Genomic DNA, 57,671 nt, shown 5'->3' on the forward strand with positions numbered 1-57,671 from the left:
TTTACGTGGCGGTGTCACTGGCGGTGGTGATTTCTGTGCAGACCATTGGCAATGTGTTGGTGTTGGCGCTGCTCATTACCCCTGCTGCGACGGCGCGTCTGCTGACGGATCGTCTGATCCCTATGATGGTGCTGGGTCCGGTCATTGGCGCGCTGGCGAGTCTTGTTGGCCTGTACCTGTCGTGGTCGATTGATCTGCCCACGGGCGGGACGATCGTGCTGGTGTTGACGGTGTTCTTTGCCCTGGCGTGGCTCTTTGCTCCGCGCCACGGCGTGTTCGCTCGCGCGCGCAAGCAGTCTCAGATCGAGGCTTAGCGTCGAGCAGCGATAGAGGTCGGGGCGGGTTGGTGGTAGTCCAACCCGCCCCGACCTCATGAAGCGCGTGGGCACACTGGGGTGGTGAGAGGTTTTCCCCCTGCTGCGCCTCAAGTCTTCGGCGCCTTCGTGGGCGCTTAGGACAGCGCTGCCGCCACAGCTAGACGCAGGGAGGACTGGAAGCGGGTCTCGCGCTCTTCAGCGGTCATATCCGAGGAGGAATCGAAGAGGTGGTCAGAGCAGGTGAGGACCGTCAGTGCCTCCTTCCCATGTTCAGCGGCCACACCGTAGAGGGCGGCGGCTTCCATCTCGACGCCCAGCACACCGTAGTCGGCGAGCTTTTGAGCCTGCCCTTCGGGGGCGAAGTAGAAGTGGTCGCGGGAGATGATCGTGCCCACGTGAACGGTGTCCTCCTCTGAGGCTGCGTCGACGGCGGCGCGGACCAGGTTGTACGAGGCCACCGCAGAGAAGTTCACGCCGGGAATGCGCAGCTGGTTCATCGAAGAGTCCGTGTGGGCGCCCATGGCGACAACGACGTCGCCAACCTTCACCTGGGGAGCGATACCACCGCAGGTGCCGACTCGAATAATGCGCTCAACGTCGAAGAAGCGGAACAGTTCGGTGGCGTAGATAGAGAAGGAGGGTTGACCCATGCCTGAGCCCATGACGGACAGGGGCTTGCCGTTGACCTCACCGGTATAGCCCAGCATGCCGCGAACGTCATTGACCAGTCGCGGTTCGTCGAAGAGTAGTTCGGCGATTCGCTGCGCGCGACGGGGATCGCCGGGCATGAGGACGGCGGGAGCGAAATCTCCCTTTTCAGCATTGATATGCGGGGTTGCCATGTTTTCTCCTGAAGTGATGAATAGCGCGCCTCGGGGGCGATAGAAAAAGAATCCTCTCCATTGTCTATGCAGGTGAGGGCGTTGTCCACGTCGGTGCGTACCAAAACGTGGTCACTTCAGCACAAGATTCAACAGCGAACTACCGTGAAATGAACACTATTGAGGAGTATTTATGAGTACTACAACTCCCACGGAGTATCGCCCTCGGCGGCGTGAAACATGGAGCGGACAGACCGCATTCTTGCTCGCAGCAATTGGCTCGGCTGTGGGCCTGGGAAATATCTGGCGTTTCCCCGGCGTTGCCTACGCTAATGGTGGCGGCGCCTTCCTGATTCCCTACCTGGTTGCCCTCGTCTGCGTCGGTATTCCCGTCCTGCTGCTTGATTACGCTCTTGGTCACAAGTTCCGTGGCTCACCGCCTGCGGCCTTGCGCCGCCTGACCCCTAAGGCGGAGTTCCTCGGGTGGTTCCAGGTGATGGTCTGCTTCGTCATCTTCACCTACTACGCGGTCGTCATCGCCTGGGCTGCTCGCTACGCGATCTACTCGGTGGACATGGCTTGGGGTGAGGATCCCAAGACCTTCTTCCTCGCTGACTTCCTGCAGGTCACCGAGGCAACGACCTACTCCACGACCCCGGTAGCCTCGGTGATGATTCCCCTCGTGCTGCTGTGGCTCTTCGTCCTCATTATCATGGCGCGCGGTCTGACCAGCGGTGTTGAGCTGGCGAATAAGATCTTCCTGCCGCTGCTTGTGGTTCTCTTCATCGCCATCGTTATCCGCGCGCTCTTCCTGCCTGGCGCGCTTGATGGCCTTAACGCTTTCTTCACTCCCACGTGGGATTCCTTGGCTGATCCGAAGGTCTGGCTCGCGGCTTTCGCGCAGATCTTCTACTCCCTGTCGGTGGCCTTTGGCATTATGCTGACTTACGCCTCCTACCTCAAGCCCAAGTCGAACCTCACGGGCACTGGCCTGGTCGCAGGCTTTGCCAACTCCTCCTTCGAAATCCTTGCGGGCATTGGCGTCTTCGCAGCCTTGGGCTTTATGGCCCACCAGCAGAGCGTCCCCGTTGCCGAACTGGAGGGCCTGACCGGCCCGATCCTCTCTTTCGTCACCTTCCCCCACATCATTTCGATGATGCCTGGCGGTCCGATCTTCGGTGTCCTTTTCTTCACCTCTTTGGTGCTCGCGGGCGTGACCTCGCTGCTGTCCCTGCTCCAGGTCGTTTCCGGCGGTCTGCAGGACAAGTTCGGCTACAGCCCGATCAAGGCCTCCTTCATTATGGGTATCCCCGCGATGCTCGTGTCCGTTGTTCTCTTCGGCACCCAGTCGGGTCTGAACGCTCTTGACGTTGTCGACAACTTCATCAACACCATCGGCGTTGTTGTCTGCGCGATCGCATTGACCGTGGTGTCGGCTGTGGCGGGTAAGCGCCTCAAGAGCTTGCGTGCCCACCTGAATAAGGTGTCCTCCATGCCGGTGCCGTTTATTTGGGACATCCTCGTTGGCCTTGTTGTTCCCGCTGTGCTGAGCTTCATGCTCATTACCGCTGTCATTGAGCTTTTGCAGGTGCCCTACGGTGGCTACGATCCGAGCTACATTGCGATCCTCGGATGGGGCTGCGTCATTTTGGCCCTCGTCGGTGCTGCGGTTCTGACCGCCTTGCCGTGGAAGAAGAACGCCTCTGAGAAGGAAGGAGTGCAGGCATGACCGCTCCTGCAATCGTCATGATGGTTGTCACCATCCTCCTCGTGTGGGGTGGCCTCGTCGCTTCGGTTGTCGCCCTTCGCGGTGTCAATATGCCCCAGCATGACGAGGACCATGCTCCGGCATCTGAGGAAGGTTCCTCCACGCCAGGCGCCTAACCATCACGCCATTCTGGCCGAGTACTCATAAGGCGGGGTGCCCACCACCAGTGGGCACCCCGCCTTGTGCTATTTACGCGCCAGCACCCTCGGAGAGGATGATGAATTCCTCGAAGCCGGTGAGCGCTGTCCGGCCCTGGTGACAAGGACGCTCAGGGCAGGCGCGTTGCCCAGAAGGCTACGGCGCTCGCTGCGGCGACATTGAGGGAATCCACGCCGCCCGCCATGGGGATGCGCACGACGACGTCGGCGCGGCTGATGGCCTGGCGGGTGAGGCCATCGCCCTCTGTGCCCAGCAGCAGAGCCACCTTCGAGTCGGGGGCTGTGCAGGCGGGGGAGGGGATGAAGTCGTCGAGAGAGACGGAGTCCTCGCTGAGGGCGAGTGCTGCCACGGTGAAACCCGCAGCGTGGAGTTCGTCAATGGCGGGCCATGCGGTAATGCGTGTCCAGGGCACTTGGAAGACTGTTCCCATGGAGACCCGAACGCTGCGCCGGTAGAAGGGGTCAGCGCAGCGGGGCGTGACGAGGACGGCGTCGACGCCGAGGGCGGCTGCGGAGCGGAAAGCGGCCCCCACGTTGGTGTGATCGACAAGGTTTTCCAAGATGGCAATGCGGCGCGCTCCCTGACCATCGCGCGCCCCTGCGAGGAGGTCGGGCACGCTGGCTAGTTCGGGGCGGTGCATGGCGGCCAGTGCGCCGCGGTGCAGATGGAAGCCGGTGATGGATTCGAGGATGTCCTCATCGGCGAGGAATACCGGGACTTCGCCGCCCTCTGGGCTGCCGGTAGCCTGCTCGATCCAGGGGGCCATGGCCTCGTACCACTTGGGCGCCATGAGGAAGGACCGCGGCCGGTGGCCGGCCTGGATGGCACGCATGATGACATTGGTGGATTCAGCCATGTACAGGCCGCGTTCGGGTTCGAGGGCGGAGCGCAATTTGACGTCGGTCATGGAGACGTAGTCGCTCAGGCGCGGGTCGTCGGTGGAGGTCAGGTGAATGAGCACCGCACTATTCTCCCACGAGTTATCCACAGGCACCGACCTCGAAATGAGTTATCCACAGTGGCCCTGCCGACCTTTTTGCCTACGGGTTTGTAGGGGCTTTGCTTGGAGTGTCCCCTTTGGCGGGGATCGGTCATCAGGCACTGCACACTATTGGGAGGAACTATGAGCGCCTGCGAAAAACTGCCGTCCATGTACGGGGTGGCTGGCTGGACCCTGGAGTTGGGGGTTCGTGATCTTCTGGCGGACTATCTCAGTGCGTTTGGAGATACGTCTTTTCATCGTTTTGCTGATATTCCTGCGGATCTTGTCGCTGAGCTCATCGCACGTGTGCCGACGGCAAATCTGGAGGACCGGCAGAATAGCGCACTGACCTTGGGTGTGCTGGCGGCTGCGGCTCTATCACGCCCTGAGCAGGTGTTACTTTCGGGCTACGTGGTGGGCCCGCCTCGCCATGATGAGCGTGTGAGCGTTGACGGGGTGACTATCCTTCGGACGCCTATTCGTGCGCTTGGCGGCTGGGGTGTCGAACCCGCAGGGGAGGAGCGGATGAGGATCTGGCGCGCCCTGGGGGAGTACCTGGGGTGGGAGGCGACGGAGGAGAATTGTCCTGATGAGATCATTCCGATCCTTGAAGCGAGCGTGATGGGAGAGGAGGGCGTCCACGAGTCACAGGGCTGGTGGGTGTGGTGGGACTAGAGCGGCTATCGTTGAACTATGAGTTTTCACGTCTACCCCTGGTTGTATCGTCATCTCATTCGCCTGACTGACCCGGAGCAGGCGCACCACACCGCGATTTCTGCCCTGTCAGTCGCGGGTTCTTTCGCTCCGTCGCGTGGTTTGCTGCGCGCCACGTGCGGGTATCTGCGCGGGGGTATTCCACCCTTGGCGCGCCGCACGCCCTACCGGTCGGTCACTATCGGTGAGCGCGTGCTCCCCGGTGTTCTGGGTTTGGCTGCGGGTATGGATAAGGATGCTCAGGCCGTGGAAGCGATGTGTGCGCTGGGCTTTGCCTTCGTTGAGATCGGTACGGTCACCCCTCGCCCACAGCCGGGTAATGAGGGGCCCCGCCTGTGGCGTTTGATCGAAGAAGAGGGCCTGCGTAACCGCATGGGCTTCAATAACGAGGGCGCTGCCGCTGCCGCCGAACGTTTGAAGGCACTGCGTTCCACTCCGGCGGGGCGCAGCCTCATTGTTGGCGCCAATATTGGCAAGAATAAGACGACCTCGGAGGCTGATGCTCCGCGCGACTACTACCTGTGTGCGAAGGAACTCGCCCCGTGGGTGGATTTTGTGGTTGTCAACGTGTCCTCGCCGAACACGCCGGGCCTTCGCGACCTGCAGGCGGTGGAGCACCTGCGCCCCATTCTCGAGGCCGCCCGCGCTGGCTGTGAGGATGCGGTGGAGCGTCGGATGCCACTGTTGGTGAAGATCGCACCGGATCTGAGCAATGAGGACATCGTGACGGTTGTGAAGCTCACGCAGGAGCTGGGCATGGAGGGTATCGTCGCCACGAATACGACGATCGCTCATGACTACGGCGAGGGTGGCGTCTCGGGCCGTCCGTTGTTTGAGCGCGCCCTGGAGGTGGTGGGCTTGGTCGCTGAGCACCTCGATGATGATCAGATCCTCATTGGAACGGGTGGTATTACCACGGTCGAGGATGCGCAGCGCATGTTGGACGCGGGCGCGGATCTCATTGAGGGGTTGAGTGCCTTTGTGTCGCAGGGTCCGACCTGGCCGGGGCACATGAATCGTGCGCTTGCCGGATACTGACTCGCCCTGAAGGGTGCAGTTGAGGACTGTGGCCCCCTCGATTCACTCGAGGGGGCCGCAGGTTTGTCTTTGACGATAGGGGCTTAGCGACGGGGAGCGGTTGAAGGGAATTCACCACGCTTGACCTGCGGGGCGGGCGTGCGCCAACGGCGGGCCATCACCATGCGGGAGTAGGTGTAGAACCAGGTGCCACGGGGGATCTCTTCATCGGGGTAGCGTGCTTCGATGCGGCGACGCAGGCGGCGCCACACGACGATGCCTTCAATGATTGAGAGGGCGAAGAGGGAGTAGAAGGTAATGCTCAGCGTCAAGGCGATCGTGCGGGAGATATCCTCACCGAGATTGGCGAAGGCGATGGCGGTGATACCCACTAAGAACAGCAGCATGACCGGCACAATAAACTCCGATGCCGACCAGCGGGCGTCAAGCCAGTCTCGCACGAAACGACGGACCTTACCGCGGTGGCTGGGCGGCAGGTAGCGCTCGTCACCGGTGAGCAGGGCTTCCTGCTCGCGGCGGTAGGCTTCGTTGCGCTTTTCCCGAGCGGCACGCTTGGCGGCCTTACGGTCGGCGGGAACAAGGGGACGCTGGTGGCGGGCTTCAGCCTCACGACGCTTCGGGGTGGGGCGGCCCTTCTTTTGGCCCTGTCGGGGGGTGGTGGCAGCCTGAGGGGTGTCCTCACTGCCGGTATGCCTCTTACTCATCACACACTTAGGGTAATAGATTCTGTGCTTTCAAGGGGTGTCGGCCCACGGAGCTGAGCTCTTCTTCACCGACAGTGAACACGCGTGTCCCTGCTGATGAAACTGCCGACCGATCGGTCCGCCTGTCGGGGAGCCTGGGGGAAGAGGGCGACTAATGGGAGTCTTCCACGGCTCTTTCCACCTTTGCCGCCTGCCGAGAGAGCTTGTGGGTGAGTGTCCCCAGTTCTTCGGTGACCGCAGTGACCCGTTCGACCTCGGCACGCAATTCCTCTGGGCTGAGGCTCTCAACATCACGGGCCTCGTAGTGAGGGGGCTCAATTTCTAACAGGGCACGCAGTTCATCGAGTCCTTCAGGGGCGTGCGCCGGGTCGGCCCCACTGCGCTCCTGGGCTGCGCGAAGAGCGAGCACCGCCTGGCCGGCCGCTAATGCGAGGTCCTCATCAGCGTTCTTATGCGTGGCGAGCGCCTCGTCATAGAGGGCACGCTCTGCTGCTGATGGCCCGCCTGCCTGAGGGAGGAAGTGCCAGACCAGAAGGGCAATGATGGCCACGCTTAACAGGACAACACTGAACTTGGGCCACCAGGGGGTGCTGGCTGGTGGTGTTGGCAGGCTCTCCGTCACAGGGTCTCCTCACGAGGATCTTCGGGCAGGAGCATCGCTGAAAGGATCCACGATGCTGCAGTATTCACTCATCCTAGGCGGAGAATACACGTTGCCTGGGAGGAGACGCCGAGGGTAGCTGAGGTGCGGTGTCAGAGGCATCACAGCAGCGACCCCATGAAGGGGAGTCGAAGAAGAGCCATCACGCACACTAGGGTGGATGCTATGACACACCAGACTCTGACCACTGACACCATCCGCGAGCGCGTCGAAGCGATCTTCCCCGCAATGCTTGAGGAGCTCACCAAACTCGTCGCAATTCCTTCCGTCTCTTCAGCGCCTGAGCATGCCGCTGACTTGCAGGCCAGCGCCGAGCATGTCCGTGATTGCTTTACTGCCCTCGGCCTGGAAGCCGGTATCTACTCGGTGACCACCCCTGAGGGCGTTGTCGGCAAGCCTGCCGTCGTTGCCCACACCCCGCGCATTGAGGGCGCAACAACTGTTCTGCTGTACGCTCACCATGACATTCAGCCCGTCGGTGATGTCAGCCGCTGGGCTTCTGACCCCTATACCGCTGAGGTTCGCGGTGATCGCATCTACGGGCGTGGCACTTCTGACGATGGTGCGGGCATTATCGTCCACTTGGGTGCTTTGACGACTGTGGCGCAGGATCTCGGCGTCAATGTCACCGTCTTTATTGAAGGTGAAGAAGAGCTGGGTTCTCCTTCTTTCGTGACCTTCCTGGAGACCTACCGCGACCAGCTGGAAGCCGAGGTCATCGTCGTGGCCGACTCGGATAACTGGAAGGTGGGCGAGCCTGCACTGACGTCGTCGCTGCGCGGTAACTGCGTGTGCACTGTGGATGTCACGATTGCCGACCACGCGGTGCACTCGGGGATGTTCGGTGGCCCGATTCTTGACTCGAATATCATCGCCTGTGAACTCATCGCCACCTTGCATGATGCTGCGGGCGATGTGGCGGTGGCTGGCCTGGGGGGGAACCCTCGTGCCGATGTGGATTGGCCAGAGGAAGAGTTCCGTCAGGCTGCGGGCGTCCTGGACTCCTACCAGCTGGCGGGCACCGCTGACCTGGCTGCTCGCATGTGGACGATGCCGTCAATCTCCGTCATTGGTTTTGATGCAACTCCTGTGGAGAAGGCCTCGAATACGATCAGCGCTCACACGCGTTTCCGCCTGTCGATGCGTACCGTGCCGGGTGTGGAACCGAAGGCGGCGATGGATGCCCTCGTCGCCCACTTGGAATCGCATGCACCCCGCGGCGCTCAGGTTGTTGTCACCCCCAATGAGTATGGCCCCGGCTACCAGGCTGATCTGGATTCTGAGGTGACGGCTTTGCTGCATGAGGTACTGACGGAGGCGTGGGGTGTGCCCTCGGTCAATATTGGTGTGGGCGGGTCGATCCCCTTCATTTCGGACTTCCAGCGCGTGTTCCCGTCGGCTCAGGTGGTGGTGACCGGCGTTGAGGATCCCATGACGAATGCCCACTCTGAGGATGAGTCCCAGTCGATCCCGGACTTGAAGGCAGCGATTGTCGCGGAGGCTTTGCTGCTGGCCCGCCTGGCCAAGTGAGCGGATGAGCGCGAAGCAGAAGAGCTGGCAATGAAGGTTGTCCTGTGTGGACAGTGGCAGACCTGTGCGGGGGCGGCGTTGATCGCTGCTCCCGCACAGGGGTGTGATTCTCCCTCTGATCGTGAAGCCTTAGAGGCCGTGGCTCGTGGCATTGTCCAGACGCTGCCTGACGCCCGCGTAGAGTGCCTGCCTTTTGGGCCCGGTGAGGCCTTTGTTGAGGCCTGCGAGCAGGCGGGCGGGCCTGAGGCCGCCTTCACTGTTCCTTTTGACTGTGAGGATGCGCGCTCCTTGGGTGCTGCTGTGCGTGATCTCGCTGGACGAGGCCGCCGCAGTGTCATCGAGGCCGGTCACGTGGCCTCTGTCGACCTGTGGTTGTCTTTCCTCGCGGGCCTGGCAGGCCTGTCACCCACCGAAGGTGAGGCGGAGCTCTCTCTTCCTCGTCTGCGGGAGGGCGTGGGTGGCCTCGTCAAGCGGTGCCGACAGGAGTTGGGGGAGTATGCTCCGATTCTGGCGGCGACGACCCTGCGGCCCTTCACGGGGATGGCGTCGATGCTGGCTGTGAATCCTGACCTGACTTCTCGGGAGGATCTTGATGTGGCGATCGTGGGGGAGTGGGTGGCTGCTCTCGACGCTGCCGATGCCCGCGCGCGCACCTCTGTGCCCTTGGCTGCCGGGGCGCCTCCTCGGGTGAGTACGCTTCCTGGTGGGGGTGCTGGCGGTGGTATTGGTGCGGTCATTGCTGCCGTGGGTGGGCAGATCGTGGATGCGGGGGACTACCTGCGTGACACTGCTGGATTAGCGCAGATGCTGGAGGATGCCGATATGTGCGTCATCCTTGAGCCTTACCTTCACGGTCCGCTGCTGGCGGAGAGCTATGTGCCGACGCTGACGGGGGCGTGTGCTGATTATGCGTTGCCGACCCTTGCTGTGGGGGTGGATTCGTCCCTGTCGCGCCATGAGGTTGCCCAGTGGGGTTTGCATGGTGTGATGCTGGGTGCCGATAGTGTGGATGCGTGTGAAAACCTGGGGGTCCGGGTGGCTCACACCTGGTTGCGTAGGATGAAACGCTCGATATAAAACTGCTCTCATTTCTGGGGAAAGTGGCAGGTTTGATATGCCATATCCTTCAAAAGACACGTAGGCTGGTCCTACATCATTGATTCCGAATGAGGAGAAACATGTCCGAGAATACGTCGGAACTGAGCACCCACGAGGTCTTGCTGACCGATGTGGCTGCCGCCAAGGTCAAGAGCCTGCTGGAGCAGGAGGGCCGTGACGATCTGCGCCTGCGCGTTTCCGTCCAGCCCGGTGGCTGCTCGGGCCTGATCTACCAGCTGTACTTTGATGACCGCCTGCTTGAGGGTGACGCCGTCCGTGACTTTGATGGCGTTGAGGTTGTCGTTGACCGCATGAGCGCCCCCTACCTTGCTGGCGCTTCGATCGACTTCGCTGACTCCATCGAGCGCCAGGGGTTCACCATTGATAACCCCAATGCGAAGAACACCTGCGCCTGCGGCGAGTCCTTCCACTGAGCGGCCCCTCCACCGATGATGAAGAAGACTTTGAGCTGGGCGGCACTGGCTGTGCTCGCCACTTTCTCCTTGGCTGCCTGTTCGAGCAACCTGCCTCAGTCGGGTGCTACTGAACAGTCAGGGACCACGCAGTCCGCACCGAGTGATGCTGCGCCGACCGTTGATCGCTCCGGTGAGGGGAACTTCCCGGCAGTGACCGGAGGCTTTGGTGAAAAGCCGACGATTTCGGCTGGCGAGGGCGAGGCCCCTGCCGTCGTTTCCGCTAAGACCCTCGTTGAGGGGGATGGCAAGGTTGTGGGCGAGAATGACTTCGTGCTCGTCAACTACGCCGGTGTCCTGTGGGATGGTACGCCCTTTGATTCCTCTTTTGAGCGTGGTGAGCCGATTGCCTTCTCGCTCAACGGCGTGATCCCTGGGTGGAAGTACGGTCTGGCTGAGCAGAAGGTCGGTGACCGCGTTGAGCTGGTCATCCCCGCGCAGTGGGGCTATGGCGAGCAGGGCACGCAGAACATTCCTGGTGGTTCCACACTGGTGTTCGTTGTGGACATTCTCCAAAGCGTTGATCCCGTTGATAATTCTGCGGTGAAGGACGCAAAGCCTGTTGATGCTCAGCTGCCTGCCGGAGTGACCGTTGAGGGTGCACTCGGCGAGGAACCGACTGTGACCTACGCGAAGGCTGATACGCCTGCTGCTGAAGGTTTCACCGTCCTGGCGGAGGGTAAGGGCGCGGCCATTACCGACAAGGACTACGTCGTGTACCAGGTGAAGGGTGCTTTGCAGGGTTCGGATACCCCGCCTCCTGCTACCTGGGAGCAAGCGCAGATCCTCCAGCCCGGGGCTGCCCCGCTGGCAGGTAAGACCGTGGGTTCTCGCCTGCTGTACATCAACCCAGGGAACGAGCAGCAGCTCGCCTCGGCAGCAGTTATCGATGTCCTTGCTGTCATGAGCCTGCCTTGATGTATTCGCCGCACTCCTGAGGAGTGGGGGATGCTGAGTGTCTCAAGCGGGCGAGTCCTGAGGTCAGGATTTGCCCGCTTGGGGCGTACAATGGGCATGTTCATTGAGCGGGCGTACTGCGCCTGACTTCAATTCGGAGCCCCACATCGCTCGTAGTGAGCACACGGTTGATACGGAGGAAAGGCCCCCATGTCCGACGCACAGGTCAATGTCCTGCTCTTTAGCGACGATAGCGATACCCGCAAGGCAATTAAGGACGCCGTTGGTGTGCGCGCCTCCAAGGATGCTCCTACGATCGTGTGGCACGAGGCTGCGACCGCCTATGGTGTGCACGATCTGATGGATTCGGTAGAGTTCGTTGCGCTGGTTCTCGATGCTGAATCGCCTAAGGAAGGCGGCCTGTCCATTGCCCGTGAACTGGCGACCACCCGTGAGGAATTGCCGCCCCTGGTGGTGCTGACCGCTCGTCCTCAGGATGAATGGTTGGCAACTTGGGCGGGTGCTGCTGTCACTATCCCCGCGCCTTTTGATCCGATCGTTGTTCAAGAGTCGATTGCCAAGGTGCTGAGCGCCTGAGTTCTTCGCTGTGAGGGTGTGAACTTCTCTATGTGATAGCCCTTGTGGGGTGAAACCACGGTTTCACCCCACAGGGGCCTGTTGTTGTGTGGGGCGAATGTCTAGGATTCTTTGACTTGCCAGGGGTGAGTCCTCGGCATTGGCGAAGCGTCACCGCCGCTGGCGGCAGTAGACAATGTTGCTTGCACGGCGTGCGCTGAATGCCCTGCGCGCCCCTCACTGCACATAACTCGCGCATCTGGGCACTAGGTGCGGTACGCGCAGTGGGTAAGTCAACATCGAATACATTGTGCATAAGAACGTTCTGGTGCTCCTGCCTCTCCGGCATCTGCCGAGCAGATACGCCCGAGGTGCTTTTGCGTGGGCACAGACAACGGGACTACGCCCCCTCCTTCTCCCCAGGCATGAGTGAGGAGCAACTAGCCGTATATCCGCGCGGACTCCACGAAAAACAACCCTCAAGCACGAGGCGAGTAACCCGACTGGGTGGGGTATTCGCGCGCAATACTCGGCACGTCTCGTAATATTTCTTTCATTTATGCATGTCAGACACTATTTGAGACACAATGGGGGCTGAGGGTGGCGGCCCCCACAATAGAGGCAGCAACTGTTGCTTTCCCTACAGAATTGAGATGGAGGGTCCTATGAAAACTTCGCCTCGCGCACTGGCTACTCTCACCGGCAGCCTCGCTGCATCCCTGATCGCAGCCACACTAGCGCCCGCCAGCGCCCTCGCTACGCCACTACACTCACAGTTGGCTTTGCCGCTCTCTGTCCTCAGCACCAACGATGGAGGCTCAGGTGGCGCCGACGCGGACAGTACGGACACCACCGGCCAGGACAGCTCCGGCCCTGCCCAGCCGCCAGCGAATGAGGGAGCGGCAACGCAAGATCCAGATAGCACGCTACGCTCTGAGGACGCTGACAGCGTCACGGAAGAAAGGGCCATCGCCTCGTCGGTCCAACACGGCGTGCCCGTTCCTGATCCCCTCAACTTCGCGGCAATCACCGCCGAAGCAGACAACTACCTCATGCCCGCCTCCGCCGACCGCTTCAAGAACGCTGACGGCACCTACACCATCGGACGCCCCACTCCCGGCGGCCCCGCAGCTGGCGCAACCACCGCAGGCCTCGAAGAGTTCTACTCCCAGAAGATCGAATGGGGCCCCTGCGCACCCTTCGCGCCCGACGGAAAAAGCTACTCCGTTGACGACGCCGAATGCGGATACCTCATCGTTCCTCTCAACTACGACCAGCCCCAAGGTCCCACCATTGCCATCGGCCTACTGAAAGTCCCCGCGCGCGAACCCGACAAGCGCATCGGAACGATCTTCACCGACCCAGGCGGCCCCGGTGCCTCGGGTATGGCTTCGGCCCTGTCAGCCCTCAAAGCCACCGGCGTTGTGCGCGATCGCTTCGACTACATCGGCTTTGATCCTCGCGGCGTATCCTCCTCACTGCCGATGATCCGCTGCCAGTCCTCCCACGCCTTCGATATTCAGCGCCAAGGCTCTGATCTGCTCAGTGCCAACCAAAAGAACTCGGTGCTTGAGTACAACACTCAAGAGTGCTACACCAACACCGGTAAGGGATTTACAGGCATCAACGGCAAGAGCTTCATCGACAATGTCGGTACCCGCAATGTCATCCGCGACCTTGATGTGGCTCGCGCCGCCGTCGGCGACCCGAAGATTAACTACCTGGGCTACTCCTACGGCACTTCCATCGGCTACCAGTACGCCATGGAATTCCCCGACAATATCCGTGCCATGATCCTCGATGGCGTCGTCAACCCCTTCGAAAACAACGCCGAAGAAGCCAAGAAATACGAAGACTACACGGCCAACACCAGCCAGGGGCTATCCTCTGAACTCGCCCAACTCCAAGGATTCCAATCCACCTTCAAGCAATTCCTCACCACCTGCGCAGCAAACGACGGCTTCGACCTCGGCGGGGAAGAGATCCCCTGCGCAGTGGGCACCTCGGATAACCTCGACGAACTGATGGCCAACTACCAGGCGATCGCACAAAAAGCCTGGGGCGCAACGACCTACGCCACCACGGAAACAACCCCTCGTCCGGTCTCCTTCAAGGACCTCACCCAGGGCACTATCCAGGCAATGTACGACGAAGGGAACTGGCCCTTCCTCAACATGGCCCTCAACGAGCTCAAGGAACACAACACCGGCGACATCATCATGCTGCTCGCTGACGCGTACTACGAACGCGATGACGAAGGAAAGTACAGCTTCTTCAACCCCGCTTTCCAAAGCATCTGGTGCACCGACGCGGGCACGCCCGAAGGCGCCAACGAATTGGCCGCAGCACGCAAGCGCCTCGAAGACCAATACGCCATCGCCCCCTTCGTCGACCCTGGGAAGAATCCTGATGGCACCCAGCGAGGCCTTGAGCCCGAAGCTGACTGGTGCACCTACTACAGCACCCAGCAGACTCTGCCCAAGGGCAAGAGCCTGACAGCAATGCCTAATATCCTCGTCGTCTCCACGACCTACGACCCTGCCACCCCCTACCAAGACGGTGTTATTGCCGCACACGCCCTGGGCGGCACCCTGCTGACCGTGGCAGCGAATACGCACTGCTCCTACACGGCCGGCGCCGGAGACTGCGCCGCCGAAGTTGGCGACCGCTACTTCGTGGATCTGGTGGTTCCCACCGATCAGACCGGTGAAACCAATGTCTCAACAAAAGACATCTTCTCCAACGTCATCACCGCAAATGAGTGCCAGATCCACTCCTTCCGTCCCCAAACCGCCATCGCACCCGCCTCGGGCGCTGCGGGAACGACGGTCCCAGTCACGGTCAGTGGTCTGGTGCGCAACACCGACTATCAACTGACCCTCCCCGCTGGCTACACCCTCGCCTCCATCGTGAAGGCCAATACCGAGGGGATCGCCTCCTTCTCAGTGACCATTCCAGCGAACGCAACCCCAGGGGAGGTGAAGGTGTCGGTCAGCCCCGCTGACCTGAGCGCCAACGATCCGGCAGTCACAGCTGAGGGTGTCCTGACCATCGTCACCCCATCCCCTTCCACTGACAGCACTCAGCAGGGCAATGGAAACACCCCTGGTGTCACTCATGAGCCCTCAGGCGCGGACAATGCTACTGGCCGCAGCGATCAGAAGGCCGCCGCCTCCCAGGGGAAGAAGAAGGGCGCGAGCCTGGCCTCCACGGGTACCACCGCAAGTGCCGCCATGCTTCTTGTGCTCATGCTGCTTGCTGGAGCTGCCTCAGTCCGGGTGCTCAGCCGCCACTGAGCCCTAGCTGCAGTATCCCGCCATGACGATAGGATGTGAGGGGTGAAGATCTCTGCCGTGAGACTTCACCCCTCACATCGTCTGACGCTCTGAAAAGCCGTGCTCCCCGGTGAAAGCTGCTAGCGTGGACGATGCCACTGAACTCTCAGTGACTGGGAGCAGAAAGGATATACAGATGCCGCTTCCCAGCATGACCTACGACCGGGTGAAAGCCCTGCTCGATCGTGAAGGCCTCACCTACGATGTTGATGCCTCCGACGGCGACATCACCTTCGGTTTCATCAATATGATGGTGTGGATCAACCTTGATGAGCGCACTCTTCGCTCCACAGGAGCCTGGCGTGGCCGCTCCACCGACCCCCGTGACGCTGAGAAGATGATTGCGATCGCTCACGGCATTAACTCCACGCAGAACTTCCCGAAGGTCTACGTCCAAGGTGACGGTAGCGATAATGAACCCTTCAGCATGCTCATGGAGCATTCCTACCCCGTGACCTTGGGAATGTCAGATGAGCAGTTGGAGGAGTATTTCAATGCCTCAATGGGCATGTTCTTCTCTGTTGCGGACGCCTGCGCCCAAGAACTTCCCCACCTCGTGACCTGGTCGGAAGAGGAGTAACGCTCATGTGGTTTAAGAAAAAAGACGAAGCATCTGACGGCCCTACCCCCACTCCCGTCACCTTCGAACGTATTGGTCAGTCCCTCAGCCGACTCGAATGGCATTACGAGGCTGACGAGACCTACTACCGCGCCTTCTTCGACGGCTACGCAACGGTCTTTGAGTGTTCCGACAGCGGCAATCTTTTCTCTGTCTACAGCTGGTCCTCCGGCTACTTCGACGGGGAGCATCGCTTCCCAGAAGCCCTCCAGTGGGCAAGTCAGTGGAATGCGAACACCCTCTTTGGCACCGCGCGTCCCTATATGGACGAGGATAAGGATGTCATCATGCGAGTGGACACCTCCTTCCTGTGCGGAGCGGGTCTGACCGATGAGCAGCTCGACGAATTCCTCCAAATCGCTGTTGCCTGCAATGTGCAAGCGATCGAGAAATACGTTGGAGACCTCGGGCTGGAGCGCCGCGAAGCGCCGCAGAATAATAGCTAGGTCCCGCTTCGAGTAACCCCCACAGTCAACGAACCCCACAGGGCGTGCCTCCCTACCCGGGGATGGCACGCCCTCTTGTGCGCCTTACGCTTGGATGAGCACCACACATGACACACCATCAGAACTTCCAGGTGGACCTCGGCGGAGTCGTCGAGATCCTCTCCCGAAACCTTTACTCTGGCCCGCGAGTCTTCGTCCGCGAACTCCTCCAGAATGGTTGCGATGCCATCACCGCGCGCCACGAAATCGACCCCGAGGCTCCCGCTCGCATCCGTTTCGTCACCAGCGGCTCTACGCTGCGCATCACGGACACCGGAGTGGGGCTTAGCCTCGAGGAAGCGCGCACCCTGTTGGCCACCATCGGTGCCTCCTCCAAGCGTGATGAGCTGGGGATGGCACGCTCGGATTACCTCGGCCAATTTGGTATCGGTTTGCTGTCCTGTTTCATGGTCTCACCCACCATTACCGTCTACTCACGCTCAGCCCGACGTCAGAACGCTCCGGTCATTCGCTGGATTGGGCGAGAGAACGGTACGTGGAGCGCCGATATTGCCCCCGCTCATGAGGTTCCTGACGATCTGGACGGCTGCGGCACCACCGTTGTATTGTCTGCCCTGCCGGGTGAGCGTCTCTTTGACTATGGGATGCTGCGCGATCTGCTGCACCACTACGGCGCCTACCTGCCGCTGACTGTCACCGTTGAACGCGACTCAGATCGCTTGGACGCGGAGGTGATCTCCTCACCCGACGCCCCTTGGCAGATGCCTCGCCATCAGCGCGAACGTTGGTGCGCTGAACACTTCGGCTTCATGCCTTTCGATTCCTTTGACCTTCATGTGCCCATCTCAGGGGTGCGGGGTGTGGCCTTCGTCCTCGCAGACGGAGCCTCACCAGGGCAATCACTCCACCACCACGTGTACCTACGACGCATGCTGCTCACCGCAAAAGCCACCGATCTGCTGCCCGACTGGGCGTACTTTGTTCGGGTGGTGATCGATACTGAGCACCTCAAACCTACTGCTTCGCGCGAGCAGCTCTTCGACGATGATCTGCTGGAGCACACGCGCCAACAGCTTGGCGAAGAGACCCGTCAATGGCTGATGAATCTTGCCCGCCACCATCCCGAACAGTTCTACGCCTTCACAGCCCTGCATATCAATAGTTTGAAATCCTTGGCACTGCATGATGCCGCTACGCGATCCTTGGTAGCGTCAACCATCCAGTACCACACCTCGGTGGGGATGATGACCCTTGACGAGGTCATGCGCCAGCACGGTACGATCCGCTTCACCCGCACCGATAACGAGTACCGCACTCTTGAACCCGTGGCGGCAGCCAACGGATTGTGCATTGTCAACGCAGGTTTCGCCTTCGATGAGGAATTGCTTGGCCAGTTGGCGTTGGATCGCCCCGAGGCGCGCATTGTGGAGCTCCAAGCCTCTGAAGTGCTCGGCGTCCTTGAACCGTTGGGCCTGGCAGAAGAAGCCGCCCTCTTGCCCCTCATTGAAACAGCGCAGCAGGCGTTGGACGGCCAGGATGTTGCTGTGGAGATCCGCTCCTTTGACCCGGCGACAATGCCGGTGCTTTTCCTCCCCGATTCTGACCTGGCGGGTCGGCTCATTGAGGATCGTCAGGCTCAGGAAGCGACAGGCCCTTTCGAGGGTCTTATTGAGGCGGTCAATGGAGCGAAGGGAGCAGGTGGACGGCGCCAGCAGGCTCGCTTGGTGTTCAACGCGAAAACCTCAGTGGTCAACGAGTTGGCGCGATGCGTTGATAATGACAGCATGATTGAAAGTGCAGTGAGGGGCTTCTATGTCCAGTCCCTCCTTGCGGGACGCCACCCGATGAATACCCAGGCACGGTCTTGGTCAACCTCAGTGTTTTCCACCCTCATTAGTCAGGTGTTGTCCTCTACGAGCCCTCAAGGGAGTGCTTCCCCCTCCAATCGGGCCACTGATGGTGACACTTTTCCTCAACCTCCAAGGACCCATGACGGACCGGAAGGAAGCCGTGATGATGCGCAGTGACTCCCTCAACGACCTCCTTGCGCGCGCCAGTCAGGCGCCTCACGGGCATGCTCGCGCCGCATTGTGGGCCGAGGCTGCCGCCCTCGCTGAGGAAGAAGGCATGTGGAGCGACGCGGTCCTGTCCTATGCCAACCTGTGCTCGGCCTACCAAAGTGCTGGGGACATTACTCGAGTCATCGCTCCCTTCATGTGGCTGGATCGCACGCGTCGTGAGCGGCCCGAGCTTTTCACGGCTTCCCTTGAACGCCGCTATGCATGGTTCTATAAGTTTGTGCTTGCCGCAGTTGAGGAAGTGCCGACAATCCCCGTGGCGCAGTGGCAGGAGCTTCTTGAGCGGATGCGCACCCACTATGCGGGGCTGGGTGATTCCATGCGCGCCTACTACTACCTCGAGTACAGCTTCCACTACGCGATGGGGAACACTGAGCAAGCCGATCAGGCCTTTGCACGCTGGATGAGCGCGGGCCCCTCCGACCTTGATGACTGTATTCATTGCGCTCCCAGTTATGTCGTTGCCTACTACGCTGAGCGGGGCCAGTGGGAGCGCGCGCTTGTTGCCGGTGAAGAGGCATTGGAGGCTGAGGGGCGGCGTTGCGATTCTCAACCCGAAGGGCTTTTGTGCGAGATGCTTGAAGCATGGCTGAGGCAGGGGGAGGATTCGCAGGCGTGGGCGGCGCATGTGCGGGCCTACCGCAGGCATCAGCGTGCGGTGCGTGCCTTTGGCTATTTGCATATGCATCTTCGGTATTTGGCGTTGTCTGGGGCTGCTGGGCGGCCTCAGCGTCTGCAGCGCGGTGTGACGATCCTATGTCGGCACATGCCGTGGATCACTGATGCGGGAACCCCTCGTATGCTGCGCCAATTCGCTGTGGCGGCCTTCAACCTTCTCCATGCTCTGCCTTCCCAGATGGATGAGCAGGTGCTCCCCATCACCTTGCCGGGCGGGGACCTCAGGTGGGGGAGTGCCCCCGCCCTTGTTGATCCGACGGTTGCTCAGACCAGGGAATGGATGCGCAACCTCGCGTTGGATATTGCTGACGCCTATGATGCCCGGCCGGGTAATGAAGCTCGTGGCCTTGCCCGTGAGCGTTGCGAGCGTGAGTTGTATCCGGAGCCTTTGTCCTGCGAGCTGGATCCGGATCTTATGGAGGATGTGACAGGCATGGGCGATTACCGTTCGGCGCTGACTTTCCTTCCTGAGGAACGGGCTGGGGTAGAGCCGGAGGTGGACACCGGTGCCGATGCGCAGGTGGGCGTAGGCGCCCCATCGCCTTTCGTGCCCCTTCCTTTGCATGGCCCGTGGGAGACGATGAGCGTTGAGGAGCTGCTGAGTGCCTGCGCCACGGAGGGACACTACGTTCCTTCGATCTTCTTCTATACCCTGCGTGAGAGGATCTGGAGGGACCCGGATCTGCTGGCAGCTGAGTATGGGCAGACTCTTCCTCCTGAATTGGTGCCCACCTGGGAGTGGGCATGCTATATGGCCGCTGAGGCGATGGTCGTTGGGATGGGCCTTGAACTGGCGCCCATCGACAGCCAGGACGAGGCCTTCCGCTTCCTCAATGGGGCCCAGGAGGCCTTGGAGAAGGATGAGGAGGAGACCGCCTGGCGTTTCGTCCAAGACGCCTTGCGGACCCCAGGTCAGGATCCTGTGGGCGTGCGTCTACGAGGCCTTGAGCTCCTGGCCGATATTCTCTCTCGCAGCGATAATACGGCGATGATCATCACCTTGGCGCGGGAGAGAGCTAACCTCGCTGCTCGCATGGGCTTACCCGTTGAGCAGGCGCTCGCCTCGAGTGTCCTTACCTCCTGTCTGTTGGCGGATGAGAGCTTTGATGATGCCGCCGAGGTCGCCCGGAATGCTCTGGATCTCCTGGAGAGCTACTCCTGTGTGGATGCCCTCGTCGCAACCCTGTATCACTACAGCGCCATTGCCCACATTGGCCTGGGGGAGGCGACTGAGGCAGCCGAGTGCTTCCGCCATGCGGCTGAGCGTCATCGTGGACAAGGCAATGGACTGAGTGCGTGCGACCTGTACAGGGATGCTGGCCGTGCACTGCTCGAACAGGAAAAGTACGCCGAGAGCCTCCCCTTCCTGGAGGAATCCTGTGAGATAGGGCGTCGCAGTTTTGACAGGCTCCTTGCCTCCTATCGTGAGGCTGTCAGTGATGAGCAAGCCCAGCATCGTCGAGTCGAGCTTGCCCATATTGCACAGAGTCGCGCACGCTCACTGTATCTATTGGCTCTGACAATCAGCTGGCAGCCGGGCTCACCGACCTCAGAGGAGCTTGAGGCCGCAGAAAAGGTGATGGAAGAACTCCATGATCTGGTCACCTCGGAGGTCTTTGAAGAACTGACCTCCATCCCCCTCGAACATCGGCACGCTCAGTGGTCCGATCAGATGGCTGAGGTGTATATCAATTCCGGTCGTGACGCCTTGGCCATGCCCCTGCTTGAGGCGGCCATCATTGGTTTTCAAGGGGTGGGAGATACGCAGGGACAGGCCCACAGCCTCATGAGCATGGCGCGTGTTCACCACAATGCTGGGGCGCGCGGCGAGGCGTTAGAGACAGCTCAGCAGGCGCTGCTCCTCCTTTCCGACGTTTCTGCTGAAGACTCGCCCTTGAAGTCTCATCTCGAGATGTTCTGCCGTGAGTTGAGTGGGTCCGTGGACGAGGAGCCCTAAATCCGCTGTCAAAGGCAACCCCCTTACTCCCGCTGCATTGACAGCACGCCATTTCCATCCTCTTTTCGTTTTCAGCAAAGGACTCCCCATGTTCGACGGTATTGATGACCTCAAGGACCTCATGCAGCGTGCTGAAGCGACGCCCTGGGGCCCGACCTGCTCCTCACTCTGGGCTCAGGCTGCCGCCCTCGCTGAGGAACGCGGTGACCTCGAATCGGCGGTGACCTGCTACGGCGAGCTCTGTGCGGCCTACATGATGGGTGGGGAACTCACGCGCGTCATTGCCCCCTTCATGTGGTTGGACCGTATGTACAAGACTCGCCCGGAACTCTTCTCTCAAGAACAGATCAATAGTCTGGGCTGGTACTACAAGTACATGACAAGCGCCCTGCGCAATGTGCCGACGATCTCTGTCCCCCAATGCGAAGCGGTGCTTGACGAGATGCGTCAGTATTACCTGAAACTGGGCGATCCTATGCGGGCCTACCACATTCGCAACTACCACTACCATTACGATCTGGGTGACACGGCAGCGGCAGAAGAGTCCTACAGGGCATGGATGAGTGCTGAGAACTCTGATCTTTCTGACTGCGACCGATGCGATCCAGGCTATGAGATTCTCTACCACTCCCGACGCGGGGAGTGGGACTTGGCCGTCGCTGCGGGAGATCGTGCCCTGAGTGCTGAGGGCGAGTACTGCGCCTCCCAACCTGAAGCGCTGCTGACCGAATTGATGGAACCTTGGCTTCGGGTCGGTCGTGATGGCGAGGCGTGGGCTGCTCATGTGAGGGCATACCGGCGCTATCAGCAGGGAGCGATGTACTTTGAGGATCTCAATCCTCATCTGCGCTACCTTGGCCTCTCGGGTCGGGCTGGTCGCCCTCAGCGTCTCGAACGCGCACTGACCATCCTTATCCGCCACATGCCCTGGTGGAAGCAGGCAGAAACTCCGCGGGTCCTTATGGATGCCGCAGCCAACGCTTATGTCGTACTGGATTCTTTCCCCGCTGACGAGGCCGAGCGCGTCTTGCCCGTTACCCTCCCCGGTGAGGAATTGCAGTGGGTTGATCGGCCCACCCTGGCCAATCCGACGATTGCCGAGGCCAAGGAGTGGATGCGTGATCTGGCCTTCGCCCTTGCCTCGCAATTCGATGCCCGCCCGGGCCACCCCGCGCCAGGCATTGCCCGCATGCGTGTGGAGGCCTCGTTACATCCCGAGGCCGTCCCCGCGCTGCCTGATGAGGGGGTGATGACGGATGCGACCGGTTTGGGTGAGTTTACGCCGATGTCGACCTTCACCACCGCCTCTGTGCCTTTGGGTGAGCGGGTGGCGCAGGTTTCCACCTCGTCGGGGACTACGTGCCCCGAGGAGGGCGGTGTTGAGAACTCCCAGGGTGGGGCCTCAACGGAGGAGGAACCGCCCCTCGTGCCACTGCCCCTGGATGGTGCGTGGCGCTCCATGAGCTTTGCTGAACTCATTGGCGCCTGTACCTCCTACGGCCGCCACGTGCCAACCATCGAGTTTTACCGCGCGAGAGAGTTGGCCTGGAGCGATCCAAGCGTCTACGCCGAGGATAATCTGCCTGAACTCACCGACGCTGAGCGCGAGACCCTCCGATGGGTTGTCACCGAGGCGGAGGCCATCTCCTCTCTCAATGCGGAGATCCCTCACGAGGCCTCCGAGACGAGCGACGAGGCGTACCGCCTGCTCGACCAGGCGGATAAGCATCTGGAGGAGAAACGGTTCATGGAGGCGGCGCAAACGGCTGACACGGCCATGCGCACCCCAGGTGTTGAACCCTTGGGCGTTCGCCTCTATGCGCTTGGGCTCCTGTCAATCTCGGCAGTGAAGGCTGGTTATGTTCTTGAAGCCATTGATACCCTGCGGGAGGCAGTTAACCTTGCGGCGTTGCTGGGGCTGCGTGTGGAGCAGGCGATGGCGTCCATGGCGCTGACCCAGACCCTGACGAAGGCTCGGAAGTACGTGGAGGCCGCCGAGGTTGCTCAAAATGCACTGGATATTATGGAGCACTATCCGCAGGTGTATGGGCCGACTGTCGCTTTGAACTATCACAGTGCGGAGGCGCACTCTCGTTTGAATCATTCCGCTGCGGCTGCTGAACATCACCTTGCTTCGGCGGTGATTTTGCGCCGAGCGGGGGAGAGCGTTGAGTCCACCATTGCCGCTTTTGAGCAGGCTGGCGAGGGTTTCCGTGATGCCCACGAGTACGCACGCGCGATTGTGGCCCACCGCGAGGCCGTCGCATTGGCGCGCTCCGCTTTCGAGGACGGAAAGAAGCAGTGGCTGGCTGCCCACGCACACGAAGGTAGCGGCGAGGCAGATGCGACAGGGGAGGTGAAGGAGGACCGTGATGGTGCGTTTGCTCCTCATCTTCACCAGCTGATCCGTTCCCTCTACCAGTGCTCGCGAGCTATCGTATGGCAGCCGGGCAATGTCCCCGAGGGGGATGTGGCGGCGATGGAGGCGCTGATGGAGGAGATGCGCACTCTGGTGACAACCCCTGCCTATGAGGAGTTCTTGCCTCGCGACCCTGCCTGGCGAGAAGCGGATTGGCTCAGTGACATGGGGCAGATGATGGCCAATGCGTACCGTCATACTGTGGCTATTGATTATTTCTCGGCTGCGCTGAGTGCCTTCACCGCCTGCGGCGATGTGGAGAATCAAGCCTTGCAGCACGCCCTCATCGCCAGGGTGTGTCTGAGTTATGGGGATTTTACTCGCGCGAGGGAGGAACTCACCGAGGCACTTTCCTTGGTGGATGCGCCGCAGTATGCGGGCTCTTCAGCGAGGAATCTCGCTCGTCAGCTGATGCGAGAGCTAGAATCGGCCGAATCCGACCACTAATCTGGGCCTGGAAGTGAGATGAACACTTCGACACTTTCGTCCCACGTTTGTGCGCTGGCGAGCACAGTGCTCGTGAGAGTTCTAAAGTGGGGAAGGGCAGTTACATTTTCTCATTAAGGAGAATTCATGGGGTTCTACCGTGCGTTGAAGCTGGGAGCAGGACCTTTGGTCAAGGGCATGTACAAGCCCTGGATCGAAGGCGCTGAGAATATCCCTGCGGAAGGGCCAGCAATCTTGGCTTCCAACCATAACGCGGTGTGGGATTCTGTCTTTCTTCCCCTCATGCTCGACCGAGAGGTCGTCTTCATGGGTAAAGCCGACTACTTCACCGGCACCGGCGTGAAAGGCTGGGCAACCAAGACCTTCATGAGCGCAGTTGGAACGATCCCTGTCGACCGCGCCGGCGGTCGCGCGTCGGAGGCCGCCCTCAAGGCAGGTTTGGACCGTCTCGCTCAGGGAGAACTCTTCGGTATCTACCCCGAGGGTACCCGTAGCCCTGACGGTCGCCTGCACCGTGGCAAGACCGGTGTTGCCCGCCTGGCGCTCCTCTCGGGTGCTCCTGTGATTCCCGTGGCCATGATCGGTATGCATGACGCACAGCCTATCGGCCAAAAGATCCCCAGCCGCACCGATATCGGCATGATTATCGGTAAGCCTTTGGATTTTAGCCGCTACAAGGGTATGGCTCATGACCGTTATGTCTTGCGTGCCATTACCGATGAGATCATGTACAACCTCATGCTCCTGTCGGGGCAGGAATACGTGGATCGCTACGCGGCTGACGTGAAGGCTGAATTGGCTGCCAGCGGTGAGTTCGACGGTCCTGTCCCCAATAGCGCGCAGGCGAGCGACGCTCCGCAAACAGGGCCCGGCGGGCGCCTCGTTCCACCGGAGACGGACAACCCCTCTGAGGATACTGAGATGGGTGAGAGCGAGAAGCCCACCTCAGAAGGCTGATCCCCTCCGCATATCGCAGCGCCTTTCACGCACGGGACAAGGGTCCACCCAGGAGGTCTCGGTGAAGGGTAAACTAGAAACGCTCGTGAGCGGATGCGCCCGCGTCCGCTATGACTTCACTGAAAGGTGTGTGACCATGTCGGTCCGTCGCGTTGCCCTGCTCACCGCTGGTGGTTTCGCTCCCTGTCTGTCCTCTGCTGTTGGCGGTCTTATCGAACGCTACAACGAGATTGACCCCTCCATCGAAATCATTGCCTACCAGCACGGCTACCACGGCCTGCTCACCGGTAACTACGTCCTCATTGACGAAGAAGCCCGTAAGCATGCTCATATTCTCCACCGCTTCGGCGGTTCGCCCATCGGCAACTCCCGCGTCAAGCTCACCAACGCGAAGAACCTCGTGGAGCGCGGCCTCGTCGAAGAAGGCGAAAACCCCCTCGAGAAGGCTGCCGAGCAGCTTCGCAAGGACGGTGTTGACGTCCTGCACACCATCGGTGGCGACGATACCAACACCACCGCAGCTGACCTGGCTGCCTACCTTGAAGAGCATAACTACCCCCTGACCGTGGTTGGCCTGCCCAAGACCATTGACAATGACGTTGTACCGACCCGCCAGTCCCTGGGTGCCTGGACCGCCGCTGAAGAGGTCTCCGAGTACTCCCAGAACATCATTGGTGAGCACCGCTCCAACCCCCGTATGCTCATCGTTCACGAGATCATGGGCCGACACTGCGGCTGGCTGACCGCTGCAGGCGCCCTTGAGTACCACAAGTGGCTCGACACTCAGGAATGGGTGCCCTCCATCGGCCTGTCGAAGGAACGCTGGGACGTTCACGCCGTGTTCCTGCCCGAGATGGCCCTCGACATTGACGCTGAAGCTGCGCGCCTGCGCGCTGTGATGGATGAGCTCGGTAACGTCAACATTTTCCTCTCCGAGGGCGCTGGCGTTCCTGAAATCATCGCTGAGATGGAAGCCGCTGGCATCGAAGTGCAGCGTGACCCCTTCGGACACGTCAAACTTGACACCATCAACCCCGGCCAGTGGTTCGCCAAGCAGTTCGCCGCCAAGATTGGCGCTGAGAAGGTCATGGTCCAAAAGTCGGGCTACTTCTCCCGCTCCTCTCGCGCCAACGCTGACGATCTGCGCCTCATTAAGTCGATGACTGACCTCGCTGTTGAGTGCGCTCTGCGCGGCGAAGCGGGCGTTATCGGACACGACGAGGAAAATGGCGACCGTCTCTGCGCTATTCCCTTCCCCCGTATTGCCGGTGGCAAGCCCTTCGACATCACCCAGCAGTGGTTCGTCGACCTCATGGGCGAAATCGGCCAGAGTGTTGCACCGGCTGAGGCAAGTGCGCACTGATTTGCCGTGGCGTGAAGGGCGCAGTGGGGCCTTTGGGGGCCCCCTGCGCCCTTCGGCGCCTGAAAGTTATGAAACTATTGAAGGCGGTCCGGCTCCCTGGGATACCTGGCGCGCCTTTGAAGCCCTCCAACAGCCCAATTACCCTGATGAGGCGGCTGTCAAGGACGTGACGGCGATGCTGCGCAGGCAGCCGCCCCTCGTTTTCGCTGGCGAGGTAGACGACCTGCGCGCCGAGCTCGCCGCCGCAGGGAGGGGAGAGGCCTTCGTCCTCACCGGTGGGGACTGCGCGGAAACCTTCCGCGAGGCCACCGCCGACCACCTGCGCCGCAAGATTCAAACCCTGCTGCAGATGGCGGTCGTCCTCACCTACGGTGCTTCCATGCCCGTGGTGAAGATCGGCCGCATCGCTGGTCAGTACGCCAAGCCGCGCTCAGCCGATATGGAAACCCGAGACGGCGTGACCCTGCCCTCCTACCGGGGCGATGCGGTGAACTCGGTGGAGTTTACCGAGCAAGCGCGTATCCCTGACCCTCAGCGCCTTGTGGACACCTACCATCACGCGGCCTCGACCCTAAACCTCATCCGCGCCTTCACCAAGGGTGGCTATGCGGATCTGCGCCTGGTACACCACTGGAATCGCGGTTTCACATCGAACCCTTCCTATGCGCGCTATGAGTCCTTGGCTGCAGAAATCCACCGCGCTGTGAAGTTCATGGAGGCCGCGGGAGCGGACTTTGATTCCCTGCGTTCGGTGGACCTGTATTCCTCACACGAGGCTTTACTCCTTGAGTATGAGTCAGCCATGACCCGCATCGACTCGCGTTCTGGGCAGGCCTACAACACCTCGGGCCATTTCCTGTGGGTGGGGGAGCGCACGCGTAACCTTGATGGCGCTCACATCGAGTTGCTGTCGAGCGTCCGTAATCCCGTGGGCGTCAAACTTGGCCCCACGACCACCGTGGAGGACATGCTGTCCTTGATGGACCGCTTGAACCCTCAGGGTGAGGAGGGCCGTCTGACCTTTATTACGCGAATGGGTGCTGACAAGATTCGTGAAGCCCTGCCGCCCCTGCTCGAAGCTGCCAAGGCTGATGGTCGTCCGGTGACATGGACGACTGACCCCATGCATGGCAATACGATTACCTCGTCAACGGGCTATAAGACGCGCCGCTTTGAGACGATTATGGATGAGGTGCGGGGCTTCTTTGACGCCCACTACTCGGTGGGCACAGTGCCCGGCGGTATCCACGTCGAACTCACCGGTGATGACGTGACCGAGGTGATCGGTGGAGCTGAGGAGCTAGACGATGACTCTTTGCGTCAACGCTACGAGACGGTGGTGGACCCGCGTTTGAACCACCAGCAGTCCTTGGAGATGGCTTTCCAGGTTGCTGAGCTTTTGCGCTGAGGATATCTCTCGCCAGGGGTGAAGATGCAGAGGTCAATAGTGGGGTGGGAGCTGGTCATCGATCGGCTCGCACCCCGCTGGCGTTGACAGGCATGTCGCGTGGAGCGGGTGAAGGCTGCAGCGGGTGAGGGCCTCAGATCACATTGAGAACGATCTTTGATCCCTTAGGAACCGAGGTGCCTGCCGCCGGGTCAGTGCTATGAGCGGTGCGGAGGAGGCCAGCGAGGTGATACCTCACCTCGACCTCGAATCCCGCATCCTTGAGGATCTGGATGGCATCCGATTCGCTCCGGCCAAAGACATTGGGGATGTCCACCATCTCTGGACCTAAAGAGATCGTGACGCTGACCTTGTCTCCCCGGTAGAGCTGGGTGTCAGGGGCTGGTTCTTGGGAGATCACTCGGCCCTTCTCCACCGAATCTGAGTGCGCCTCACGCACCTCGATGGTGAGGGCGAGCTCGTCGAGGGCGGTCTTTGCTTCCTCGGTTGTCATATTTGCCAGCGCCGGTACATTGCGCGGTTCGCGGCCCTTAGAGATGACGAGGTCCACCGAGGAACCGACCTTCAGTTTCGAGTCGGCGGGCTCGGACTGGGAGATGACGGATTGTGCGGGAACGTCCTCTGACCAATCTTCCTTTTGTTCGCCAACCTTCAAGCCGACTCTTTCAAGGGCGAGCACCGCCTCGGTGATGGGTGTGTTGACGACATGGGGCACAAGACGCAGGTCAGGGCCCTTTGAAACGACGAGGGTTACCGTGGAGTACTTGTGCGTGGATGAGGCCGAGGCGGGGAGGGAGGAGATGACCACGCCGGGAACGACCTCGTCGGAGAAGGCCTGTTCTTCGGTGACCTTCAGCCCAAGGGCCTCCAGGTCGGCGCGTACATCGGAGGCTGCGCGACCATCGGTAATAGGCAGCGGAATGTAGGATCCAGGGCCGTGTTCGCTCCACCACCACCAGCCGCCGCCAGCACCCAGGAGGGTGACGATGAGCGCAACAATGGCGATAAGGCCGGTGCGGCGTTTCTGTGTAGTCGCTGTGACGGCACCATGCGCTGTCGTAGCTACGGCGCGTGAACCCTGAGAATCTGTCGAGGAGGGAGAGCCCGACGCTGAGGAGTGTGCGCGAGGTGCGTCCTTGGGCGTGCGATCCGTGTCGGAGGATGCCGGTGCGCTGGCGGCAGCGGTGTGGGGGTTCTTCACGGCGGCCGCCTGCGTCGCTGGTGAGGAGGGGGCGGCAACGGCGGGAAGAATGGCCGTTTGTACGGGCAGGGCGAGGAGCTGAGTCTGGTCACCGTGCTCTGGGCCTTGGGCGGTTGCCGCGACTGAGGCGCGTTGAGCAAACAGTTCGGAAGGAATGGAGGCGTTGACGCGGGCAAGCATGTCGAGAGCATCATCTGCCGAGGAGAGACGTTCCTGGGGGTTGCGAGCGCACAGCGCAGCGACGAAATCGTCAATCTCGCGGGGAATCCACGGCTCCTGGTCAGAGGGCGCTGGCACGTCATCGTGGACGTGAGAATAGGCAATATGTAGCGCGTTATCACCATGCCAGGGCACCGCGCCGGTGAGCATCTCGTAGAGCATGATGCCAACGGAATACAGGTCGGTGCGCTCATCTGTGGCGCCACTGGTTGCCACTTCAGGAGCCATATAGGTGACAGTGCCGAGCATATTGCCCGTGACGGACATGGTGGCCTCAGAGACGGCGCGAGCAAGGCCAAAGTCAGTGACTCGAGCGGGACCATCGGGAGGGACGAGAACGTTTTCCGGCTTGATGTCGCGGTGGATCACGCCAATACGGTGGGCGGCACGCAGAGCCTGAAGGATGTTGTCACAGTAGGTCAGTGACTGTGAGAGGGTGAAGGAGCCCTCGCGGCGCAGGAGGTCACGAATGGTGGGTCCTTCAACGAGTTCCATGACAAGGTAGGGACGGTTGCCGATGCTGCCCTGATCGGAGACGGGCACGACACCTGGGTGGGCGATCCGCGCTGCCGACCGAGCCTCACGGCTGAAACGCTGAAGGAATTGGGGGTCTTCAGCCAGATGCTGGTGCATGACCTTCATGGCGATGGGGCGGTCAAGACGCATGTCCTGCGCGATGTAGACCGACGCCATACCGCCTCGAGCGAGGCGGTGGGTGATCTGGTAGCGGTCGTCAACGACACGACCAAGCAGAGCGTCAGCGGGTGTAGCTGTTGAGGGCGTTGAGTCGGGGGCGCCACTCACCGGGGCGTCCTCCGATAAGGGGGCGCCTGAAGAGCTACGAGGGGGCATGTCACTCACGCAGTGGATTTTACTTGACTCGGTAAGGACAAGCCCACAATGGTGGCGGCGTGGTGATGCGCCGAACCTTCATCTGAGCCTCTAGGCTTGGATCTATGAGTGAAACACCACGACTTTTGAGCTTCGTTCAGGCCGCAGAATTACTGGGGATTCCTCCTCACCGCATCAAGCAACTGCTCCGGGAGCATCAGCTCTTTGTGGTGACCTCGGATGAAGGAAAGCCCGCGATTCCTGCCGAGACTATCGTCAATATTGACGGGCGTTGGATTCCCCTGGAAAACCTTCAGGGAACGCTCACCGTCCTGGCAGACTGCGGCTTCACCGCTGAAGAGACGGCTGCGTGGATGTACGCCTACGAAGGTGAATTGGAGCAAACGCCGATGGAAGCCCTGCTTCAGGGGCGACACCACCGCGTCAATAATATTGCGCGCATGCTCGCGCTCTGAAGGATCGTCACGGGGAACTCCCTGGAGAGGTCAATTCCTGTGACAGGCTGATGCTGTGTCACCGGGAGCCTCTCTGGGGAGTTCATCTGCGTCAGGGGCTGCCCACTGCGCTTATGCGTGGCGGCGGGTGAGGAGATCTCCGAGGGAGTGGAGTAGGGCGACGGAATCAGGCGTGAGGTCGGCAGTGGGAACTGCGGCTGCGCCCTCGTGGACGAGCTGCTCAATGAAGAGCTCATGGTCCTCACGCCCACGTGCGCTGACAATCTCGCGTACTGAGTCGACCATCTCCACTCGACGCTGACGGTCAGAGTTGAAGGCATCGGCAAGGACGTGCCGTTCCGTGGGGGAACTATTGGCCCAGGTGATTGCCATCAATGCGGTGCGCTTCCCTTCGAGGAGATCATCGCCGGCCGGTTTACCCGTCACCTGCGGATCCCCAAATAGTCCCAGGTCGTCGTCGCGGAGCTGGAATGCCGTGCCCCACGGCATCAGGGTCGCTTCAAGGCCAGCAATGAGATCAAGGCCAGCGCCAACAGCGAGCGCACCCAGGGCCACTGGGTGGACGACGGAGTAACGCGCAGACTTGAGACGCACTACCTCAAGGATCTCCGGCAGAGAGAAGGCATCATCAGCGTCGGCATGAATGGGGCGTTGTTCGGCGAGGACGTCAAGGTATTGTCCGATTGCGACCTCGGTGTGCATGAGTGTGTAGCGGTCCATCACCACTGAGGCGCGAGGTGAAGGAAGGGTAGAGACGAAACGAACCATCGCTGCTTCAGCGGCGGAGAACAGCAGGTCTCCGAGAAGGATTGCTGATGCTTCACCGAAGTCCTCGTCGTCACCGAGCCAGCCATTTTGGCGGTGCATCTGCGCAAAGTTCAGGTGTGGGGTGGGAGCGCCTCTGCGGGTGTCAGCATGGTCGATAACGTCGTCGTGGACGAGGGCGCTGGCCTGGTAGAGCTCCACTGCCGCAGCGAGATCCTCAAACTGAATGTGACCCAGCGCTGATCCGCTTGCCACTGCGGCACCGATGTAGGCGCAGATTGCGCGGAAACGCTTACCTGAGGCGGTTGCCTGGTAGGCGGCTTGGGTGAAGGGGGCCAGGAGGATGTTCTCGGATGTCGGCGCACAGCTGCGGTCCACTGCAGCGCGGGTCGCCTGGTCAATGGTGGAGCGCAGAGTCGGCAGAGTGGAATCTAAAGAACTCATGACTCTAAGGGTAGTTGACGTGTGAGTCTCATCGGTTGGATCTTCGGCGGGGCTTTGCGAATAAACCCCTTTAGAATGGAGTCTGAGCAGCGGCGAGGAGAGGGCACTATGTCAGTTGTTGTGAGCTATTACGGCAATGTCGAGTCGGATGTGGCCCTCAGCGAGGCCATCGCGCAGGCTAGCGCGAGGAACACTTCTCTTGTGGTTGTGGTGGACTCGGGTGCGCAACGCTCCCTCGGGGATCTGGGCGAGAATGACCAGGCTCAGAGTAGGGATGAGGTCGAAGACCGGCTGTGGGATGCGCTTGGTGGGGTGACGATGAGCGTTGATGTGCGTCGTCCGACCTCGGGAGTGTCGATGGCAGACACGGTGTTGCAGGCAGCAGTGCAGTGCTGCGCGCAGGTCATTGTTCTGGGGTTGCGTCCGGGTGGTTCAGCGGGGACGCATATTGGTCCTACCGCAGCTCAGATTCTTCTTGATGCTCCGTGCCCGGTGGTGACGACTACCACGCATTTGCGGCGTGAGAAGTGAGCATTCGAGTCGGCATTGACTCTTTTACAGACTATACTTGTCCAAGTTCTGTCAACACTGCCGCATTGCGGATCGTGTTTTTCCTAGCGTGAGAAAGGGCTACCTGTGAGTGCATCTCGGGCCGCAAAAGACACGACTTCCACCGAATCTGGGGACGACGCAAAGGCAGCTTCGGCAAAGAAAGCACCGGTAAGGAAGAGCGCTGTGACAACGACGGCCGCGAAGAAGGCATCGGCAACAAAGGCCACCGACGAGGCAGCAACTGACTCCAAGAAGTCGGCCACGAAAGCTCCTGCCAAGCGTCGTACCTCCGCGAAGAAGGAGGAGGAAGCAACGGCCGCCCCCAAGAAGACAAGCACAGCGGCGCGAGCCACCAAGAAGGCAACCACGAAGAGCAGCTCTGCCGCGAAGAAGGCCGACGAGGCCGCCCTTGAGGTGACCGAGGAGGCTGTTGAGGCCGCACCGGTCGCAAAGAAGGCACCCGCAAAGCGTCGCACGAAGGCCGTGAAGGAAACCGAGGCCGCTGCTGACGTGAGCGACTCTGAGGACTCCGGTGCAAAGGCGCCTGCGAAGAAGACCGCAAAGAAGACCACAGCAAAGAAGGCCACTGCCAAGAAGAAGACGGCAAAAGCTGACGCTGAGGATGCGGAGAAGAAGCAGCAGGATTCTCCCGCTGAGGTTGACGAGGATGCCTCCGGCGTTTCAGACGAAGGCTCTCATGACGAGGACATGCCCGACGACGTTGAAATCGACGACGAAGATATCGTCATCGAGGATGCTGACGACGTTGACGTTGACGAGGACGATGAAGAGGCCGACGCGGAAGAGGAAACTGAAGAGGCAAGCTCTTCAGCAAACGCCCTGCGTGAGCGCACCTCCGAAGGCATTCAGGTCAAGGGTTCCTTTGTCGTATCTGACTCGGATGACACTGATGAGCCTGTCCAGCAGGTGACGGTTGCTGGCGCAACCGCTGACCCTGTGAAGGACTACTTGAAGCAGATCGGCAAGGTTTCCCTGCTGAACGCCGAGCAGGAGGTTGATCTTGCTCGTCGTATTGAGGCAGGCCTTTTCGCCGAGTACAAGCTGAAGAACGAGGCTGACGCGCTGACGGCGAAGGAACGCCGCGAGCTGCACTTCATCGCTCAGGACGGTCAGAACGCCAAGAACCACCTGCTGGAAGCCAACCTGCGTCTGGTTGTTTCTTTGGCGAAGCGCTACACGGGCCGTGGCATGCAATTCCTCGATCTTATTCAAGAAGGCAACCTTGGTCTGATCCGAGCTGTGGAGAAGTTTGACTACACCAAGGGCTACAAGTTCTCCACCTACGCAACCTGGTGGATCCGCCAGGCTATTACCCGCGCCATGGCCGACCAAGCTCGCACGATTCGTATCCCCGTGCACATGGTCGAAGTCATTAATAAGCTTGCGCGCGTCCAGCGACAAATGGTGCAGGACCTGGGTCGCGACCCGACACCTGAAGAGCTCGCGAAGGAACTCGATATGACCGCAGAGAAGGTCGTCGAGGTCCAAAAGTACGGCCGCGAGCCGATTTCGCTGCACACCCCGTTGGGTGAGGATGGCGACTCTGAGTTTGGTGATCTCATTGAGGACTCCGAGGCAGTTGTCCCTGCTGATGCAGTGTCCTTCACTCTTCTTCAGGAGCAGCTCCATCGCGTGCTCGACACGCTGTCGGAGCGTGAAGCCGGCGTGGTGGCCATGCGTTTTGGTTTGGGTGATGGCCAGCCCAAGACTCTTGATGAGATTGGTAAGGTCTACGGCGTGACTCGTGAGCGTATTCGCCAGATTGAGTCCAAGACTATGTCGAAGTTGCGTCACCCTTCGCGTTCGCAGGTGCTGCGCGATTACCTTGACTGATCCTCTGATAGGCCTCTGCCTGTGGGCGGGAACCTCCGGGTTCTCGCCCACAGGTGTTTTGTAAGCCGGTGAGATGTCAGCGTTTTTCTACATTCAAGCTGCTGAAGTGGGGCTTACTATCGGGGGCGGGCTGCCGAGGTGGGCCGCTTGTGCCCATGAGCCTGCGCTTCGCTTCGGCTCATATGCCCAACCGCGCCGCAAGCGGCCCACCTCAACAGCTCGCTTCCACCCACCTCAGGGCACCCATCCCGCACCAGGCTCATGGGCGACGGAGGCGCCACCGGCCCGCCGACCAGATGGCGAGGGAGGGCGATCCGTCGAGCCGTCGGCGAGGGAGGGGACCCGCGGCGTGTATGTAGAAGAGGCGGGCACAAGCGCAGAACGCCTGTGCCCGCTTCAACGGAAGGGACTCTAACCCGCCGATCAGTCTTCGTCCATGGGTGGCATGCCGAAGCGCTCTCGGAGTGCTTCGAAGAACTGCATTTGGGTGCCGACAGCACAGCGGATGTGTTGGCGGAGCTGCATCTTGGTGACGCCGGGTTCGTGGTCGATATTGACTTCGGCGCAGACGCGCATGGCGCCTTCGTCATCAAAGACGGTGTAGGCCTTGGGCCAGAAGCGGTCGCGGTGCCAGTCTTCGATGAAGATCATGGCGTCGTCGTGGTTGAGTTCATCGATGGGGGTGCTCATGCGGCCGACGATCTGGAGCATTTCCTTGTGTTGGCCGAGGATGATGAAGTAGATAATGACGTCGCCCCAGCGGCCGCCAAGGTCGCCGTCGTCGTCAATGATGTAGTGCCATTCTTCTTCGCCGAAGAGTTCAACGATGCGTTCTTGGGTGAGGGGAAGAACGGGGTCAGCAGGTGTGGTTTCTGCTTGACGGGAGAACCAAGCCATGATGTGTGTTCCTATCCTCTCTCACATGTCCAGTTCTTCAGCGAGTGCTGCGAAGAACTGGGCTGAGGTGCCGAGTGCGCAGGAGATCTGCTGGTAGAGCTGTTCGTTGGTGGCGCCGTATTCGTGGTCGATGGGGACCTCAGTGAATACGGAGATACGGCCGTCATCGTTGATGCGGTGGTAGCACTTGGGCCAGAGCTTGTCGCGGTGCCAGCGGTTGATGAAGTCGCGAACGATCTCGAGCTTGTCCAGGGGAAGGGTGTTGTGCCAGCGGCCTTGGATGTGGAGGATCTCGGTTTCTTTACCCCGCAGGAGGAAGTAGAACTGGTTCTCATCCCAGGTTCCTCCAAGGTCACCTTCATTATCGATAAAGTAATGCCATTTCTTTTCGTCAAAGAGCTGGGTCAAACGCTCTTGAGTGATCGCAGGAACGGATTGCTCCTGAGGCTCATTGCGGGAGAAGAAACCCATGAATCTCACTTCCTCGTTGGTACGGTGTCAACGCAGCTTCGCGCATCCAATTCAGTTTATCGAATGTCAGCGGAGTCGGAAGGGTGACTGGGGAAAGCATCCTCTCCGATCTGTGAAGAGGCTTAGTCTTCGGCGAGGAGGTGGCGCTCGTCGAGGATGGCTACGGCGGATTCGCGCAGCGATTCCATGTGGCGGTTGGCGTGGTGAGCGCAGAAAAGGAGTTGCCCGGAGTTCATCGTGACTCGGACCCATGCGCGGGCACCGCATTGATCGCAGCGGTCTGCTGCGGTCAGCACCGGAGTAGCGGACTCCGTTTCTTCCATCCATGCTGTTGTCATCATGTCTCTATCCCATCATTGCCCGCGTGTTTTTTCCTGTAGTGTCCACCGTTGTTCGCCAGGGGCCGAATTGAGGGGTGAGTGGGGATGGCAGGAGGCGGGATGATGGTGAGAATCGCCGTATTTATGCCCTGATGGTGGTGCCTGACATCAAAAGCGGGGCGGGATTCCTAGAATGTGGGGGTGACTCCTTCAGCATCATCGGATTACAACGCTCGGCACCTGTCTGTCCTTGAGGGACTTGAGGCGGTGCGTAAACGCCCTGGCATGTACATCGGCTCGACTGACCGGCGTGGCTTGATGCACTGCTTGTGGGAGATTATCGATAACGCTGTTGATGAGGCCCTGGAGGGACACTGCGACACCATTGATGTTCGCCTCCACAATGATCATTCTGCCTCGGTGTCAGACAATGGGCGCGGTGTTCCTGTTGACGAGGTTCCCGGGGTTGGCTTGTCTGGCGTCGAGGTGGTGTACACGAAGCTCCACGCCGGCGGCAAGTTCGGTGGCGGCTCCTATGCGGCTTCGGGCGGCCTGCATGGCGTGGGTGCCTCAGTAGTTAATGCCCTGTCTGCCCGCATGGATGTGCAGGTGGACCGTGGGGGAGTGACGCACCAGATGTGCTTCCGACGCGGCGAACCGGGTACTTTCGATGACTCGACCCAACGCACACCAAACTCACCGTTCACCCCCTTCGTTGATTCTTCTGCGCTGCTGAAGGTCGGGAAGGTAAAGAAGAATGTCACGGGCACTCGCGTGCGCTTCTGGGCGGACTTCCAGATTTTCCCTGCGACGGAGGGCTTTGATTGGGAGGGCCTGTTGGCCCGCGCTCGCCAGACAGCTTTCCTTGTGCCGGGCCTGACCATCAACTGTTCTGACGAACGCGGCGAAGAGGTCGTTTCCGAGTCCTTCCGCTTTGATGGTGGCGTGGTGGATTTCGCTGACTGGCTCGCTTCTGACGGCCCTGTCACGGATACCTGGCACATTACCGGGCAGGGCAATTACACCGAGACTGTCCAGCAGCTTGACCCTGACACCGGGCATCTCAGGGCTACCGAGGTGGATCGCACCTGCGAGGTGGACTGTGCGATCCGCTGGGGGATTGGCTATGACACGCATCTGCAGTCCTTCGTCAATATCATCGCCACTCCAAAGGGGGGCACCCACGTGACGGGCTTTGAGCAGGCTGTGCTCAAGGTCTTGCGTTCCCAGGTCGACAAGAATGCCCGCAAGTTGAAGTTGGGTGCGAAGGATGGTCGCCTCGAAAAGGATGATGTTCTCGCTGGCCTCACAGCCGTTATTACGGTGCGCTTCCCTGAGCCACAGTTTGAGGGGCAGACGAAGGAAGTCTTGGGTACGCCGCAGGTTCGTGCGGTGGTGTCGCGGGTGATTGCCGAATGGATTGAGGGCAAGTTTGCCTCGGCTAAGCGCGATGACAAGCAGCAGACGCAGATGCTCCTCGAGAAGGTTGTCGGTGAGATGAAGGCGCGCATCTCTGCGCGCATGCACAAGGAGATCTCCCGACGGAAGAATGCCCTCGAGACCTCATCGTTGCCAGCGAAGTTGGCTGATTGTCGTAGTGAGGACGTCAGCGAAAGTGAGCTTTTCATCGTGGAGGGCGACTCGGCTCTCGGCACAGCAAAGTCTGCTCGGAATAGTCAGTATCAGGCGTTGTTCCCCATTCGCGGCAAGATCTTGAACGTGCAAAAGGCTTCCACCGCTGACATGCTTGCCAATGCCGAGTGTGCGAGCATTATCCAGGTGATCGGCGCTGGGTCGGGGCGCACTTTTGACCTGAGTCAGGCCCGCTACGGCAAGGTTATTCTCATGACGGACGCTGACGTGGACGGAGCGCATATCCGCACTCTGCTTCTCACTCTCTTCTTCCGTTATATGCGTCCTTTGGTGGAGGCTGGCCGCGTCTACGCTGCCGTGCCGCCCCTGCACCGTATTGAGGTGGCTGCGCGGGGGCGTAAGCCTCGTGAATTGGTGTACACCTATTCGGAGGAGGAACTGCATCGCACCTTACGCTCCCTGGAGAAGGCTGGTCGATCATGGAAGGAGCCGATCCAACGCTACAAGGGTTTGGGCGAGATGGATGCTGATCAGCTGGCTGAAACGACGATGGACCGCCAGCATCGCTCCTTGCGGAGGATCACCTTGGCTGACGAGGAAGCGATCCGTCAGGCAGAGGATGTCTTTGAGCTCTTGATGGGGAAGGTCGTGGATCCGCGTCGTGACTTTATCGTTGAGGGCGCTGCCATGATCGATCGAGATCGCATTGACGCCTAGGCAAATAGGACTTAGGGCCGCCCATTACCTAGAATGGATACTATGACTGGACTTGCGCAGCGTCTCCAACCTCCCGCTTCGGTCGCCTACCCCGGAGCACACCTTGGACTTCGGTGGCGTCAACTCATTCCCTCCGATGGGCCGGGAATTGCTGAGCTTGCCCGCGTGGTTGAAGATGCCGACGAGGCGATCCACAGGATTTCTCCGGGGGCGATTGCTGACCTCATGGAAGGAAAACACGGCGCGGACCTCATCGACACTATTGTCGGCGTGGATGTTGACGGGGCGATTGGCGCAGTCGCATCGGTGCGAGTTCTCCGCTCTGTTGACGAGATGGCCGTGGCCGTCGTCAACGCTCTTATCCACCCCCGCTGGCGAGGCCGAGGCCTGGGGCGTGCTCTGCTGTTCTGGCAGGATGGGCGCGCACGCCAGCTTCTCGTTGAACACTTCGGGGCGGATAACCCCATTCGCGCTCAGATTATGAACACCGTCGATTCTCACATGACGGATCGGCGCAGGCTCTACATTGCAGCGGGTTTCTACGCCAAACGAACCTTCGCGATCATGTACCGCGAGATTGAAGGCTCAGAGAGTGCGCCTTCGGCCAAGCACGGGTACCGCCTGCTGCCCTGGAACGACGTCAATATCGAGGAAGCACGTAACCTTCATGACGCGGTCTTTACCGACCACTACTGGCCTGAGATGCGCGGCCGTTGGTGGGAGGAGGCCATGGACGAATGTGAGCCCCGCTGGTCTTTCGGCATCGTTGATCCTGAGGGGACCTTGGCTGGCTACTGCGTGTGCGCACGTCCTGTTGATCGCTGGGCTGCGACGGGTCGTACCGAGGCCTATGTGTCCCTGATCGGTACGAGCCCTGAACATCGTGGTAAGGGGCTTGTCAGGACCTTGCTGGGCGCTGCGGTTGCTGCGGCGGCGCAATCGGGGATGAGCCGTATTGGCTTGGATGTGGATATTTCGTCGCCGAGTAACGCGCACGGCATATACGAGCATTTTGGCTTTGTTGACGAACGTTCCGAGGTCTACTACGCCATCGAACACTAAAAGCTTGTGCACCCCATTTGGCGCATAATGGCCTGATATATTCGCCAAACTTCGACTCCGCACTGACCATTTGAAAGGAGGAGCCAGCATTGGGCGACATGTCACTTTCGCATGATCCTGCGATGAATGATGACGCTGGCCGCGAGCCGCCTCAGCCCTCCGTTGAGCTCCCCTTAGCTGATCGAGGCGTACAGTGGCGTGAGCTCCACCCCGGTGATCTTCATGCCCTGTCCAATCTCATTGCTCGCATTGAGGCTCGTGACAATCCCCCGTACCGGACGTCGCGGGAAGAAGTTGAGGAGATGCTCTCCGAGGCGAGCGACTGGTTTGGTATTGCCGCTTTCGCTTCGCGAGGCATGGCCCGCGGCGAGATGGTTGCCTTCATGCAGATGGTCGTCCGTCAGACGGGCAACATTGAGTGCCTGTGCCAGGGCGGTGTCGATCCGCGTTTCCGCAGGATTGGTTTGGGCGGCGCCCTCGTCCAGTGGCAGACTGACGCTGCCCGGCATGTTCTCAGCCTCACCCCCTACGCTGGCCAGGCTGGCTGCGTGGTGACCAATGTTGACCCCGGGAATGAAGAACTCGAAGACCATCTCAAACGACTGGGCTACCACTGGTCACGCACGTACTATGAGCTGCGCGCCGAACTCAGTGACCTACCTCCGGCCCCGGATCTTGGCTCCTATCTGAGGATTGAAGAGTGGGGCCCGCAGTGGGAAGATGCCACCCGCCGCGCGGCTAATCGTTTGAACGAGCAAGAATGGGGCCGTCCACTTACGGAAGAGCAGTGGTTGATGGGCCGTACCGCCTTTGTCCCTGAGTGGTCTTTCGTCGCCGTGGATTATCGAGGCGACCGCCCGAAGGTCGCCGGCTTCCTCCTGGCCTCCCGCTACGAGCAGGATTGGGCTGCGCTGGGGTGGAAGGAAGGATACATCGACCAGATGGGCGTGCTGGCTGATTGGCGCCACGCTGCCGTTGTCGATGCCCTTATTATCGCAACCATGCACGCCCAGAATCGTGACGGTATGGAGCGCGTGGGTACGGGGTTGGGTTCAGCGAATCAGTCGAGTGCTCTCGCCGTGTATGAGTCTCTTGGTTTCCGCGTCGTCGGGCAGACCCGCCTTTACGCCCTCGACATCTAAAGGGCATTCCACCGCGATCAGGGCAGGTGTGGTGGCGCCCACGACGGCGCATCGCGGGCATGGCAGGTGTCGTCCCGCCCCCTCCCGGAGGCAGGCGCAGAGCGCGGTGATTGCCTTAGCCGATGGTCGCGATAGCGTGGAGCAGGCCGGAGCCTGAACCGTCACGCCGCATGTCAATCTCGGGTAGGGCGACGGGCATACCGTGAGCATCAGCTGCTCGAGCAGGCGCAGGGCCCACCCACGCAAGGTCGAGGCGATCCTCACCTCGTAAGAAACGCTGGGCGCGCACGCCCTGACCGCCGCGGCCCTTGACAGGGAATTCAGACACGGGCGTGACCTTCACCGTGGTCTGTCCCGTTCCCGGAAGGGCACCTGCAGCGGCTGCGACGGTGACGACGACTGCCTCGTCAGGTGTGTCAACGATCCAAAAGCCGAGGGCTTCAGCGCCGGAGGAGAGCTTCATGCCCGCCATGCCGCCGGCGGTACGCCCCTGCGGGCGAACCTTCGCCGCAGGGGTGCGGAGTAGCTGCGCGTCTGTGGAGACGAAGAACAGGTCGGCGTTGTCTGCGCAGGGGCCAAAGCCAACGAGGGCGTCGCCCGCGTCGAGGGCGATGACCTCCCACTCGTCGCGTGCGAGAACGTCTGGACGCAGGCGCTTGACGACGCCTTGGCGGGTCCCCATGGCCATGATGGTGTCGGCGTTGGGGTCGAGAAGGCCCACAGCGGGGGAGTCGGAGTGGACGAGCATGCCGGCGGGTACGGCTGCCGCGAAGGACAGGCCCGTCTCAAAGCGGGGAAGGGCGGGCAGGTCAACGACCTCCACGCGATGAGCCACACCGTCGCCGGTAACGACTGCGATTTGTGAGCGCACGCTGGTGGACAGTTGCGCGATCCAGCCATCGTGAGCGGCACGCGGTCCAGGTTCAAGAGGCTCACCCTCAGCGACGCGGGCAAGGCCTCCTGAGGCTGATAAGACGACCACACAGGGATCGTCAGCGATTTCCAGATCGAGGCCCTTACTCCGGGTATTCGTCTCAGGCAGGGCCGCTGCGAGCGCAATGCCAGCATCAACGCCGGCATTTGATTTGCCTGAAGCTGCCAGAGTGCCACCAGGAAGGGCGGCGACGGAGGCATCGCCTCCAGCGGCGGTGAGCAAGAGGGTGCGACGCGGCGTTCCCAGACGAGCGGAAACCTCATTCATTTCTTCTTTCACAAGGTCACGAAGAAGAATATCGGAGCCGAGGATCTCCTCAAGCTCAGCAATCTTTGCCCGTAGGTCAGAGGCTTCGTTTTCCAGCTCCAGGCGAGAAAATTTCGTCAGGCGACGCAGGCGGAGTTCAAGAATGTGGTTTGCTTGCCGCTCAGACAGGTCAAAGGCCACCATCAATCGTTCGCGTGCTGATGCGGCATCATCGGAGGAACGGATAATCGCGATGACGTCGTCAATGTCAAGGACGGCGATCAAGAGGCCCTCAACCAGGTGCAGGCGTTCAGCGTACTGCGTGAGGCGGAACTGGCTGCGGCGGCGGGTGACGCTCACGCGATGGTCGATAAAGACCTGGAGCATCTGCTTGAGTCCAAGGGTCTGGGGCTGACCGTTGACCAGGGCCACCGCGTTAATCGCGAAGGATTCTTCCAGGGGGGTGCGCTGGTAGAGCTGTTGGAGGACAGCCTCGGGGTTAAAGCCGTTCTTCACCTCCACAACGAGGCGCAGGCCGTGGTGACGGTCGGTGAGGTTTTGAACGTTAGAAATGCCTTTGAGGCGACCAGCCGAGACATTCTCCTTAATCTTCTCGATCACCTTTTCCGGCCCCACCATGTAGGGGAGCTCTGTGATGACAAGACCCATTTTGCGGGCAGTGATGCGTTCGATGGCAACCTTGGCGCGGGTGCGGAATTTACCGCGGCCAGTTTCGTAGGCCTCTTTCACTCCATCCAAACCGACTATGACTCCGCCACAGGGAAGGTCTGGGCCAGGCACGAAACGCATGAGGTCTTCAACGGTGGCCTCGGGGTTGTCCATGAGGTGGCAGGAAGCTGCGATCGTTTCAGCGAGGTTATGCGGAGCGATATTGGTTGCCATGCCTACAGCGATGCCCGAAGCGCCATTGACGAGGAGTTGGGGGAAGGCGGCGGGCAGGACCTCGGGCTGCATGAATTGGTTGTCGTAGTTGGGGACGAAGTCGACAACGTCTTGGTCAAGGTCGGTCACGAGGTCAAGCGCTGAGGTAGCAAGGCGTGCTTCGGTGTAGCGTGCAGCCGCCGGCCCGTCGTCGAGGGAACCGAAGTTACCGTGCCCGTCGATGAGGGGAACGCGCAGGTTGAAGTCTTGGGCGAGGCGCACGAGGGCGTCGTAGATGGCGGAGTCGCCGTGCGGGTGGAGTTTACCCATGACTTCGCCCACCACGCGCTGGGACTTGACGTGGCCTTTCTCTGGAGACAGGCCCATCTGGTCCATCTGGTAGAGGATGCGCCGTTGAACGGGTTTGAGGCCGTCGCGGGCGTCGGGCAGTGCGCGGGTGTAGATGACGGAGTATGCGTATTCGAGGAAGGAGCCTCGCATCTCATCGGAGACATCGATCTCTGAGATGTTTTCATTGCCGGTGTCATCGGTCAGCGGCATCATCATTTCCACATCACGCATGGGCACTATTGTCCCTATAAAGGCCATGTCGTATCGACTCCCACGCCGCAGCAATGCACAATTATGAGCATGAAAACGTGGACACACATTGAAGAGTTGGGTTTTTACCCTGAGCTTGTGACGCGCTCCTTGCGTCGCGCCCTTGGTGGGAAGGAACTCCTCGCCTTGTTATTACAGCTCGATGCGGGCTTCGATCACGGGTCGCTCTTCCGGCATCTCAATGTCGTTGCTGTGTCGACGGGGAGCCTCGTTCAACTGCATGTTGACGAGCTTGAAGACGGTGGCGCGACGGTCGCTTCTGCCATTCATCCTCTGCGGGCGATTCGGGGAATGTCCTACATGGAGCAGGTGACCTCCCCTGAGAGGCAGGGGGGTGCGGTCACGGAGATTACGATTGCCGTGAATCTGGGGTCTGCCCGACGAGGTGATGTGGAGACCTTGCAATGTGAGGACCCTGAGTGCGTTGCTGATCATGGTTTCACGATTTCTTCCATCCCCGACGATCTAACGATTCGAGTGTCGGCTGCGGCAGATGGCCTTGATGCCCTCGCTCAGGCTGAGGAGTTCGTTGATGTGCTTTCCGCGCTGATGGATAGCACTCATGGCTAAGTGGTGTCTGCCTGAGGCTGATTCTCCGCGTCTGACGCAGGTCTTGGGGGCGTGCATCGCTGCCCTCGATCCTTCGCTTCCCGGCGCTGACGCGCGGGCCGCCCAGCGTTTGGGCGTACCTGCAGCCGGGCAGATGCTTGTGATTTTCGTTGATGGTCTGGGCTACCTGCCCTTGCAGCGACGGATCGGGCACGCTCCTGTGCTGCGCGCACACCGGGAGGAGACTGTGTGCGCTCACACTGTCATTCCCTCCACCACAGCGGCGGGTATCACGGCCTTTGGGACGGGGTGTATGCCGGGCCAGACCCGGATGGTGGGCTATTCCGTTGCCCACGGTGAGGGCGTCATGAATCTCCTGGCTTTTGAGGAGGACGTTGACCCCGAGCAGTGGCAGCCCTGCGAGACTCATTTTGAGAGGCTAGCCCGCGCGGGGGTGGAGGCTGCGGTGATTTCTCCGCCGCAGTTTGCCTACTCTGGCCTCACTCGTGCTGCCCTGCGAGGTTCTCGACATCTTGGTGCGGTTTCTTTGGATGCGCGTATCGACGCGGCGATCCGCGAACTACGGGCGGGTACGCCTCTGGTGTATCTCTACTGGTCTGAGATTGATCACACCGGCCATGTGCATGGTGTGGAGTCGCCTGAGTGGACGGCTGCGCTTGAAGAATTCGACGCGGGGTTGCGTAGCCTCTTGGCGCGTCTCCCACGCGGCGTCATGGCGACACTCACAGCCGATCACGGCATGATTGATGTCTCCCCCTCAACCCTTTTTGATTGTGCGTCCCATCCGGCGTTGTCTGAAGGCGTGCGGATTATTGCCGGTGAGACTCGGTCCATTCACGTCCACGCTCAGCCTGGGTGTGGCGAAGAAGTGCGGCAACGCTGGGCGGACTACCTTGGCGAGAGGGCGTGGGTGATGAGCCCTCAGGAGGCCCGGCAGTTCCTTGGTGAGGGACCGGGCTGTGATCTCGTGGGGGATGCGGTGGTGTTTATGGCTGAACGCTATGGCGTTGTTGATTCTCGCATTCAAACGCCGGGCGCAATTGGGCTCGTCGGCGTCCACGGGTCACTGACGGAGGATGAGATGCTCATCCCTGTCATGCGTCTGAACTAGGACGCTGTTCCCCCTACTGGGGTTTTGATCCGAAGACGATCTCGTCCCAGCTGGGTACGGAGCGACGCTTACGACGTTTCTTCCCGGTGGGTTGTTGTGCTTCAACCCCTTCCATGCCGGGCAGCAGGGAGTCTTGAACGTCTGCTTGGGCGCGTGTGTCAGCACCGTGAGCCGTCGCGGCGTCGGACGAGGCGGATGCGGTGGCGGGCTCGGAGGCGGCTTCAGTAGGCGCACCTGGAGCCGCGTCTGTGGGCTCAGCGGAGGGTGAAGATACTGCCTCTTGCCCGGAGCTGCTCCTGGGCGAGAGGGGGTTCTTAGCGGGCGCCTCTGGCGAGTCAAGAGCTGGTATTGATGTCTTGGTGCGTGATTGGGCGATGGAGTAGATGCGTGCAGAAATCGACGGCGGCGGGGCGGGCTGAGGCGGGGCCTCTTCACCGAAGAGTGCCGCGAACTCATCGGCAGTGTCCTCCGTATCGATCTCCACCTCAACGCGCCGACCTCGCGCTGCGTTGAGCTGATCGATGAGGGCATCGCGCGCCTGCAGCTCTTCTTCAGACTCGGTGGCAACCTCGCCGGTTGGGGTAGCGGGGGTGAAGATCGCCTGCGTGGGGGCGGCGGTGACGGTCTCCGTCAACCAGCGCGCCTCCTGGTCAATGGCTTCGAGGTGAGCGCTGGCCGTATCAACGTGCCAGGAAGCGGAGTGCTCGTTGGCGCCCTGCACGAAGGTCACGACGATCTCCCACGGGCCGTCAACATCGCGGCGGGCGGACCATGTGAGGGATCGGGGGGAGACTCCTCGTGCTGCCAGACGATCAACGACGAGTTCACCCATGATGGGGCCATCGGCGGTGCCGCCTATCCGGAAGTTCAGCGCACGGTTAAGGGCGTAATTCTTCTCGGCCTCAACGGGGGCTTCGAAACGCTGGATGTAGAGAACATCCATGCCGTGCTCGGCTGCGATCTCCTCAGCGGAAAGGCCTGAGCGCAGAAGCGCCTGGATCTCGCGCGGGCGCAAGCTGCGCTGGGTCGAGGTGATGGCTTCAATCTTGGGGCGGTCTCTGCGGACGCTGGCGCGCAGCTCGTCGGTGATGGGTACGCAGTAGCGTTCACCGTGAGCGTCACTGAAGACTAAGGTCTCGCTATCTGCGCCAATACCTAAAAGCTCGAGTTCAATCATGCGCTCGCCCTCCATCACTCAACACAATGATCGTGACAGATTCCCACCCGTCCTGCTCGACTTTAGACCGCGTGTCCCAAAACGCGCACGACATGACATGACGATGGGGCCTCGCAAGTGCTATCCTCCCACCGCAAGCGCCTCTCATTGTGAGGAGCGCCCAACGCCCGAGCGCTAGCGCTCGACAGCAAGGAGGAAAGACCGTGGCAACTGACTACGATGCCCCGCGCAAGAACGATGACGATGTTGCAGAGGACTCAATCGAGGAACTCAAGGCGCGCCGCAACGATGTTGGTTCCTCAAACGTCGATGAGGACGAAAATGAGGCCGCTGAGAGCTATGAACTTCCCGGCGCTGACCTTTCTAAGGAAGAACTCACCGTTCACGTGGTGCCCCGCCAGGAAGATGAGTTCACCTGTTCGGAATGCTTCTTGGTCCATCACGCATCCCAGCTTGACCACATGAGTGCAGCAGGCCTGCCAGTGTGCACCGAGTGCGCTGGCTGATTCACTGATGTTTGGCCGGAAAAAGCGCGCGTCCGCGCCGGTAGAAACCCGCAGTGAGGAAGTGACGGTCACTCTGCCGACCCTCGCCGACGAGCACCCTATCTGGGATGAGCCTGGGCCGCGTTCCGCTGAGGAAGTGGACTCGTCGCTGGGCTACCTTGACCATGGGGCACTGAGGATCCCTGCCGTGCACGGTATGCGTGTTGAGCCTTTGGGACCGCTGAACCAGGGCGTTGCCGCAGGTATTCGACTCGTGATCGGTACTTCCTTGGTGGAAATCGAAGCCTATGCGGCCCCTAAATCCGGCGGAGTGTGGGACAGCATGCGCCAGAGCCTGCGTGAGCTCGCCCTCCAACACGGTGCCCAGGTCGAGGAGAAGGCCACGCGCTACGGTGTTGAACACCTCGTGACCATCCCGGTGACCATGCCCGACGGTGGTCAGGGGCAGACCTATGTGCGTGAAATCGGACATGAGGGCCCTCGGTGGGTGTCTCGCATCAAGATGCTGGGACAGGCGGCCGTTGACCCCCAGGCAGGGGCGGAGTTCGAAAGACTCATTGACCGCATTGTCGTTGTTCGCGGGGGCGAACCCCGCGCACGCCTTGAGATCCTGCCGGTTTCCTTCGCGCAACAAGCACCGCAGGTTCCCGATGCCTCATAGGCACCCTTGGTTCCAGGCCGTCGCGAGGCTCTTTTCCTTCGGGGCCGCGCGGACCGATCTGCGGACGCGACTGGAAGCCGAGGATGAGGCTGCTCTGCGTGGCGCACGGGGGACGACCCCCATTGCCGAGGTCGCTGCCCGTGAAAAAGTGTGTCTGTCGGGTGTTGTACAGTCGATGACCTATTCGGCGATCGGTCGGCCCGCTCAGCTCAATGCCATCCTTTACGACGGCACCGGTACGGTGGAGTTGCGTTGGCTGGGGCGCCGAGATATCCCCGGGATTCGAGTAGGTTTACACCTTGAGGTTGAAGGAACGGCCACCCCCCAAGGGGACCACATGGTGATCATGAATCCCCTCTACCGCATTCTTCCCCACGTCCAGTAATTCCGGCCCTGTACTACCGGGCCGCCACCTGCTTGTCCTGCAAGTCCGGTGGTCTAATTGTTGTTCATCCCGCCCGAATCCCTCTCGAAATTGGAGCACCATGTCCGAACCAACATCCTTTGGCGGTGCCTTTAACCAGTTGCGCTCTGAGGATTTCTCGTGGAAGAGCGCAGTGGGGGGATGGCGCGGCATCGTTGAATCGGCGCTGCCGGTTCTCGTGTTCGTCGCGGTCTTCACTGCGAGTTCGAATCTGTGGCTGACGGCAGCTGCCGCAAGCGCTGTCGCCCTCGTCTTTTGCATTGTTCGCGTGCTCGCCCGTCAGCCCATCACCCAGGCGCTTTCAGGCTTTATCGGGGTTGCGATTGGCGTGGCTTGGGCGCTGGCAACAGGCCGAGAGGAAAACTACTTCGTCGGGGGCCTCATTAATGCGGCCTTCTTCTTCACGATCATCCTCGTCTCGCTCATCGCGAGGAAGCCTGTGATCGCCCTGGGGTGCGCGGTGGCGTGGAAGCTTCCCTCCGGGTGGATGACCGACCCTGCGCATGCGCCCCTGTACCGTCGCAGCGTGCAGCTAACCTGGGCGTGGGCATTGTTATTCCTCATCCGTTTCGCGGTCCAACTGCCCCTGTGGTGGTTTGCCATGCTCGAGGCTCTTGCCGTCGCCAAGCTCATCTTGGGCATTCCCCTCTTTGCGCCACTGGTGTGGCTGACGTGGATGGGATTGCGCCCCTTTGCCAGCCGGTATGGCAAGGAGCAGCCTTCCGTCAAAGGGTCTGCTGAGGGGGCTGCGCCTGAGCCAGCGCACACAGAGGCAGACTAAACGCCGGGGGAGTTCTCTCAGACTGGCCTTCCCTGGCATGTCTGACCGTATCCTCCCAGGCGTTCCTGCAGCTTAGTCGCACAGGTACGCCTGATTCTTTCGCTCCTGGGTGTGTTGGGGCGGCCTCCATTGAACGGCCTCACACTACAGGTGGGCCGTTACGCCTTACTCCTCGATGAGGGATTCAACGAGCTCGGCGGGTGCCTCAATCTCAGCGGCGAGCGTCGCCATGACCCCTGCGTGCTTATCGGGCACCAGCAGCAAGAGCTCATCACCGGCACTGAACACGTTATCGTCATCGGGACGAATTGGACGACCATCGCGAAGCAATGCAGTGAGCACCGTTTGAGCAGGAAGATCCACATCGGCTACGCGCTTACCCACTATGGGGGAGCGGTGGGGTAAGACGATGGCGTACATGGAAACGTCAGCGGTATTGAAAGAGAAGAGCTTGACTGGCTGGCCGATGCTAATCGCCTCTTCTACGAGGGCGGTCATAATACGCGGCGTTGACACCGCAACATCGACACCCCAGGAGGCATCAAAAAGCCACTCATTCTTGGGATTATTGAGGCGTGCCACCACACGGGGGACACCAAACTCTGTCTTCGCCAGCAAAGAGATGACGAGATTGGCCTTGTCATCACCTGTCGCTGCGACGAGGACGTCGGCCTCGCGAACCCCCGCGTCGGCAAGGGAATCAGGAGAACACGCGTCAGCGAGCACCCAGTCGGCGTCGACAACAGCCGACACCTGCAGTTTTTCAGGGTGGTTATCGATCAAGGTGACGTTGTGGTCGTGAGAAAGCAACTCTTTGGCAACGAAGCGTCCGACGGAGCCAGCTCCGGCAATAACAATGCGCATGGGGATCAATCCTCGAGCTCAGGCGGGGAAGTCAGGAGATTACGCAGGCGCGTCGAATCCACACCTGATTCAGCGAAGAAGAGTTCGTCATCTTCTTGGATGACCAGGTCAGGGGTAGCGACCTGGAGCGCTCCCAGACGCGAGACGAAAGCGATACGGCTCCCGGCAAGGGCCTCGACGGTCGTGAATGCCAGCCCATACCAGGAGGGGACGGGCATGACGGCCACAAGCGACACATTGCCAGCGGGGTGGCTCCACGCCACATGCGCATTGCGGGGCATCATCCAGCGCAGGACCGCTTCGGAGGTACGGCGAACGGTTGCGACCGTGGGGATGCCTAGACGCTCGTAGACAAAGGCGCGGGTCGGGTCGTAGATACGGGCAACGACTCGTTCAACACCGAAGGTTTCACGAGCCACGCGGGCGGCAATGATATTGGAGTTGTCGCCGTTGGAGACGGCCGCGAAGGCGTAGGCCTCTTTAATACCCGCCTTGCGGAGGATATCGCGGTCCATTCCCTGGCCGGTGACTTTCCGCCCCGAAAAATCGCTGGGGAGGCGGCGGAAGGCCTTCGGGTCGGCGTCAATGACGGCGACGGAGTGACCATCAGAATCTAATTGGGTGGCCAAGAGGGCGCCAACGCGCCCGCACCCCATCACAATGAAATGCACAGTCACAACGCTACTCCCCATTTCGGCGCTTGTGTACTTGGACCGATGCAGTTCCAGGGGATCTATGCGGGGCGTTTGTGCATCCGGGTTTTACTTCCCTGACGAAAGGACTACGCTGGACGCTCGTGCGTGACAGTTATGACCGCGTCAAAAGAGTCCTGATCGGACGGCCTATTCGTTCTGAGGCACTCGGACACCAGCTTCTTCCCAAGAAACTGGCGTTACCGGTTTTTGCGTCCGACGCGCTGTCGTCGGTGGCCTACGCCCCCGATGAGGTGCTGCTCACCCTTGCTTTGGCTGGCGGCCTTGCTGGCTACCACTCCCTGTGGGTGGGGGTGGCAGTGGTGGCAGTGCTGGCAGTGGTTGTCTTGTCCTACCGTCAAACGGTGCACGCCTATCCCTCGGGCGGCGGCGACTACGAGGTGGTCACCACCAACCTTGGTCACAACTGGGGGCTGGTGGTCGCTTCGGCACTCCTGGTTGACTACATCCTCACTGTCGCCGTGTCGATCTCTGCTGGTTCGCGCTATATCACCGCCGCGCTCCCGACTTTCGCCGGCCATGAGGTGACGATCGCCGTTGGCCTCATCGTCATTCTTACGCTGCTGAATCTGCGGGGGATGCGCGAAGCAGGTGCGGCTTTCGCTATCCCCACTTACATCTACATGCTGGCTATCGGGGTGCTCATTGTGGCCGGCTTCTATCAGCTCTTCACGGGAAGCCTTGCCCTCGCTGACTCGGCGCACTACGAGGTTGTTGCCGATCCCACGCATGTGGATGGAATCGTTGGTTTAGGCGGGGCATTCCTCATGATGCGCGCCTTCTCATCGGGGTGTGCGGCCTTGACCGGAGTGGAAGCCATCTCCAATGGCGTTCCTTCTTTTGCTCCGCCGAAGTCGAAGAATGCGGCAACTACTTTGGCGTTACTCGGTGGTATTGCTGCGGTCATGATGATGTCAATCCTCATCCTGTCCAAGGCCACTGGCCTGGTCCTTGTCGAGGACCCGCAGGCGCAACTCCTGGTGGATGGTGTGCCGGTCGGTGAAGAGGTCGTCCTCGCTCCGGCGATTGGTCAGCTGGCGGCGACGATTTTTGGTGACGGCAGCATCCTCTTCCTGGTCATCACTGTGGTCACGGGAGCGATCCTCGTCCTGGCAGCGAACACCGCCTTCAATGGCTTCCCCACGCTGGCCTCGGTGCTGTCACGCGATTCCTTCCTTCCCCGCCAGCTCCATAAGCGAGGCGACCGCCTGGCGTTCTCGAATGGCATCATCGTCCTTGCGTGCAGCGCGGTTGCGTTAATCATTGCCTTCGATGCTGAGGTGACGCGCCTCATCCAGCTCTACGTTGTTGGCGTGTTCATCTCCTTTACCCTGTCCCAGCTGGGCATGATCCGGCATTGGAACCGCCAGCTGCGCACCCGCCAGACGGGCACGGAACGGGGTATGGTCCTGCGTTCTCGTGCGGTGAATATTATCGGCTTCATGATGACCGGCTCTGTCTTGATGGTTGTCTTGGTGACAAAGTTTGGCCAGGGGGCGTGGATTACGCTGGTGATGATGGTTAGTGTCTTCATTGTTCAGCGCCTGATTCGCAGCCACTATGATCAGGTGCGGGCCGATCTGAGGGTGGAGGATTGGAATATGCAACGCGCGCTCCCCACCCGTGTTCACGCCATTGTGTTGGTGTCGAACTTCGCCCGACCCACGATGCGTGCGGTGTCGACTGCCCGCGCGTCGGCGCCCTCGTCCTTGGAACTGGTGTCGGTGGTTGCCGACGAAACTGAAGAAGAGCTGGTGCGCCGGGAATGGGAAGAATCTGGCCTGCCCACCCCGCTGACGCTGTTGTACTCTCCGTACCGCGATATTACGCACGTGGTGGAAACTCATGTGCGCGCCTTGCGGCGGCGCCGCCCCAACGAACTGGTTATCGTGTATCTGCCAGCTTTCCTCGTGCGCCGCTGGTGGCAGAATATCTTGCACAATCAGACTGCTGTACGCTTGCGCCGTGCTTTGCTGCATATCCCCGGCGTTGTTATCACCACCGTCCCGTGGAAGTTAGGCGAGGACGATCAGGTGGAAGGCCGGCAGTTGGTGAATGATCCTTTCCCCAGTAATGAACGCTCAGAAGCGACGACGCGAGTTGTCGAGAAAGAAGATCCCCGATGACTCCTTCCCGTCGTCCCTCTCGCTCCTCTCAGGGGCAGTCGGCCTCTGGTCGTGGTGGCCAGCGCAGTTCCGTGAAGGGAACTTCGAAGGGCGGTGCGAAGAAGGGCGCGCGTTCGGCGCAGCGTTCCTCGCGCCCTCGTCCTCCGAAGGAAACGCTGGAACTTCTCGTGGGCGAGCCCGCTCATGGCGGTGCCTGCGTGGCTCGCGATGATAATGGGCGTGTGGTGTTCGTTCGCCACGCTTTGCCGGGCGAAAGGGTGATTGCTCAGGTGACGGCCACCCAGAAGAGCCTGGCGTGGGCTGATGCTATAGAGGTCCTTTCTGCCTCGGAAGATCGTGTGCCGTCGGTGTGGCCGCAGGCTGGCCACAATGGCGTGGGTGGAGGGGAGCTCGCTCATGTCGCCCCGGAGGCTCAGCGCCGGTGGAAGGCTGATGTGCTGCGCGGTCAGATTCGCCGGATTGGCGGCGAAGCTTTGGCTGATGCTGTGAGCGATATTGGTGGCGTGCGTGTGCAGGCAGCCCCGGGTGATACTGCGGCTGGTGATCCGCTGTTGCACCGTCGTTCCCGCATTGAGCTGGTGGCGAATCAGGACAGTAATGCTGGAATGCATCGTTTCCGCGATCGGGTGGTCTTGCCGTTGAAGGATATGCCTTTGGCGGTGGAGGAGATTGTCGATGTGGGGCTTTTTGGTCCGGATTCTCCGTGGCGTCACCTGTGGTCGCCGAAGGATCGTATTCGCGTGGTGGCCAGTAACACCGGAGATAATCGCGTCCTGGTGCGCACCCCGCAGGGGCTCTTCGATGCTGAGCGTCAGATGCTTGAGGACGATACCTGCCACTGGCGTATTGAGGTCAACGAGCAGACTTTCGATTATCGAGTGCGTATGGATGGTTTCTGGCAAACCCACCGCGAGGGCGCTCAGGTACTTGCTCAGGCGGTAAGCGATGCCGCCGGGCTTTGTGGGGGAGAGAAAGTGGCCGAACTCTACTCTGGCGCAGGCCTGTTTACACAGGTTCTGGCATCCCAGGTGGGGGAGAAGGGCCGCGTGGTGAGCGTCGAAGGGGCCGAGGACGCGGTTGCTGATGCAACGGCAAATTGCGCAGCCTACGGCACGGTCGACACTTTCGTTGGAGCTGTGGATGAGGGTGCGGTAACGGATCTCGTGGGTGAACTGGGTTCGGCTCCTGATGTGCTGGTATGTGATCCTCCACGCACGGGCGCTGGCCGTGAGGTGTGCGCACGTATTGCTGATTCCGAGGCTGCTCGTGTGGTGTTGGTGTCCTGCGACCCGGCTGCAGGAGCCCGTGATCTGCGTGTACTCACGGAGTCTGGCTACGAGTTGGAGTCGCTTCGAGCCTGGGATTTGTTCCCGCATACGCACCACGTTGAGTTTGTTGCTGCGTTGAATCGGCGTTGAGTAACAGACTCCTGCGTGCATGGGAGATCGCGCTCAGGAGAGGGTTGGCTGAGTACAACAAGTAGAAGTCGGAGATTCAACGGTATGATCATCCTGGTAGCGGGCGCATCCCACACAGGTAAGACTGCACTCTCTCAAAGACTGATGGAAAAGTATGCTTTTCCCTACCTTTCTATTGATCACCTTAAGATGGGTCTCATACGTAGTGGCCAGACGCACTTGACCTCGATGAGTGGTGATGAGGAGCTTACGCAATACTTATGGCCGATTGTGTGTGAGATCGTCAAGACCGCAGTGGAGAACCAGCAGAACCTTATTGTGGAGGGATGTTACATTCCTTTCGACTGGTCAAAGGCATTTGAGCGCGAATACCTGGAGCACATCAGGTACGTCTGTCTGGTGATGAGTGGACGCCATGTGAGGGAGCATTTTGCTGACATCAAGGCCTATGCGCGGGTGATTGAAAACCGTGTCGATGACGCGTGGTGCACTCTGGAGTCGGTTTTGAGGGACAACGCGCGTGTCCGTGAGTGTGCTCAGAAACATCAGGTGAACTATTGCGTGATTGATGGCGACTACGATTCGCTTTTTGATCGGGTAGAGAAGAGTTTGATGCTCCCTCCTGAACCGTGATGTAGTGGTCGGTGGTGGGCAACGTAGTGGACACTTCGTGAAAGTGGTGGCGCTGACAGGGTGTCATGTAATATCTTGATGTCAAGATATTTTCTGGCTGCCTGTCAGAACGCAGCCGACACAGTTCATCCCTTGGAGGTTCCAATGACATCCTTGAACTCCTTTGGCGCACGGTCCACCCTCACCGTCGACGGCTCGGACTACACCGTCTACCGCCTTGACGCCCTCGAAGGGCTCACGAAACTGCCCTATTCCCTCAAGGTCCTGGCAGAGAACCTGCTGCGCACCGAGGATGGTGCCAACGTCACCGCTGACCAAATCCGCGCCCTCGCCCAGTGGGATCCCACCGCCGAGCCCGACACCGAAATCCAATTCACCCCCGCCCGCGTGGTCATGCAGGACTTCACCGGCGTCCCCTGCATTGTTGACCTCGCCACCATGCGTGAAGCCGTGGCAGACCTCGGTGGCGACCCCACCCGCATTAACCCCCTCGCACCCGCTGAAATGGTCATCGACCACTCCGTGCAGATCGACGTCTTTGGCCGCCCTGACGCCTTCGAACGCAATGTTGAGCGCGAATACGAGCGCAATAACGAGCGCTACCAATTCCTACGCTGGGGACAGGGAGCCTTCGAAAACTTCCGCGTCGTCCCCCCGGGCACCGGCATCGTCCACCAGGTCAATATCGAATACCTCGCCCGCACAGTCTTCACCAAGACTGAAGAGGACGGCTCCGTCACCGCCTACCCCGACACCTGCGTCGGCACCGACTCTCACACCACCATGGTCAATGGCCTGGGCGTGCTCGGCTGGGGTGTTGGGGGCATCGAGGCCGAGGCCGCCATGCTCGGCCAGCCCGTCTCCATGCTCATCCCGCCCGTTGTTGGCTTCAAACTGTCAGGCTCGATCCCCTCCGGCGCCACCGCCACCGACGTCGTCCTCACCATCACCCAGATGCTGCGTCAACACGGCGTGGTTGGCAAGTTCGTTGAGTTCTACGGCGAAGGCGTGGGCAAGGTACCCCTGGCAAACCGCGCCACCATCGGCAATATGTCGCCCGAGTTCGGCTCGACGGCCGCCATGTTCCCCATCGACGAGGTCACCCTCGACTACCTGCGCTTAACCGGCCGCTCCGAAGAATCCATCGCCCTCGTCGAGGCCTACGCCAAGGAACAGGGCCTGTGGCACGATCCCTCCCGCGAGGTCGCCTACTCTGAGTACCTCGAACTTGACCTATCCACCGTGGTCCCCTCCATTGCCGGCCCCAAGCGCCCGCAGGACCGCATCGAACTCAGCGCCGCGAAGGCCTCGTTCAACGAGGTCATCGGCACCTACGCTCCCGGCGGCCCCCGCGAGGACGTGCCCGTCACCCTTGAAGACGGCACCGTCACCCGCCTCAACCACGGGGACGTCGCCATCGCCTCCATCACCTCCTGCACGAACACCTCTAACCCCTCGGTCATGCTCGCTGCCGGTCTACTGGCGCGCAATGCCGTCGAGCGCGGCCTGAGCGCCAAGCCCTGGGTGAAGACTTCAATGGCACCTGGCTCGAAGGTGGTCACGGACTACTACGAGAAGGCAGGGCTCTGGCCCGCTCTCGAAGCCCTGGGCTTCCACCTGGTCGGTTACGGCTGCGCTACCTGCATCGGTAACTCCGGCCCTCTGCCTGCACCCGTATCCGAGGCCGTCAACGCCAACGATCTGGCTGTTGTGTCGGTCCTTTCCGGTAACCGTAACTTCGAGGGCCGCATTAACCCCGATGTGAAGATGAACTACCTGGCATCTCCGCCTCTGGTCATCGCCTACGCCCTGGCCGGCACGATGAATTTCGATTTCGAGACTGATCCTCTTGGTCAGGATGAGAGCGGCAACGACGTGTTCTTGCGCGACATCTGGCCCTCCGCGCAAGAGGTGCAGGCAACCATCGACTCCACCCTGGATCGCTCGATGTTCGAAAAGGACTATGACAATGTCTTCGCCGGGGATGAGCGCTGGCAGGGTCTGGACACCCCGGAAGGCGATACCTTCAGCTGGGATGAGGCGTCGACCTATGTGCGCAAGCCCCCGTACTTCGAGGGCATGACCATGACCCCCGATCCCGTGACTGACATTCATGCTGCACGTGTGCTGCTCAAGCTTGGGGACTCGGTGACCACCGACCATATCTCTCCGGCTGGTTCCTTTAAGCCTGAAACCCCTGCGGGCTGCTACCTGTTGGATAATGGCGTGGTTCAACGCGACTTCAACTCCTATGGTTCCCGCCGCGGCAACCATGAGGTCATGATCCGCGGCACCTTCGCCAATATCCGCATTCGTAACGAGATCGTTCCCGGTGTTGAGGGTGGCTTCACCCGCGACTTCACCCTTGAGGGTGGGCCGACCTCCACCGTGTACGATGCCGCGCAGAACTACATCGCTGCGGGCACTCCGCTGATCGTCCTTGGCGGTAAGGAGTATGGCTCGGGTTCCTCGCGTGACTGGGCAGCTAAGGGCACTTCGTTGCTGGGCGTGCGCGCCGTCATCGCCGAGAGTTTTGAGCGTATCCACCGCTCGAACCTTATCGGTATGGGCGTTCTGCCCCTGCAATTCCCAGCAGGGGAGGACCGCAATTCCCTGGGGCTGACCGGTGAAGAGGTCATCGAGATCACCGGTATTGAAGCGCTCAACGAGGGCGTGACTCCCAAGACCCTCCGCGTGGTTGCGATCGCAGAGGGCAAGGCGCCCATCGAGTTCGACGCCGTGCTTCGCATCGATACGCCCGGCGAGGCTGATTATTACCGCAATGGCGGTATCTTGCAGTACGTGCTGCGTCAGTTGGCTGCCCAATAAAGGGGAGCTGTTGAGCTAAGGCCCCTGGAGTGCTCCGTCACCGGAAGTGCTCCAGGGGCCTTCTGCGCAGCGGAGGAGGCATCAATCCCTTCATAACGGTCGTTTTTCTTCAGCGCTAATTGAGAAATTAAACTGCGTGCCACCTGGCAAAAAAGTGAGCAGAGTCTGGACGTTTGTTCAACCCTGTGTGAGGATGCGGACGGATTTGTGACCACCGTGATGAATTCGTTAACGTTAACGTGGAGCGCTCGTTGTGGAATGCTCATCCTGAAGAAAGACATACGAGGTAGTCACGAGGAAGTGAGCCCCTTATGCGAATAAGAACAGCACCTGCAGCATTTCTTGCGGCAGCGGCTCTGGTGTTGGCAGGCGCCCCCATTGCGCATGCTGACCCTGGCGCCGATGCCCAAACAGCGCAGGAACCGATCCTGTGGTACAGGCAACCAGCGTCGCAGACTCGCATGTACCATGGCGGGCACGAAGATACCGACAAGGAATGGCAGCAGACAACCTTGCCCATCGGCAATGGCGACCTCGGGGCCACCATTTACGGTGAAATCGGGCGTGAACGTCTCGTCATTAACGAGAAGACCCTCTGGACCGGTGGTCCGGGTTCCGATCCGACCTACAGCTGGGGCAACGATGTATCCAAGGGCCGCAATGGTGAAGCCCTGCGCGATGTGCAAAGGCTCTTCGAAGAAGGAAACAATGCTGAGGCTGCTGAACTCGCTCGCCGTAGTCTCACGGGTGTGAAGCGAGGAGCCGACGGCTCTCCCACAGGAACACGTCGTGTTCAGCAAGGCGCCTACCAAGCCTGGGGTGAACTGCTCATTGATCACAAACTGGGCGCTGCTCCACAAGGAGAGAACTACCGTCGTGATCTCAATCTGCGCACCGGCATCGCATCGGTGAGTTTCCAAAACGGCGGCGCCACCTACGAACGTGAAATGTTCGTCTCTCACCCGCATAATGTCCTCGCGATGCGTATCTCCACCAACCGGGCTGAGGGCTTGGACCTGGATATCGCCTTCCCCAGCAGCGGTGACACGCGCCGGAACCGTGAAACCATCGCCTTCGCCAACAATGTGATGACCACGAAGGGCGCCCTCCACAACAACGATCTCAAGTACAACTCGAAGGTCGCTGTTGTCGCCGACGGGTCAACCATCACCAATGATGAGGACTC

The 57,671-nt window shown here is 60.5% G+C and carries 49 protein-coding genes (2 of these 49 running past the window's edge); 36 read left to right on the forward strand and 13 right to left on the reverse strand.

Features of this window, described 5'->3' with window-relative positions; all coding sequences use genetic code 11:
• Positions 1-314, forward strand: the 3' end of a protein-coding gene (locus HWX48_RS01990) for an anchored repeat-type ABC transporter permease subunit (protein ID WP_175954117.1). 556 nt of this gene lie to the left of the window's left edge; 314 of the gene's 870 nt are visible here — the last part of the coding sequence; its start codon lies beyond the left edge, outside the window; it ends in the stop codon at positions 312-314.
• 137 nt (positions 315-451) lie between these two features.
• Here HWX48_RS01990 and deoD read toward each other — a convergent pair whose 3' ends face one another.
• Positions 452-1,159, reverse strand: a complete 708-nt coding sequence (gene deoD, locus HWX48_RS01995) for a purine-nucleoside phosphorylase (RefSeq protein ID WP_175954119.1) — start codon at positions 1,157-1,159, stop codon at positions 452-454.
• 172 nt (positions 1,160-1,331) lie between these two features.
• Here deoD and HWX48_RS02000 point away from each other — a divergent pair, with 172 nt between their 5' ends.
• Both HWX48_RS02000 and HWX48_RS02005 read left to right on the forward strand, forming a co-directional pair.
• Positions 1,332-2,867: a sodium-dependent transporter gene (locus tag HWX48_RS02000; RefSeq protein ID WP_175954121.1), complete on the forward strand. Its 1,536-nt coding sequence runs from the start codon at positions 1,332-1,334 to the stop codon at positions 2,865-2,867.
• A complete protein-coding gene (locus HWX48_RS02005) occupies positions 2,864-3,022 on the forward strand; it encodes a methionine/alanine import family NSS transporter small subunit (protein ID WP_175954123.1) in 159 nt (52 codons plus the stop codon). Before HWX48_RS02000 ends, HWX48_RS02005 begins: the two co-directional genes overlap by 4 nt.
• Positions 3,023-3,174: 152 nt before the next feature.
• Here HWX48_RS02005 and HWX48_RS02010 read toward each other — a convergent pair whose 3' ends face one another.
• Entirely contained in the window at positions 3,175-3,972 is a 798-nt protein-coding gene (locus tag HWX48_RS02010) for an RNA methyltransferase (RefSeq protein WP_175954363.1), read from the reverse strand.
• A 216-nt stretch (positions 3,973-4,188) separates the two neighbouring features.
• On the opposite strand from HWX48_RS02010, the gene HWX48_RS02015 reads away from it, so the two are divergent.
• Positions 4,189-4,722, forward strand: a complete 534-nt coding sequence (locus tag HWX48_RS02015; RefSeq protein WP_175954125.1) for a hypothetical protein — start codon at positions 4,189-4,191, stop codon at positions 4,720-4,722.
• 18 nt (positions 4,723-4,740) lie between these two features.
• Positions 4,741-5,799, forward strand: coding sequence for a quinone-dependent dihydroorotate dehydrogenase (locus HWX48_RS02020; protein WP_175954127.1), 1,059 nt, complete (start codon positions 4,741-4,743; stop codon positions 5,797-5,799).
• A gap of 83 nt (positions 5,800-5,882) precedes the next feature.
• Here the strand turns inward: HWX48_RS02020 and HWX48_RS02025 are convergent, their stop codons facing one another.
• Both HWX48_RS02025 and HWX48_RS02030 read right to left on the reverse strand, forming a co-directional pair.
• Positions 5,883-6,503: a DUF3043 domain-containing protein gene (locus tag HWX48_RS02025; RefSeq protein ID WP_175954129.1), complete on the reverse strand. Its 621-nt coding sequence runs from the start codon at positions 6,501-6,503 to the stop codon at positions 5,883-5,885.
• 151 nt (positions 6,504-6,654) lie between these two features.
• Entirely contained in the window at positions 6,655-7,125 is a 471-nt protein-coding gene (locus tag HWX48_RS02030; RefSeq protein ID WP_175954131.1) for a hypothetical protein, read from the reverse strand.
• A 204-nt stretch (positions 7,126-7,329) separates the two neighbouring features.
• On the opposite strand from HWX48_RS02030, the gene HWX48_RS02035 reads away from it, so the two are divergent.
• From HWX48_RS02035 to HWX48_RS02100, 14 genes are all read left to right on the forward strand, one after another.
• Entirely contained in the window at positions 7,330-8,694 is a 1,365-nt protein-coding gene (locus HWX48_RS02035) for a M20/M25/M40 family metallo-hydrolase (protein ID WP_175954132.1), read from the forward strand.
• Between the two features lie 30 nt (positions 8,695-8,724).
• A complete protein-coding gene (locus tag HWX48_RS02040; protein WP_175954134.1) occupies positions 8,725-9,771 on the forward strand; it encodes a glycerate kinase in 1,047 nt (348 codons plus the stop codon).
• 101 nt (positions 9,772-9,872) lie between these two features.
• Positions 9,873-10,226 carry an iron-sulfur cluster insertion protein ErpA gene (gene erpA, locus HWX48_RS02045; RefSeq protein WP_175954136.1) on the forward strand — a complete coding sequence of 118 codons (354 nt, stop codon included), beginning with the start codon at positions 9,873-9,875 and terminating at the stop codon, positions 10,224-10,226.
• 15 nt (positions 10,227-10,241) lie between these two features.
• Positions 10,242-11,183 carry an FKBP-type peptidyl-prolyl cis-trans isomerase gene (locus HWX48_RS02050; protein WP_175954138.1) on the forward strand — a complete coding sequence of 314 codons (942 nt, stop codon included), beginning with the start codon at positions 10,242-10,244 and terminating at the stop codon, positions 11,181-11,183.
• A gap of 189 nt (positions 11,184-11,372) precedes the next feature.
• A complete protein-coding gene (locus HWX48_RS02055) occupies positions 11,373-11,759 on the forward strand; it encodes a hypothetical protein (RefSeq protein ID WP_175954140.1) in 387 nt (128 codons plus the stop codon).
• Positions 11,760-12,403: 644 nt separating this feature from the next.
• Positions 12,404-15,034 carry an alpha/beta fold hydrolase gene (locus HWX48_RS02060; RefSeq protein WP_175954142.1) on the forward strand — a complete coding sequence of 877 codons (2,631 nt, stop codon included), beginning with the start codon at positions 12,404-12,406 and terminating at the stop codon, positions 15,032-15,034.
• 175 nt (positions 15,035-15,209) lie between these two features.
• Positions 15,210-15,653 (forward strand): YbjN domain-containing protein, encoded by a 444-nt coding sequence (locus HWX48_RS02065; protein ID WP_175954144.1) that lies wholly within the window; start codon positions 15,210-15,212, stop codon positions 15,651-15,653.
• A gap of 5 nt (positions 15,654-15,658) precedes the next feature.
• Positions 15,659-16,138: a YbjN domain-containing protein gene (locus tag HWX48_RS02070; protein WP_175954146.1), complete on the forward strand. Its 480-nt coding sequence runs from the start codon at positions 15,659-15,661 to the stop codon at positions 16,136-16,138.
• A gap of 107 nt (positions 16,139-16,245) precedes the next feature.
• Positions 16,246-18,165, forward strand: coding sequence for an HSP90 family protein (locus HWX48_RS02075; protein WP_175954148.1), 1,920 nt, complete (start codon positions 16,246-16,248; stop codon positions 18,163-18,165).
• A complete protein-coding gene (locus HWX48_RS02080) occupies positions 18,128-20,851 on the forward strand; it encodes a tetratricopeptide repeat protein (RefSeq protein ID WP_175954150.1) in 2,724 nt (907 codons plus the stop codon). Before HWX48_RS02075 ends, HWX48_RS02080 begins: the two co-directional genes overlap by 38 nt.
• A gap of 88 nt (positions 20,852-20,939) precedes the next feature.
• Entirely contained in the window at positions 20,940-23,717 is a 2,778-nt protein-coding gene (locus HWX48_RS02085) for a hypothetical protein (RefSeq protein ID WP_175954152.1), read from the forward strand.
• Between the two features lie 126 nt (positions 23,718-23,843).
• The gene (locus HWX48_RS02090) at positions 23,844-24,674 is read left to right on the forward strand and encodes a 1-acyl-sn-glycerol-3-phosphate acyltransferase (protein WP_175954154.1); all 831 of its coding nucleotides are present in this window, start codon (positions 23,844-23,846) and stop codon (positions 24,672-24,674) included.
• A 136-nt stretch (positions 24,675-24,810) separates the two neighbouring features.
• Positions 24,811-26,037 carry a pyrophosphate--fructose-6-phosphate 1-phosphotransferase gene (locus HWX48_RS02095; RefSeq protein WP_175954156.1) on the forward strand — a complete coding sequence of 409 codons (1,227 nt, stop codon included), beginning with the start codon at positions 24,811-24,813 and terminating at the stop codon, positions 26,035-26,037.
• Positions 26,038-26,080: 43 nt separating this feature from the next.
• The gene (locus HWX48_RS02100; protein ID WP_254872928.1) at positions 26,081-27,445 is read left to right on the forward strand and encodes a class II 3-deoxy-7-phosphoheptulonate synthase; all 1,365 of its coding nucleotides are present in this window, start codon (positions 26,081-26,083) and stop codon (positions 27,443-27,445) included.
• A 133-nt stretch (positions 27,446-27,578) separates the two neighbouring features.
• Here the strand turns inward: HWX48_RS02100 and pknB are convergent, their stop codons facing one another.
• Complete coding sequence (gene pknB, locus HWX48_RS02105; protein WP_175954366.1) at positions 27,579-29,717, reverse strand: Stk1 family PASTA domain-containing Ser/Thr kinase; 2,139 nt, start codon at positions 29,715-29,717, stop codon at positions 27,579-27,581.
• Between the two features lie 104 nt (positions 29,718-29,821).
• Here pknB and HWX48_RS02110 point away from each other — a divergent pair, with 104 nt between their 5' ends.
• Positions 29,822-30,172 carry an Rv2175c family DNA-binding protein gene (locus HWX48_RS02110; RefSeq protein WP_175954158.1) on the forward strand — a complete coding sequence of 117 codons (351 nt, stop codon included), beginning with the start codon at positions 29,822-29,824 and terminating at the stop codon, positions 30,170-30,172.
• A 111-nt stretch (positions 30,173-30,283) separates the two neighbouring features.
• Here HWX48_RS02110 and HWX48_RS02115 read toward each other — a convergent pair whose 3' ends face one another.
• Positions 30,284-31,381, reverse strand: a complete 1,098-nt coding sequence (locus tag HWX48_RS02115; protein ID WP_175954160.1) for a polyprenyl synthetase family protein — start codon at positions 31,379-31,381, stop codon at positions 30,284-30,286.
• A gap of 108 nt (positions 31,382-31,489) precedes the next feature.
• On the opposite strand from HWX48_RS02115, the gene HWX48_RS02120 reads away from it, so the two are divergent.
• Together HWX48_RS02120 and HWX48_RS02125 are read left to right on the forward strand one after the other, a co-directional pair.
• On the forward strand, positions 31,490-31,912 hold the full coding sequence (locus tag HWX48_RS02120) for a universal stress protein (RefSeq protein ID WP_175954162.1): 423 nt from the start codon (positions 31,490-31,492) through the stop codon (positions 31,910-31,912).
• A 105-nt stretch (positions 31,913-32,017) separates the two neighbouring features.
• On the forward strand, positions 32,018-33,787 hold the full coding sequence (locus HWX48_RS02125; protein ID WP_175954163.1) for an RNA polymerase sigma factor: 1,770 nt from the start codon (positions 32,018-32,020) through the stop codon (positions 33,785-33,787).
• A gap of 423 nt (positions 33,788-34,210) precedes the next feature.
• On the opposite strand, the gene HWX48_RS02130 is transcribed toward HWX48_RS02125, so the two are convergent.
• From HWX48_RS02130 to HWX48_RS02140, 3 genes are all read right to left on the reverse strand, one after another.
• A complete protein-coding gene (locus HWX48_RS02130) occupies positions 34,211-34,684 on the reverse strand; it encodes a YbjN domain-containing protein (RefSeq protein WP_175954165.1) in 474 nt (157 codons plus the stop codon).
• A gap of 21 nt (positions 34,685-34,705) precedes the next feature.
• On the reverse strand, positions 34,706-35,155 hold the full coding sequence (locus HWX48_RS02135; RefSeq protein WP_175954167.1) for a YbjN domain-containing protein: 450 nt from the start codon (positions 35,153-35,155) through the stop codon (positions 34,706-34,708).
• A gap of 122 nt (positions 35,156-35,277) precedes the next feature.
• Positions 35,278-35,493, reverse strand: a complete 216-nt coding sequence (locus HWX48_RS02140) for a hypothetical protein (RefSeq protein WP_175954369.1) — start codon at positions 35,491-35,493, stop codon at positions 35,278-35,280.
• 183 nt (positions 35,494-35,676) lie between these two features.
• On the opposite strand from HWX48_RS02140, the gene HWX48_RS02145 reads away from it, so the two are divergent.
• The 3 genes from HWX48_RS02145 (at position 35,677) to HWX48_RS02155 (ending at position 39,989) form a co-directional block, all read left to right on the forward strand.
• Positions 35,677-37,785 (forward strand): type IIA DNA topoisomerase subunit B, encoded by a 2,109-nt coding sequence (locus tag HWX48_RS02145; RefSeq protein WP_175954169.1) that lies wholly within the window; start codon positions 35,677-35,679, stop codon positions 37,783-37,785.
• A gap of 42 nt (positions 37,786-37,827) precedes the next feature.
• Entirely contained in the window at positions 37,828-38,847 is a 1,020-nt protein-coding gene (locus HWX48_RS02150) for a GNAT family N-acetyltransferase (RefSeq protein WP_175954171.1), read from the forward strand.
• Positions 38,848-38,945: 98 nt separating this feature from the next.
• Entirely contained in the window at positions 38,946-39,989 is a 1,044-nt protein-coding gene (locus HWX48_RS02155; RefSeq protein WP_175954173.1) for a GNAT family N-acetyltransferase, read from the forward strand.
• A gap of 115 nt (positions 39,990-40,104) precedes the next feature.
• On the opposite strand, the gene HWX48_RS02160 is transcribed toward HWX48_RS02155, so the two are convergent.
• Positions 40,105-42,633, reverse strand: coding sequence for a DNA topoisomerase (ATP-hydrolyzing) subunit A (locus HWX48_RS02160; RefSeq protein ID WP_254872915.1), 2,529 nt, complete (start codon positions 42,631-42,633; stop codon positions 40,105-40,107).
• A 69-nt stretch (positions 42,634-42,702) separates the two neighbouring features.
• Between HWX48_RS02160 and HWX48_RS02165 the strand changes: the two genes are divergently transcribed.
• The gene (locus tag HWX48_RS02165; protein ID WP_175954175.1) at positions 42,703-43,242 is read left to right on the forward strand and encodes a DUF5998 family protein; all 540 of its coding nucleotides are present in this window, start codon (positions 42,703-42,705) and stop codon (positions 43,240-43,242) included.
• Positions 43,235-44,353, forward strand: a complete 1,119-nt coding sequence (locus HWX48_RS02170; protein WP_175954177.1) for an alkaline phosphatase family protein — start codon at positions 43,235-43,237, stop codon at positions 44,351-44,353. The genes HWX48_RS02165 and HWX48_RS02170 overlap by 8 nt, the downstream gene beginning before the upstream one ends.
• Before the next feature lie 13 nt (positions 44,354-44,366).
• On the opposite strand, the gene sepH is transcribed toward HWX48_RS02170, so the two are convergent.
• Positions 44,367-45,530 carry a septation protein SepH gene (sepH, locus tag HWX48_RS02175; protein WP_175954179.1) on the reverse strand — a complete coding sequence of 388 codons (1,164 nt, stop codon included), beginning with the start codon at positions 45,528-45,530 and terminating at the stop codon, positions 44,367-44,369.
• A gap of 203 nt (positions 45,531-45,733) precedes the next feature.
• Between sepH and HWX48_RS02180 the strand changes: the two genes are divergently transcribed.
• From HWX48_RS02180 to HWX48_RS02195, 4 genes are all read left to right on the forward strand, one after another.
• Positions 45,734-46,036 carry a DUF4193 domain-containing protein gene (locus HWX48_RS02180; RefSeq protein ID WP_124867742.1) on the forward strand — a complete coding sequence of 101 codons (303 nt, stop codon included), beginning with the start codon at positions 45,734-45,736 and terminating at the stop codon, positions 46,034-46,036.
• Positions 46,037-46,097: 61 nt separating this feature from the next.
• Positions 46,098-46,697: a DUF3710 domain-containing protein gene (locus tag HWX48_RS02185; RefSeq protein ID WP_175954181.1), complete on the forward strand. Its 600-nt coding sequence runs from the start codon at positions 46,098-46,100 to the stop codon at positions 46,695-46,697.
• Positions 46,687-47,082 (forward strand): DNA-binding protein, encoded by a 396-nt coding sequence (locus HWX48_RS02190; protein ID WP_254872916.1) that lies wholly within the window; start codon positions 46,687-46,689, stop codon positions 47,080-47,082. The genes HWX48_RS02185 and HWX48_RS02190 overlap by 11 nt, the downstream gene beginning before the upstream one ends.
• 100 nt (positions 47,083-47,182) lie before the next feature.
• Positions 47,183-47,902 (forward strand): DUF3159 domain-containing protein, encoded by a 720-nt coding sequence (locus HWX48_RS02195; protein WP_175954183.1) that lies wholly within the window; start codon positions 47,183-47,185, stop codon positions 47,900-47,902.
• Positions 47,903-48,067: 165 nt separating this feature from the next.
• Here the strand turns inward: HWX48_RS02195 and HWX48_RS02200 are convergent, their stop codons facing one another.
• Complete coding sequence (locus tag HWX48_RS02200) at positions 48,068-48,766, reverse strand: TrkA family potassium uptake protein (protein ID WP_175954185.1); 699 nt, start codon at positions 48,764-48,766, stop codon at positions 48,068-48,070.
• Positions 48,767-48,771: 5 nt separating this feature from the next.
• Positions 48,772-49,422, reverse strand: a complete 651-nt coding sequence (locus HWX48_RS02205) for a TrkA family potassium uptake protein (protein WP_175954375.1) — start codon at positions 49,420-49,422, stop codon at positions 48,772-48,774.
• A gap of 140 nt (positions 49,423-49,562) precedes the next feature.
• Between HWX48_RS02205 and HWX48_RS02210 the strand changes: the two genes are divergently transcribed.
• The 5 genes from HWX48_RS02210 to HWX48_RS02230 all read left to right on the forward strand — a co-directional run.
• The gene (locus HWX48_RS02210) at positions 49,563-51,605 is read left to right on the forward strand and encodes an APC family permease (protein ID WP_175954187.1); all 2,043 of its coding nucleotides are present in this window, start codon (positions 49,563-49,565) and stop codon (positions 51,603-51,605) included.
• A complete protein-coding gene (locus tag HWX48_RS02215; protein ID WP_175954189.1) occupies positions 51,602-53,023 on the forward strand; it encodes a class I SAM-dependent RNA methyltransferase in 1,422 nt (473 codons plus the stop codon). The genes HWX48_RS02210 and HWX48_RS02215 overlap by 4 nt, the downstream gene beginning before the upstream one ends.
• An 84-nt stretch (positions 53,024-53,107) precedes the next feature.
• Positions 53,108-53,656: an adenylate kinase gene (locus HWX48_RS02220; RefSeq protein ID WP_175954191.1), complete on the forward strand. Its 549-nt coding sequence runs from the start codon at positions 53,108-53,110 to the stop codon at positions 53,654-53,656.
• Positions 53,657-53,800: 144 nt separating this feature from the next.
• Positions 53,801-56,485 carry an aconitate hydratase AcnA gene (gene acnA, locus HWX48_RS02225; RefSeq protein WP_175954193.1) on the forward strand — a complete coding sequence of 895 codons (2,685 nt, stop codon included), beginning with the start codon at positions 53,801-53,803 and terminating at the stop codon, positions 56,483-56,485.
• A 311-nt stretch (positions 56,486-56,796) separates the two neighbouring features.
• Positions 56,797-57,671, forward strand: the 5' portion of a protein-coding gene (locus HWX48_RS02230) for a glycoside hydrolase N-terminal domain-containing protein (RefSeq protein WP_175954195.1). 3,577 nt of this gene lie beyond the right edge of the window; the window shows 875 of its 4,452 coding nt (coding positions 1-875); its start codon is at positions 56,797-56,799; the stop codon falls past the right edge of the window.

This window comes from Schaalia sp. Marseille-Q2122, from assembly GCF_903645355.1.
In the GTDB taxonomy this organism is placed as follows: domain Bacteria; phylum Actinomycetota; class Actinomycetes; order Actinomycetales; family Actinomycetaceae; genus Pauljensenia.

Excerpts from the sequence above, each read along its gene's own strand:
- HWX48_RS02000 (WP_175954121.1), top strand. The coding sequence starts at position 1,332 with ATGAGTACTACAACTCCCACGGAGTATCGCCCTCGGCGGCGTGAAACA.
- HWX48_RS02080 (WP_175954150.1), top strand. The coding sequence starts at position 18,128 with ATGACGGACCGGAAGGAAGCCGTGATGATGCGCAGTGACTCCCTCAAC.
- HWX48_RS02190 (WP_254872916.1), top strand. The coding sequence starts at position 46,687 with ATGCCTCATAGGCACCCTTGGTTCCAGGCCGTCGCGAGGCTCTTTTCC.
- HWX48_RS02005 (WP_175954123.1), top strand. The coding sequence starts at position 2,864 with ATGACCGCTCCTGCAATCGTCATGATGGTTGTCACCATCCTCCTCGTG.
- HWX48_RS02015 (WP_175954125.1), top strand. The coding sequence starts at position 4,189 with ATGAGCGCCTGCGAAAAACTGCCGTCCATGTACGGGGTGGCTGGCTGG.
- HWX48_RS02155 (WP_175954173.1), top strand. The coding sequence starts at position 38,946 with ATGTCACTTTCGCATGATCCTGCGATGAATGATGACGCTGGCCGCGAG.
- HWX48_RS02070 (WP_175954146.1), top strand. The coding sequence starts at position 15,659 with ATGTGGTTTAAGAAAAAAGACGAAGCATCTGACGGCCCTACCCCCACT.
- HWX48_RS02090 (WP_175954154.1), top strand. The coding sequence starts at position 23,844 with ATGGGGTTCTACCGTGCGTTGAAGCTGGGAGCAGGACCTTTGGTCAAG.
- HWX48_RS02010 (WP_175954363.1), bottom strand. The coding sequence starts at position 3,972 with ATGACCGACGTCAAATTGCGCTCCGCCCTCGAACCCGAACGCGGCCTG.
- HWX48_RS02215 (WP_175954189.1), top strand. The coding sequence starts at position 51,602 with ATGACTCCTTCCCGTCGTCCCTCTCGCTCCTCTCAGGGGCAGTCGGCC.
- HWX48_RS02140 (WP_175954369.1), bottom strand. The coding sequence starts at position 35,493 with ATGACAACAGCATGGATGGAAGAAACGGAGTCCGCTACTCCGGTGCTG.
- HWX48_RS02065 (WP_175954144.1), top strand. The coding sequence starts at position 15,210 with ATGCCGCTTCCCAGCATGACCTACGACCGGGTGAAAGCCCTGCTCGAT.
- HWX48_RS02095 (WP_175954156.1), top strand. The coding sequence starts at position 24,811 with ATGTCGGTCCGTCGCGTTGCCCTGCTCACCGCTGGTGGTTTCGCTCCC.
- sepH (WP_175954179.1), bottom strand. The coding sequence starts at position 45,530 with ATGATTGAACTCGAGCTTTTAGGTATTGGCGCAGATAGCGAGACCTTA.
- HWX48_RS02150 (WP_175954171.1), top strand. The coding sequence starts at position 37,828 with ATGACTGGACTTGCGCAGCGTCTCCAACCTCCCGCTTCGGTCGCCTAC.
- HWX48_RS02170 (WP_175954177.1), top strand. The coding sequence starts at position 43,235 with ATGGCTAAGTGGTGTCTGCCTGAGGCTGATTCTCCGCGTCTGACGCAG.
- HWX48_RS02040 (WP_175954134.1), top strand. The coding sequence starts at position 8,725 with ATGAAGGTTGTCCTGTGTGGACAGTGGCAGACCTGTGCGGGGGCGGCG.
- HWX48_RS02200 (WP_175954185.1), bottom strand. The coding sequence starts at position 48,766 with ATGCGCATTGTTATTGCCGGAGCTGGCTCCGTCGGACGCTTCGTTGCC.
- deoD (WP_175954119.1), bottom strand. The coding sequence starts at position 1,159 with ATGGCAACCCCGCATATCAATGCTGAAAAGGGAGATTTCGCTCCCGCC.
- erpA (WP_175954136.1), top strand. The coding sequence starts at position 9,873 with ATGTCCGAGAATACGTCGGAACTGAGCACCCACGAGGTCTTGCTGACC.
- HWX48_RS02195 (WP_175954183.1), top strand. The coding sequence starts at position 47,183 with ATGTCCGAACCAACATCCTTTGGCGGTGCCTTTAACCAGTTGCGCTCT.
- HWX48_RS02075 (WP_175954148.1), top strand. The coding sequence starts at position 16,246 with ATGACACACCATCAGAACTTCCAGGTGGACCTCGGCGGAGTCGTCGAG.
- HWX48_RS02130 (WP_175954165.1), bottom strand. The coding sequence starts at position 34,684 with ATGGCTTGGTTCTCCCGTCAAGCAGAAACCACACCTGCTGACCCCGTT.
- HWX48_RS02110 (WP_175954158.1), top strand. The coding sequence starts at position 29,822 with ATGAGTGAAACACCACGACTTTTGAGCTTCGTTCAGGCCGCAGAATTA.
- HWX48_RS02220 (WP_175954191.1), top strand. The coding sequence starts at position 53,108 with ATGATCATCCTGGTAGCGGGCGCATCCCACACAGGTAAGACTGCACTC.
- pknB (WP_175954366.1), bottom strand. The coding sequence starts at position 29,717 with ATGCCCCCTCGTAGCTCTTCAGGCGCCCCCTTATCGGAGGACGCCCCG.
- HWX48_RS02050 (WP_175954138.1), top strand. The coding sequence starts at position 10,242 with ATGATGAAGAAGACTTTGAGCTGGGCGGCACTGGCTGTGCTCGCCACT.
- HWX48_RS02035 (WP_175954132.1), top strand. The coding sequence starts at position 7,330 with ATGACACACCAGACTCTGACCACTGACACCATCCGCGAGCGCGTCGAA.
- HWX48_RS02205 (WP_175954375.1), bottom strand. The coding sequence starts at position 49,422 with ATGGGGTGCGGGCGCGTTGGCGCCCTCTTGGCCACCCAATTAGATTCT.
- HWX48_RS02060 (WP_175954142.1), top strand. The coding sequence starts at position 12,404 with ATGAAAACTTCGCCTCGCGCACTGGCTACTCTCACCGGCAGCCTCGCT.
- HWX48_RS02085 (WP_175954152.1), top strand. The coding sequence starts at position 20,940 with ATGTTCGACGGTATTGATGACCTCAAGGACCTCATGCAGCGTGCTGAA.
- HWX48_RS02020 (WP_175954127.1), top strand. The coding sequence starts at position 4,741 with ATGAGTTTTCACGTCTACCCCTGGTTGTATCGTCATCTCATTCGCCTG.
- HWX48_RS02165 (WP_175954175.1), top strand. The coding sequence starts at position 42,703 with ATGAAAACGTGGACACACATTGAAGAGTTGGGTTTTTACCCTGAGCTT.
- acnA (WP_175954193.1), top strand. The coding sequence starts at position 53,801 with ATGACATCCTTGAACTCCTTTGGCGCACGGTCCACCCTCACCGTCGAC.
- HWX48_RS02120 (WP_175954162.1), top strand. The coding sequence starts at position 31,490 with ATGTCAGTTGTTGTGAGCTATTACGGCAATGTCGAGTCGGATGTGGCC.
- HWX48_RS02115 (WP_175954160.1), bottom strand. The coding sequence starts at position 31,381 with ATGAGTTCTTTAGATTCCACTCTGCCGACTCTGCGCTCCACCATTGAC.
- HWX48_RS02135 (WP_175954167.1), bottom strand. The coding sequence starts at position 35,155 with ATGGGTTTCTTCTCCCGCAATGAGCCTCAGGAGCAATCCGTTCCTGCG.
- HWX48_RS02025 (WP_175954129.1), bottom strand. The coding sequence starts at position 6,503 with ATGAGTAAGAGGCATACCGGCAGTGAGGACACCCCTCAGGCTGCCACC.
- HWX48_RS02160 (WP_254872915.1), bottom strand. The coding sequence starts at position 42,633 with ATGCGTGATGTGGAAATGATGATGCCGCTGACCGATGACACCGGCAAT.
- HWX48_RS02055 (WP_175954140.1), top strand. The coding sequence starts at position 11,373 with ATGTCCGACGCACAGGTCAATGTCCTGCTCTTTAGCGACGATAGCGAT.